At 46.0% G+C, this 56,502-nt stretch carries 63 protein-coding genes, 2 pseudogenes and 2 riboswitches (2 of these 67 running past the window's edge); of the genes and pseudogenes, 19 read left to right on the top strand and 46 right to left on the bottom strand.

The annotated features are described in order from the left end of the window. From PP175_RS02795 to PP175_RS02780, 4 genes and pseudogenes are all read right to left on the bottom strand, one after another. Positions 1-1,337: the 5' portion of an alpha/beta hydrolase domain-containing protein gene (locus PP175_RS02795; protein WP_272441355.1), read on the bottom strand. The gene continues 298 nt to the left of window position 1, outside the view; the window shows 1,337 of its 1,635 coding nt (coding positions 1-1,337); its start codon is at positions 1,335-1,337; the stop codon falls past the left edge of the window. Positions 1,338-1,564: 227 nt separating this feature from the next. Continuing rightward, positions 1,565-1,975: pseudogene (locus tag PP175_RS02790) on the bottom strand (L-threonine dehydrogenase); the annotation flags it as partial. A gap of 291 nt (positions 1,976-2,266) precedes the next feature. Further along, complete coding sequence (locus tag PP175_RS02785; RefSeq protein ID WP_272441354.1) at positions 2,267-2,758, bottom strand: hypothetical protein; 492 nt, start codon at positions 2,756-2,758, stop codon at positions 2,267-2,269. A gap of 417 nt (positions 2,759-3,175) precedes the next feature. Continuing rightward, entirely contained in the window at positions 3,176-3,643 is a 468-nt protein-coding gene (locus PP175_RS02780; protein ID WP_272441353.1) for a structural protein, read from the bottom strand. 130 nt (positions 3,644-3,773) lie between these two features. On the opposite strand from PP175_RS02780, the gene hcp reads away from it, so the two are divergent. The 7 genes from hcp (at position 3,774) to PP175_RS02745 (ending at position 10,009) form a co-directional block, all read left to right on the top strand. Then, the gene (gene hcp / locus PP175_RS02775; RefSeq protein WP_272441352.1) at positions 3,774-5,072 is read left to right on the top strand and encodes a hydroxylamine reductase; all 1,299 of its coding nucleotides are present in this window, start codon (positions 3,774-3,776) and stop codon (positions 5,070-5,072) included. A 133-nt stretch (positions 5,073-5,205) separates the two neighbouring features. Then, on the top strand, positions 5,206-5,697 hold the full coding sequence (gene spoVAC, locus PP175_RS02770; RefSeq protein WP_272441351.1) for a stage V sporulation protein AC: 492 nt from the start codon (positions 5,206-5,208) through the stop codon (positions 5,695-5,697). A 2-nt stretch (positions 5,698-5,699) separates the two neighbouring features. Beyond that, positions 5,700-6,713 (top strand): stage V sporulation protein AD, encoded by a 1,014-nt coding sequence (gene spoVAD / locus PP175_RS02765; RefSeq protein ID WP_272441350.1) that lies wholly within the window; start codon positions 5,700-5,702, stop codon positions 6,711-6,713. A 3-nt stretch (positions 6,714-6,716) separates the two neighbouring features. Beyond that, complete coding sequence (gene spoVAE / locus PP175_RS02760; protein WP_272441349.1) at positions 6,717-7,067, top strand: stage V sporulation protein AE; 351 nt, start codon at positions 6,717-6,719, stop codon at positions 7,065-7,067. A 171-nt stretch (positions 7,068-7,238) separates the two neighbouring features. Next, positions 7,239-8,747, top strand: coding sequence for a phospholipase D-like domain-containing protein (locus PP175_RS02755; protein WP_272441348.1), 1,509 nt, complete (start codon positions 7,239-7,241; stop codon positions 8,745-8,747). Between the two features lie 151 nt (positions 8,748-8,898). Next, positions 8,899-9,105, top strand: a complete 207-nt coding sequence (locus PP175_RS02750; RefSeq protein ID WP_272441347.1) for a DUF1657 domain-containing protein — start codon at positions 8,899-8,901, stop codon at positions 9,103-9,105. Positions 9,106-9,160: 55 nt separating this feature from the next. After that, the gene (locus PP175_RS02745) at positions 9,161-10,009 is read left to right on the top strand and encodes a DUF421 domain-containing protein (RefSeq protein ID WP_272441346.1); all 849 of its coding nucleotides are present in this window, start codon (positions 9,161-9,163) and stop codon (positions 10,007-10,009) included. 48 nt (positions 10,010-10,057) lie between these two features. Here the strand turns inward: PP175_RS02745 and clpB are convergent, their stop codons facing one another. The 3 genes from clpB to PP175_RS02730 all read right to left on the bottom strand — a co-directional run bounded on the left by clpB (position 10,058) and on the right by PP175_RS02730 (position 14,620). Beyond that, complete coding sequence (gene clpB, locus PP175_RS02740; RefSeq protein WP_272441345.1) at positions 10,058-12,673, bottom strand: ATP-dependent chaperone ClpB; 2,616 nt, start codon at positions 12,671-12,673, stop codon at positions 10,058-10,060. 72 nt (positions 12,674-12,745) lie between these two features. Then, the gene (locus tag PP175_RS02735) at positions 12,746-13,597 is read right to left on the bottom strand and encodes a polysaccharide deacetylase family protein (protein WP_272441344.1); all 852 of its coding nucleotides are present in this window, start codon (positions 13,595-13,597) and stop codon (positions 12,746-12,748) included. A gap of 99 nt (positions 13,598-13,696) precedes the next feature. After that, positions 13,697-14,620, bottom strand: coding sequence for a DMT family transporter (locus PP175_RS02730; protein ID WP_272441343.1), 924 nt, complete (start codon positions 14,618-14,620; stop codon positions 13,697-13,699). A gap of 128 nt (positions 14,621-14,748) precedes the next feature. On the opposite strand from PP175_RS02730, the gene PP175_RS02725 reads away from it, so the two are divergent. Together PP175_RS02725 and PP175_RS02720 are read left to right on the top strand one after the other, a co-directional pair. Continuing rightward, the gene (locus PP175_RS02725; RefSeq protein WP_272441342.1) at positions 14,749-15,618 is read left to right on the top strand and encodes a LysR family transcriptional regulator; all 870 of its coding nucleotides are present in this window, start codon (positions 14,749-14,751) and stop codon (positions 15,616-15,618) included. A 161-nt stretch (positions 15,619-15,779) separates the two neighbouring features. Continuing rightward, on the top strand, positions 15,780-16,400 hold the full coding sequence (locus PP175_RS02720; RefSeq protein ID WP_272441341.1) for an S-layer homology domain-containing protein: 621 nt from the start codon (positions 15,780-15,782) through the stop codon (positions 16,398-16,400). 47 nt (positions 16,401-16,447) lie between these two features. Here the strand turns inward: PP175_RS02720 and PP175_RS02715 are convergent, their stop codons facing one another. Next, on the bottom strand, positions 16,448-16,933 hold the full coding sequence (locus tag PP175_RS02715) for a DinB family protein (protein ID WP_272441340.1): 486 nt from the start codon (positions 16,931-16,933) through the stop codon (positions 16,448-16,450). Between the two features lie 362 nt (positions 16,934-17,295). On the opposite strand from PP175_RS02715, the gene PP175_RS02710 reads away from it, so the two are divergent. The 3 genes from PP175_RS02710 to PP175_RS02700 all read left to right on the top strand — a co-directional run bounded on the left by PP175_RS02710 (position 17,296) and on the right by PP175_RS02700 (position 19,617). Continuing rightward, positions 17,296-17,910: a 3D domain-containing protein gene (locus tag PP175_RS02710; protein WP_272441339.1), complete on the top strand. Its 615-nt coding sequence runs from the start codon at positions 17,296-17,298 to the stop codon at positions 17,908-17,910. Between the two features lie 175 nt (positions 17,911-18,085). Continuing rightward, positions 18,086-19,303 (top strand): MFS transporter, encoded by a 1,218-nt coding sequence (locus PP175_RS02705; protein ID WP_272441338.1) that lies wholly within the window; start codon positions 18,086-18,088, stop codon positions 19,301-19,303. 35 nt (positions 19,304-19,338) lie between these two features. Further along, complete coding sequence (locus PP175_RS02700) at positions 19,339-19,617, top strand: hypothetical protein (RefSeq protein ID WP_272441337.1); 279 nt, start codon at positions 19,339-19,341, stop codon at positions 19,615-19,617. Between the two features lie 70 nt (positions 19,618-19,687). Here PP175_RS02700 and PP175_RS02695 read toward each other — a convergent pair whose 3' ends face one another. The 9 genes from PP175_RS02695 to PP175_RS02655 all read right to left on the bottom strand — a co-directional run bounded on the left by PP175_RS02695 (position 19,688) and on the right by PP175_RS02655 (position 26,775). After that, positions 19,688-20,272: a DUF3501 family protein gene (locus PP175_RS02695; protein ID WP_272441336.1), complete on the bottom strand. Its 585-nt coding sequence runs from the start codon at positions 20,270-20,272 to the stop codon at positions 19,688-19,690. Between the two features lie 115 nt (positions 20,273-20,387). Next, positions 20,388-20,825: a rubrerythrin family protein gene (locus PP175_RS02690; protein ID WP_272441335.1), complete on the bottom strand. Its 438-nt coding sequence runs from the start codon at positions 20,823-20,825 to the stop codon at positions 20,388-20,390. Between the two features lie 92 nt (positions 20,826-20,917). Further along, a complete protein-coding gene (locus PP175_RS02685; RefSeq protein WP_272441334.1) occupies positions 20,918-22,399 on the bottom strand; it encodes an MDR family MFS transporter in 1,482 nt (493 codons plus the stop codon). Positions 22,400-22,598: 199 nt separating this feature from the next. Then, a complete protein-coding gene (locus PP175_RS02680; RefSeq protein WP_272441333.1) occupies positions 22,599-22,856 on the bottom strand; it encodes a GlsB/YeaQ/YmgE family stress response membrane protein in 258 nt (85 codons plus the stop codon). Between the two features lie 181 nt (positions 22,857-23,037). Continuing rightward, entirely contained in the window at positions 23,038-23,604 is a 567-nt protein-coding gene (locus PP175_RS02675; RefSeq protein WP_272441332.1) for a ribonuclease H-like YkuK family protein, read from the bottom strand. A 495-nt stretch (positions 23,605-24,099) separates the two neighbouring features. Next, a complete protein-coding gene (locus PP175_RS02670) occupies positions 24,100-24,894 on the bottom strand; it encodes an enoyl-CoA hydratase/isomerase family protein (protein WP_272441331.1) in 795 nt (264 codons plus the stop codon). A 19-nt stretch (positions 24,895-24,913) separates the two neighbouring features. Further along, positions 24,914-25,345 carry a universal stress protein gene (locus tag PP175_RS02665; RefSeq protein ID WP_272441330.1) on the bottom strand — a complete coding sequence of 144 codons (432 nt, stop codon included), beginning with the start codon at positions 25,343-25,345 and terminating at the stop codon, positions 24,914-24,916. Between the two features lie 19 nt (positions 25,346-25,364). Further along, the gene (locus PP175_RS02660) at positions 25,365-25,700 is read right to left on the bottom strand and encodes an ASCH domain-containing protein (protein ID WP_272441329.1); all 336 of its coding nucleotides are present in this window, start codon (positions 25,698-25,700) and stop codon (positions 25,365-25,367) included. A gap of 109 nt (positions 25,701-25,809) precedes the next feature. After that, positions 25,810-26,775, bottom strand: a complete 966-nt coding sequence (locus tag PP175_RS02655) for a metallophosphoesterase family protein (protein WP_272441328.1) — start codon at positions 26,773-26,775, stop codon at positions 25,810-25,812. 122 nt (positions 26,776-26,897) lie between these two features. Here PP175_RS02655 and PP175_RS02650 point away from each other — a divergent pair, with 122 nt between their 5' ends. Further along, positions 26,898-27,236, top strand: coding sequence for a DUF952 domain-containing protein (locus PP175_RS02650; protein ID WP_272441327.1), 339 nt, complete (start codon positions 26,898-26,900; stop codon positions 27,234-27,236). A 63-nt stretch (positions 27,237-27,299) separates the two neighbouring features. Here PP175_RS02650 and PP175_RS02645 read toward each other — a convergent pair whose 3' ends face one another. The 5 genes from PP175_RS02645 to PP175_RS02625 all read right to left on the bottom strand — a co-directional run bounded on the left by PP175_RS02645 (position 27,300) and on the right by PP175_RS02625 (position 30,463). Beyond that, positions 27,300-27,449, bottom strand: a complete 150-nt coding sequence (locus PP175_RS02645) for a hypothetical protein (protein ID WP_272441326.1) — start codon at positions 27,447-27,449, stop codon at positions 27,300-27,302. A gap of 116 nt (positions 27,450-27,565) precedes the next feature. After that, positions 27,566-27,781, bottom strand: a complete 216-nt coding sequence (locus PP175_RS02640) for a hypothetical protein (protein WP_272441325.1) — start codon at positions 27,779-27,781, stop codon at positions 27,566-27,568. 184 nt (positions 27,782-27,965) lie between these two features. After that, positions 27,966-28,493, bottom strand: coding sequence for a C40 family peptidase (locus PP175_RS02635; RefSeq protein ID WP_272441324.1), 528 nt, complete (start codon positions 28,491-28,493; stop codon positions 27,966-27,968). A gap of 7 nt (positions 28,494-28,500) precedes the next feature. After that, positions 28,501-28,631: riboswitch (cyclic di-AMP (ydaO/yuaA leader) on the bottom strand. A gap of 165 nt (positions 28,632-28,796) precedes the next feature. Continuing rightward, positions 28,797-29,069: a hypothetical protein gene (locus PP175_RS02630; RefSeq protein ID WP_272441323.1), complete on the bottom strand. Its 273-nt coding sequence runs from the start codon at positions 29,067-29,069 to the stop codon at positions 28,797-28,799. Between the two features lie 74 nt (positions 29,070-29,143). Next, complete coding sequence (locus tag PP175_RS02625) at positions 29,144-30,463, bottom strand: Nramp family divalent metal transporter (protein WP_272441322.1); 1,320 nt, start codon at positions 30,461-30,463, stop codon at positions 29,144-29,146. 350 nt (positions 30,464-30,813) lie between these two features. Here PP175_RS02625 and PP175_RS02620 point away from each other — a divergent pair, with 350 nt between their 5' ends. Then, the gene (locus PP175_RS02620) at positions 30,814-31,668 is read left to right on the top strand and encodes a LysR family transcriptional regulator (RefSeq protein WP_272441321.1); all 855 of its coding nucleotides are present in this window, start codon (positions 30,814-30,816) and stop codon (positions 31,666-31,668) included. 75 nt (positions 31,669-31,743) lie between these two features. Here the strand turns inward: PP175_RS02620 and PP175_RS02615 are convergent, their stop codons facing one another. The 12 genes from PP175_RS02615 to PP175_RS02560 all read right to left on the bottom strand — a co-directional run bounded on the left by PP175_RS02615 (position 31,744) and on the right by PP175_RS02560 (position 42,355). Beyond that, positions 31,744-32,385 carry an NADPH-dependent F420 reductase gene (locus PP175_RS02615; RefSeq protein WP_272441320.1) on the bottom strand — a complete coding sequence of 214 codons (642 nt, stop codon included), beginning with the start codon at positions 32,383-32,385 and terminating at the stop codon, positions 31,744-31,746. Between the two features lie 154 nt (positions 32,386-32,539). Continuing rightward, positions 32,540-33,193, bottom strand: coding sequence for a thiamine phosphate synthase (gene thiE, locus PP175_RS02610; protein ID WP_272441319.1), 654 nt, complete (start codon positions 33,191-33,193; stop codon positions 32,540-32,542). Then, positions 33,190-34,005, bottom strand: coding sequence for a bifunctional hydroxymethylpyrimidine kinase/phosphomethylpyrimidine kinase (gene thiD, locus PP175_RS02605; RefSeq protein ID WP_272441318.1), 816 nt, complete (start codon positions 34,003-34,005; stop codon positions 33,190-33,192). Before thiD ends, thiE begins: the two co-directional genes overlap by 4 nt. Beyond that, positions 33,995-34,792, bottom strand: a complete 798-nt coding sequence (thiM, locus tag PP175_RS02600; protein ID WP_272441317.1) for a hydroxyethylthiazole kinase — start codon at positions 34,790-34,792, stop codon at positions 33,995-33,997. The genes thiD and thiM overlap by 11 nt, the downstream gene beginning before the upstream one ends. Positions 34,793-34,812: 20 nt before the next feature. Continuing rightward, the gene (locus PP175_RS02595) at positions 34,813-35,832 is read right to left on the bottom strand and encodes an ABC transporter substrate-binding protein (RefSeq protein WP_272441316.1); all 1,020 of its coding nucleotides are present in this window, start codon (positions 35,830-35,832) and stop codon (positions 34,813-34,815) included. A 38-nt stretch (positions 35,833-35,870) separates the two neighbouring features. After that, entirely contained in the window at positions 35,871-36,638 is a 768-nt protein-coding gene (locus tag PP175_RS02590; RefSeq protein ID WP_272441315.1) for an ABC transporter permease, read from the bottom strand. After that, positions 36,628-37,410 carry an ABC transporter ATP-binding protein gene (locus PP175_RS02585; RefSeq protein ID WP_272441314.1) on the bottom strand — a complete coding sequence of 261 codons (783 nt, stop codon included), beginning with the start codon at positions 37,408-37,410 and terminating at the stop codon, positions 36,628-36,630. Before PP175_RS02585 ends, PP175_RS02590 begins: the two co-directional genes overlap by 11 nt. Beyond that, on the bottom strand, positions 37,388-38,059 hold the full coding sequence (gene tenA / locus PP175_RS02580; protein ID WP_272441313.1) for a thiaminase II: 672 nt from the start codon (positions 38,057-38,059) through the stop codon (positions 37,388-37,390). Before tenA ends, PP175_RS02585 begins: the two co-directional genes overlap by 23 nt. Continuing rightward, positions 38,056-39,354 (bottom strand): acetylornithine deacetylase, encoded by a 1,299-nt coding sequence (locus PP175_RS02575; RefSeq protein ID WP_272441312.1) that lies wholly within the window; start codon positions 39,352-39,354, stop codon positions 38,056-38,058. Before PP175_RS02575 ends, tenA begins: the two co-directional genes overlap by 4 nt. Positions 39,355-39,445: 91 nt before the next feature. After that, a riboswitch (TPP riboswitch) is annotated at positions 39,446-39,549 on the bottom strand. A 79-nt stretch (positions 39,550-39,628) separates the two neighbouring features. Further along, positions 39,629-40,519 (bottom strand): LysR family transcriptional regulator, encoded by an 891-nt coding sequence (locus tag PP175_RS02570; RefSeq protein WP_272441311.1) that lies wholly within the window; start codon positions 40,517-40,519, stop codon positions 39,629-39,631. Positions 40,520-40,671: 152 nt separating this feature from the next. Continuing rightward, complete coding sequence (locus PP175_RS02565; protein WP_272441310.1) at positions 40,672-41,934, bottom strand: glycoside hydrolase family 18 protein; 1,263 nt, start codon at positions 41,932-41,934, stop codon at positions 40,672-40,674. 103 nt (positions 41,935-42,037) lie between these two features. Continuing rightward, positions 42,038-42,355 carry a hypothetical protein gene (locus PP175_RS02560; RefSeq protein WP_272441309.1) on the bottom strand — a complete coding sequence of 106 codons (318 nt, stop codon included), beginning with the start codon at positions 42,353-42,355 and terminating at the stop codon, positions 42,038-42,040. A gap of 242 nt (positions 42,356-42,597) precedes the next feature. Between PP175_RS02560 and PP175_RS02555 the strand changes: the two genes are divergently transcribed. Next, positions 42,598-43,800, top strand: coding sequence for a cytochrome P450 (locus tag PP175_RS02555; protein ID WP_272441308.1), 1,203 nt, complete (start codon positions 42,598-42,600; stop codon positions 43,798-43,800). A gap of 29 nt (positions 43,801-43,829) precedes the next feature. Here PP175_RS02555 and PP175_RS02550 read toward each other — a convergent pair whose 3' ends face one another. After that, positions 43,830-44,291 (bottom strand): pyridoxamine 5'-phosphate oxidase family protein, encoded by a 462-nt coding sequence (locus PP175_RS02550; RefSeq protein ID WP_272441307.1) that lies wholly within the window; start codon positions 44,289-44,291, stop codon positions 43,830-43,832. Between the two features lie 125 nt (positions 44,292-44,416). Next, positions 44,417-44,605, bottom strand: a pseudogene (locus tag PP175_RS02545) (non-oxidative hydroxyarylic acid decarboxylases subunit D); the annotation flags it as partial. A gap of 164 nt (positions 44,606-44,769) precedes the next feature. On the opposite strand from PP175_RS02545, the gene PP175_RS02540 reads away from it, so the two are divergent. Beyond that, entirely contained in the window at positions 44,770-46,050 is a 1,281-nt protein-coding gene (locus PP175_RS02540; protein WP_272441306.1) for an MFS transporter, read from the top strand. Between the two features lie 310 nt (positions 46,051-46,360). Here the strand turns inward: PP175_RS02540 and PP175_RS02535 are convergent, their stop codons facing one another. Next, positions 46,361-46,750, bottom strand: a complete 390-nt coding sequence (locus tag PP175_RS02535; protein ID WP_272441305.1) for an acyl-CoA thioesterase — start codon at positions 46,748-46,750, stop codon at positions 46,361-46,363. A gap of 132 nt (positions 46,751-46,882) precedes the next feature. Continuing rightward, the gene (locus PP175_RS02530) at positions 46,883-48,079 is read right to left on the bottom strand and encodes an MFS transporter (protein WP_272441304.1); all 1,197 of its coding nucleotides are present in this window, start codon (positions 48,077-48,079) and stop codon (positions 46,883-46,885) included. A gap of 286 nt (positions 48,080-48,365) precedes the next feature. Between PP175_RS02530 and PP175_RS02525 the strand changes: the two genes are divergently transcribed. Both PP175_RS02525 and PP175_RS02520 read left to right on the top strand, forming a co-directional pair. Next, positions 48,366-48,989, top strand: a complete 624-nt coding sequence (locus PP175_RS02525) for a hypothetical protein (protein ID WP_272441303.1) — start codon at positions 48,366-48,368, stop codon at positions 48,987-48,989. A gap of 242 nt (positions 48,990-49,231) precedes the next feature. Beyond that, complete coding sequence (locus PP175_RS02520) at positions 49,232-49,372, top strand: aspartyl-phosphate phosphatase Spo0E family protein (protein WP_272441302.1); 141 nt, start codon at positions 49,232-49,234, stop codon at positions 49,370-49,372. Positions 49,373-49,466: 94 nt separating this feature from the next. On the opposite strand, the gene PP175_RS02515 is transcribed toward PP175_RS02520, so the two are convergent. Continuing rightward, the gene (locus PP175_RS02515; protein WP_272441301.1) at positions 49,467-50,021 is read right to left on the bottom strand and encodes a helix-turn-helix domain-containing protein; all 555 of its coding nucleotides are present in this window, start codon (positions 50,019-50,021) and stop codon (positions 49,467-49,469) included. A 111-nt stretch (positions 50,022-50,132) separates the two neighbouring features. Between PP175_RS02515 and PP175_RS02510 the strand changes: the two genes are divergently transcribed. Beyond that, the gene (locus PP175_RS02510; RefSeq protein ID WP_272441300.1) at positions 50,133-50,714 is read left to right on the top strand and encodes a LysE family transporter; all 582 of its coding nucleotides are present in this window, start codon (positions 50,133-50,135) and stop codon (positions 50,712-50,714) included. Positions 50,715-50,793: 79 nt separating this feature from the next. Here PP175_RS02510 and PP175_RS02505 read toward each other — a convergent pair whose 3' ends face one another. The 7 genes in view from PP175_RS02505 to PP175_RS02475 are tightly spaced (at most 58 nt apart) and all read right to left on the bottom strand, a layout consistent with a single transcriptional unit that may run on beyond the window. Beyond that, positions 50,794-51,117 (bottom strand): DMT family transporter, encoded by a 324-nt coding sequence (locus tag PP175_RS02505; protein WP_272441299.1) that lies wholly within the window; start codon positions 51,115-51,117, stop codon positions 50,794-50,796. Beyond that, positions 51,117-51,848: a glycerophosphodiester phosphodiesterase gene (locus tag PP175_RS02500; RefSeq protein WP_272441298.1), complete on the bottom strand. Its 732-nt coding sequence runs from the start codon at positions 51,846-51,848 to the stop codon at positions 51,117-51,119. The genes PP175_RS02505 and PP175_RS02500 overlap by 1 nt, the downstream gene beginning before the upstream one ends. A gap of 56 nt (positions 51,849-51,904) precedes the next feature. Then, positions 51,905-53,197 carry an ABC transporter substrate-binding protein gene (locus tag PP175_RS02495; RefSeq protein ID WP_272441297.1) on the bottom strand — a complete coding sequence of 431 codons (1,293 nt, stop codon included), beginning with the start codon at positions 53,195-53,197 and terminating at the stop codon, positions 51,905-51,907. A 22-nt stretch (positions 53,198-53,219) separates the two neighbouring features. Then, entirely contained in the window at positions 53,220-54,047 is an 828-nt protein-coding gene (locus tag PP175_RS02490) for a carbohydrate ABC transporter permease (protein ID WP_272441296.1), read from the bottom strand. Positions 54,048-54,064: 17 nt separating this feature from the next. Further along, positions 54,065-54,928, bottom strand: coding sequence for a carbohydrate ABC transporter permease (locus tag PP175_RS02485; RefSeq protein WP_272441295.1), 864 nt, complete (start codon positions 54,926-54,928; stop codon positions 54,065-54,067). Next, positions 54,925-55,950 carry an ABC transporter ATP-binding protein gene (locus PP175_RS02480; RefSeq protein ID WP_272441294.1) on the bottom strand — a complete coding sequence of 342 codons (1,026 nt, stop codon included), beginning with the start codon at positions 55,948-55,950 and terminating at the stop codon, positions 54,925-54,927. The genes PP175_RS02485 and PP175_RS02480 overlap by 4 nt, the downstream gene beginning before the upstream one ends. A gap of 58 nt (positions 55,951-56,008) precedes the next feature. Further along, positions 56,009-56,502 carry the 3' portion of a glycerol-3-phosphate responsive antiterminator gene (locus tag PP175_RS02475; RefSeq protein ID WP_272441293.1) on the bottom strand. 94 nt of this gene lie beyond the right edge of the window, so 494 of the gene's 588 nt are visible here — the last part of the coding sequence; its start codon lies beyond the right edge, outside the window — the gene reads right to left on this strand; the stop codon is at positions 56,009-56,011.

Here is a 56,502-nt window from a genome sequence, read left to right as displayed (position 1 = left end):
ACGAACGAGGCATTAATGGTTTCACCGAAAAGACTAGTTTGCTTGCCAACGCCCTGCTTTACACTCAATGGTTCAGCATGAGGCGGACGAATTCCTTTAATAACCCAGCGTTCCATGTTTGCGAACATCGCTGGCTCGATGTATTGGCGTGGCATAGTATTTGCTTTTGGTTCAACGCCCCCGTAGGCATAGGGTACATCGGATGGCAGGTTACCTGCTTTTAAGATGTCCGCCTCCAATGGCTGATAATTCACGATGAAGGCGGGACCATGAGGAGCACCTGTGATTTCATACATACGGTAACCGGCTCCAGGTGCGTCACTGTCTGGTCTTCGCCACAGATAGCTGCCAAGCTGAAATACGTCGCCCTGTGAATCGATCCGCATAAAAGGTACATGTTTGCTTGGCAACTGACTACGTGGGTCGTTTACACCGGTGTCCGGTACGCTTTGATTAATCGGTACCGTCCTACCAGCCCCGGAAACCGATACAAACCCATCATAAACCGTGTGTCCATTTTTAAGCTTTGCGTTTTCTGCAAAATCTGCTGCATATGTGTTTAGAAAAAATCCTGTTTGTGACTCGCCAGTTGCAAAAACGTATTTCACGTCATACGCATGAAGCGGATTGTTAGTGCTTTTGCTTCGAATAAGGGCCCCCGTTTGGCTTAAAATATCCCAAACAAGACCGTTCTCGTATAGCTTGGAAAGGTTCTCATCGTAGCCTGTTTCTCCAGGAAGTTTACCGCTTGATTGCTTATCAGGAGGAAGCGGGTTCGCCATTGAAAGCGGGGCATAGCGCTTTGCATCGATGCGTTTCAATGAAGCGATTACATTCGGTTTAACAGTTAACGCCACCCAGATGTCACCGTCGCGCAGAACCTTCTCCTGTACGGTCGGCCACTCAACTTCGACGTCCCAACCTCTGGATGGGTTATTCAGCTCCACCCATACGTTTCCGCTGAACTTACTCGGGTTGTTGGGGCGCCTGATGACCATACGGGTAGTATAAGGTGCGTTTGGGGTTCGAACCTGTGGTGTTGCCGCGGTGCCATTAGCTCCCCAGTCGTACACATTTGCCTTCCCACTGATAAAATACTCATCCAGACGATAGCCATGACTTGCCAGGTCAGTCCCGCCAACAGTGAATGGATGCGAATTATATGTGACGGGTATAGGACCTGCTACCTGTGGAATGGTTGTGACATTCGATGCTGACACTGCCGCCTTCGTAGACGTGGCAGACCCACCCAAACCAAGCGTCCCAACAGTAGCCGTCAACATCAGGCAGCCGATCACCTTAGTCCATTTCAAATTTCGTGAAAAATTATGAGCCATGTTTACCTCCTTTGATAATTTTATAAAACTAAGAATTCCAACAAAGTTACTTTCTTGACACAATTGTAATCGTTTACAAACAAAAACGCAAAGTGAATTTCATAATATTCCGATTTATATGATTAAAATTCTAATCAACACCAGTAGATACGATATGACCGAGGAGATAAAACAGTTGGAAAGAACAAGAAGAGAGGCAGGAAATATTCCCGCCTCCCTTTTGTTTTTTACATCGCTTTCGCAAACAATGCAATCACTTCATCTTTGTTGGCTGCCTCGGATTTGTAATACCGCATGCATCTTTCATCGCATTCTCGGCCAATAATGGGAAATCCTCTTCTTTTACGTTCAGCTCCGCTAGACCGGACGGAATTCCTACATCAATCGAAAGCTTTTTAATTGCCCGAATAGCAACTGCAGCTGCTTCCACTGGTTCTATGCCTTCCACGTTCTCTCCCAAAGCTCTAGCAATATCCACAAATCGTTCAGGTACTACTTTTGCGTTATACTCTTCCACATGCGGAAGTAATATCGCATTGCACACGCCATGCGGCAAATCATACATACCGCCCAACTGGTGGGCCATCGCGTGAATATATCCAAGACCTTGCATTGTTGAATGCCATTCCTGCCAATACCCCCGATTGTAGCACTTGCTGTTTTATAAATTTGAGTTACTTGTGTCTGGAGAAAGAACATTATCTGACAGTTATATGTCGGCGTGACGTCCATTACAATTTCTATTCGTATAAGAGCACACAAAGAGCAAGAGAAACGTTGCCCTACTTCGTTTCTGGCACATCTGGCAGCGGGTAGGTTCATAGTTTACCAAAATGCGTGTTATCGGACTTAAGGGATGTAAGAAAGCAGTTGCCCCGGCTTATAGGGAACTACTTTAATTTATTTTTTGAATCTATCTGACGTTTAAATTATTCGTCATCTTCATCTTTTCCAACGACGAAATCTCCATAACGGAAGAACAAGGTAGGATCAGCAGTAATTAGTCCTGAACTACCACCAAATATTCCTGTTCCTCCAATTACTGTGATTTCTAGCTTCCCATGTTTTGGGCGATCTTCTCCTACCTCATAATCACCGGTAGAAGTCACGCGAAGGGCATGATTTTGAAACGCCGCAATTGGGATTTCTAGTCGAAGACAATGGTGTGGATGTATAGGTGTCCTTCCGAAGCCTGCGTTGACTGCCACCTCATTAGTCTCTTCCGGTGTTGTTGTTGGAGGACTACTTGGAGGGAGGCATGTTTCGATTGATAAATCGGCTTGCAATGTCCGGTTAGTTGGATTTTTAATAATTATAATAAGGAGGTCATTTGGCCCCCCATTGTTAGTCACTCTAGAAACGTAAAATGGCCCGGTAGTAATCGTTCTCTTATGATGTTTATGATCATTTTTCTTACTCATCGATAAAATTCTCCCTTCTTAGATATTTTCTTATATAATATTCGGTTGTCCTTATAGTGGTGCAGACAAGTATCCTAACGGTTCGTTGAAAATCTTCCGTAGCTACCTCAGAGCATTAGTTATGACTATATAACACAAACCGCCAAAAAAACCACGGCTTCGGCTACTATACCGGGCCGATGGAAGGCGAGGATAAACTAAAGATATATATTAAAAACAAAATGGACAGTTCTAGGCTAATATCATGCTGTTAATCCGTTAGCAAGCTTATCCCGTTCTCCATCCTGTAGGTAAAGGTTTAACTTTACTCCAATCAAGAGATTCCGGCGTAATCAACTCTGGTTGATAACTTGAGTATATAGGCGTCATAGAACGACAACGGCCATGCGAGGCGGTGTATTTGCAGGTAAATCCGAATCATCCATCCTCATAATCAAACCGTGCGGGGTTTCTGCACTGCGGGCTGGTACGGGCTTCCATAACCGCTGAGAACCTTACGTAATCCACATCATTCGTATGAAATGAAGAAAGACGACCGCGATTGTACGCATAAGTCGTCTCTGTGGTAACGATGAGTTGGGCGCGATTCATATTTACACGCAGCAGTTGGGAAATTGTTTGCTCCGCTTCCTTACGGGACATTCCCAGCAGCTGATGAATAGCTATTTGTTTAACCTTTGTAATAATATCGGATTTCCAATTACCCGCCAGAACCAATTTTCTGGCTTCCAACGCCCAGATATCTTCATGGGGTTTAAACCAAGTATCCTGTTGCCAATATGGCAGATCCTCATCATTGTTGTTATCGTCATTAGCTAGGCGAATGACTTTGTGCAACGTCCCGCCTACTTTTATCCTGTCGTCGATCCCCCAGTTTTTTAACACTACTCTTAACCGACGACCACAGCAATTTGCCCTCTAGTGATAAACATCACATACACTCCCCTGTCCCTGCGCTATCATTACAGCATAAGAACAAATGATACATCGATTCAAACACGGGGAGGCTTATATAATGTTTTGTTATCAATGCGAACAAACAGCAATCGGGGGATGCAAGGTAATTGGTGTTTGTGGTAAGAATGAAGACATCGCAAGTCTACAAGATACCATGATTTTCGCGCTGAAAGGTATTGCGGCCTACGCAACACACGCTCGCCAGCTTGGCTATTCGGATCCGTTCGTTGACGCTACGACACATGAAGCTCTTTATATGACGCTCACGAATTCCAACTTCAACAAGCAGGAACACATCGATATGGCGATGAAAGTTGGCCAAGCAGCCGTCAAGGTTATGGATTTACTGGATCGTGCGCATACTTCACATCTTGGCATTCCGCAACCGGTGCAAGTCACCCAGAATAAAGTCGAAGGGAAATGCATCGTTGTAACCGGACATAACCTGTTCGCCCTTGAGATGCTTCTCAAGCAAACAGAAGGCAAAGGCATCAACATTTATACGCACTCTGAAATGCTTCCGGCTCACGGCTACCCTGAACTGAAGAAATATCCGCACCTCAAAGGCAACATCGGGAAAGCCTGGTATGACCAGCGCCGTCTGTTTGAGGAATTCCCTGGCGCCATCCTGGCCACAACAAACTGCGTAATGCCGATTAAAGGAACATACGCTGACCGCTTCTTCTCTTATGAAGTAGCAGGCCTTGAAGGCGTACAAAAAGTCGAGAACGATGACTTCACGCCGCTTATTGAAAGAGCTTTAGCTTTACCTGAAGCAAACATGGAATCTGATCAGACGCTTACAACAGGTTTCCACCATGAGACCGTTCTGGGAATCGCGCCAGAAATTATCGACGCGGTTAAAGCAGGAAAAATCAAACGCTTCTTTGTTATCGCAGGCTGTGATGCACCTGGCAAAGGCGGCGACTACTATCGTGAGCTGGCAACTTCCCTACCTCCGGAAACGGTAATTCTGACAACTTCTTGCGGTAAATTCCGCTTTAACGATGTGGATTATGGAACCGTTCCTGGCACCGACATTCCACGCTATATTGACCTTGGCCAGTGCAACAACTCAGGTTCGACTGTTAAAATTGCGCTTGCTCTTGCAGACGCGTTCGGCTGCAGCGTTAATGAACTGCCAGTAAGCATTGTGCTTTCCTGGTTTGAGCAAAAAGCAGTAGCCATCCTGCTCGGCCTGTTCAGCCTCGGCATTCAAGACATCCGCATTGGGCCTAAAGCGCCTGAGTTTATCACACCTGGTGTACTGAACGTTCTTCAGGAAGCATTCGGCCTTAAACTAATCGATAATGCGCAAGACGATATGGCTACTATGCTTGCATTATCTGCAAACTAATAAGTTTACACAAGGCAGCACCCGGATTGGGTGCTGCCTTTTTTTTGTACCAGAATGACCCCAAGTATAAAATGATGACACTCTTAGAAAAATATACAAAGTAACGCATCATCGCTGAAAGGAGCAACAATCTATGGCAAAAGCGAAAGCTAAAGCAAAAAATAAAAAACTAACCCCTACTCAGATTGAATACCAATCGTTTGCGAAACAGCGTGAGCCTGCACGTCCTGTCTTTAAAAATTGCCTGCGCGCCTTCTTTGTCGGCGGCTTTATCTGCCTTCTTGGCCAGTTTATTCAAAGCTTTTTTATTCATTTCTTCAACTTTACCGAAAAAACGGCGGGAAATCCGACAGCTGCTGTGCTGATTTTCATAGCCATCCTGCTTACCGGGTTAGGTGTGTATGATAAAATCGCGCAATTTGCGGGTGCCGGTTCTGCCGTTCCGGTTACCGGATTTGCCAATTCGATTGCATCGTGTGCAATTGAGCACCGAAGTGAGGGATACGTACTCGGAGTTGGCGGGAATATGTTTAAGCTTGCCGGCTCTGTTATCACGTTCGGCGTCGTATCCGCATTCGTAATCGCTCTCATAAGATGGGTAATTCGCACATTGGGGGTTGCTTAAATATGCTGCAGGGTCATCAGACATGGGTGTTTAAAAACAGACCGGTCATTGTGGCGTCTTCAGCGATTGGAGGGCCTACAGAAGCGAAGGGCCGGCTGGCAGACGACTTTGATCTACTTCACGGTGATACATGGCTTGCGCAGGACAGCTTTGAAAAGGCAGAAAAGGTTCTGCTGGAAGAGGCCTGTGACAAAGCCATTGAAAAAGCACATCTGCGCAAAGAAGACATCGAATTTCTTTTTGCTGGCGATCTCATGAATCAGATTATCTCCAGCAGCTTTGCTGCGCGGACACTCGGAATGCCTTTCCTGGGGATTTTCGGTGCATGTTCGACGTCCATGCAGGGGCTCGCCCTGGCAGCCCAGCTCGTCGACAGCCAGGCCGCCAACCATGTGCTTGCGGCTACAGCGAGCCATAATTCAACAGCAGAGAAACAATTCCGCTATCCGAATGAATATGGCGCGCAGAAACCGCCCACTTCCCAGTGGACAGTCACCGGAGCAGGTGCGGCCGTTGTAAGCCAGCGGGGATTGGGGCCGCGCATTGAGTCTGCAACCATTGGCCGTGTTATCGATATGGGAATTAAAGACCCGTTAAATATGGGTGGTGCAATGGCGCCCGCAGCGGTAGATACAATTGAAGCCCATTTGCGTGATTTAAACCGCGAGCCGCACTATTATGATCTAATCGCCACGGGAGATTTAGGTTCAGTGGGCCACCCGATTGCCCGCGATCTTCTGAAAAAGCACGGTTTCAATGTTCCCGAGGAAATTCTCACCGACTGTGGTCTTCTCATTTATAACAAGGATCAGCAAGTTTTCGCAGGTGGGAGCGGATGCGCGTGCTGTGCAACGGTTACATACGGCCATCTACTCAACCGTGTACGAAAAGGCGAACTCAAACGCATTCTTGTGATCGCTACAGGTGCGCTCCTCTCTCCGCTTAGCTACCAGCAGAAGGAAAGCATTCCATGTATAGCCCATGCAGTATCCATCGAATCCGAAGAGGGGGTGTAAGCGATGATCTATTTGTGGGCATTTATCATCGGTGGCCTTATTTGCGTGATTGGACAGCTCATGATGGACGTAGGCAAGTTAACGCCCGCACACACCATGGCCATACTCGTTGTTGCTGGTGCTGTTCTTGATGGGCTTGGGCTTTATGAGCCGCTCATAAAGTTTGCAGGTGCGGGTGCCACGATTCCGATTACAAGTTTTGGAAATGCTCTTGTGCATGGCGCTTTTTATGAGATGGATACACATGGATTAATCGGGATCATTACCGGTATTTTTGAAGTTACAAGCGCTGGAATTTCTGCCGCCATCATCTTCGGCTTTTTAGCGTCGCTTGTGTTTAAGGCAAGAGCTTAACCTTAAATCCCGCGTTAAGCAATTAGAAAACGAGGAGCCCTAATACAAAGGCTTCTAACCAGCCCGGTGAGGTGAGCTTTTGCTCACCTTGCTTCATTTGCGGTAAGATTCCAAGCGTATAAGTGCGTCGCAATTTGCACATGTTATGCATGAACAAAGGAGGGATCTTAGTTGATATGGATTCTATGGTTATACCTATTAAATACGTTTTTTATGCTAATCGTTGCGATCCGTGAGGTACGCAGGCCGGCCAAGGCCTTGAATTGGCTAGCGATAGGCCTCATTTTGCCCATCTTTGGTTTCATACTCTATCTCAGCACAACGAATCCCGCGCGTATTCGTCGAGAAAGACTGACATCTCCCCATAATCAGCAGTACGCGTTGCCTGATTCATTTAGCCACTCATCCTCGGTCATCGCTCATGCTTTACGGTTTTTGACCGTACATGGACTTCGGACCAGTCGAGTCCAGGTACTTACCAACGGCATTGAAACCTATGATCAACTCATCGAATCGATAAAGAACGCACAAAGAACGATTGAACTGGAATATTTCATATACCGTGATGACCAAATTGGTAGACGCATCACAGACATGCTAATCGAACGTGCCGCGGCCGGTGTGCAGATCCGCTTTATAAGAGACGGTTGGGGGAGCCGAAAATTCCCACGTTCTCAGATCTTACGGATGATGGATGCAGGGATTGAATGCCGAACGTTTTTCCCTCCGCGCTTCCCTTGGTTATTGTCCAATTGGAATTACCGGGATCATTGTAAGATCGTTGTAATCGACGGAAAGGAGGCTTTTACGGGTGGTATCAACATTGGGTTTGAGTATACCGGATTGAAGCCGAACGTAGGGTTCTGGCGCGACACCCATTTGCGAATCGAAAGTGAGGTTGCTCGCGATTTGCTTGCCATCTTCCAGGTTCATTGGAACATCGCTTCGCCGGAACGAATAAAGACGAGGACTCGCCGGAATACAAGAGCTAAAGATATGCGATCAGACAAAATCACTCCAGTCGGAAGGGCTGCTTTTTCCGGATGGTCATCAGAATGGGGGGCGGAGTTGGGCACCGTGGATGGTACCAGCGTTGACACTGTTCCCGCCAAATCGGAATTGCACAAAGTATATGTACAGACATTGGAAGGTAATCCTGGAATTCCCACTCCAATCATCCGGGAGGCTTACTTCATTTGCCTGACACAAGCGACCAAGAGCATTGACTTCACCACTCCCTACTTTGTACCTGATGCAGATATCATTATGGCGTTAAAAACAGCCGTGGGACGCGGTGTCCGTGTTAGATTGTTGGTTCCACGCCAAGTCGATCTCTCAACTCTGATCGTAGGCGCTGCAAGCCGCACCTACTATGGAGAACTAGTAGAAGCCGGGGTCCATATCTACATGTACACCAAAGGTATGTTGCACGCGAAGATAATGGTTATCGATGGGGAGATTTCCGAAGTGGGCTCCGCAAACTATGATCTGAGAAGTCATCGCCTAAATTATGAGGTGTGTGAAATCGTATACAGTGCCGATGTAGCACGGGAATTAACGGAGCAATTCGAGTGTGATCTCACTGATTCCATACCGTTGACTATGGAAGATATACGGCATCGTCCCCTTTCACAGCGCATTGTCGATCAAGGGGCTCGCCTGCTTTCACCGTTGTTGTAGCCCCCCTGCATGCGGTTTTTACTGCATTATTACTGGTATATATCTGTTTACCATGCCAGAATTCAGCAGGCTGTAAACCGCGTTTTTTTAGAATCAATTGTGTTTAAACCGAGGGCTTGAGCGCATACTACTTCTTGGGGAGGTGACAACCATGACAGTATCCGCTCAAGTTAAGCAATGTCTTGCCAGCTTAAAAAGCGCCCAGGCCAGCCTGGAAACTTTTGCGCTCAGCACGCAAAACCAGCAGGCAAAGCAACTTTTTACGCAAAGCGCGCAAAACACCAAAGGCATTATCCAGGGCCTGGAATCCCGCGTTCAGCAATTGGAAAACGAGGAGCCACAATACAAAGGCTTCTAACAACACGGTGAGGTGAGCTTTTGCTCACCTTGCTTCTTATTAATGAGGTGAACTTATGCTGCAAATGGCAATCCGTGCAACATGTGCACTCATCGTTCTTTTTGTGATCACACGTATCGGTGGAAAAAAACAACTTGCCCAGCTAACCTTTTTCGAATATGTAGTGGGCATTACGATCGGTGATATCGCCGCGTTTGTGTCTACGGACATAGAATCCGATCTTGTTCATGGCTATACCAGCCTGGCAATCTGGGGATTGGTTCCACTATTGATTGAATTTGTTTCCTTAAAAAGCAAATGGGCACGCAACCTGTTCGAAGGAAAAGGAAGGGTCCTCATTAAAAATGGAAAGATAATGGAAGATAACCTGAAGAAAGAACATTACTCAACCGATGAATTATTAGAACAACTGCGCCTGAAAAACGCTTTTAAAGTAGCGGACGTTGAATTTGCCGTGCTGGAGACAAATGGTGATTTGAGCGTTCTTCTCAAGAAAGACGCCATGCCTGCAACTGTTTCCGACCTTGGCCTTGTTGTGCCGCCTGAGCGGGAGGCGCAAACCGTCATCATGGACGGCAAGATTATGGATGAGGGTCTTGCGACTGCTGGTTTTAATCAGAAATGGCTTCATACTGAATTAGAAAAAACCGGCTTGAGTTTGGATAATATCTATCTGGGCCAGGTGGACACATTCGGCCAGCTGTATGTGGATGTATACGATGATAAGATTAAAGTTCCTGCCCCCTCCGTAAAGAAGCTTACCCTTGCCACCCTTAAAAAGTGCCAGGCAGATATCGAGCTATTCGCCTTAGCCAGCAAGTCAGAGAGCGCAAAGCAAATGTACACAGACGCAGCGGACAAACTTGCGCAAACGCTGGAGCGCGTGACTCCATATTTAAAATAAAACGGTGGGCATTGCACATGCCGCACCGTTTTTTATTTCAAATATGGATTATGCTTTTATGCCAGGTACCGCAACCAACTTGCCATCCCGATAATCAATCGCTACATGCGAGCCATTTGGGATATCTCCGGCGATAAGAGAACGGGCCAGTAGCGTTTCAACATGGCGCTGCAAGAAACGCCGGAGCGGCCTTGCGCCATATACCGGATCATACCCTTCAGCGGCCATATGGCGTTTAGCTCCCTGTGTTAGGGAGAGGGTGATTTTGCGGTCAGCCAGACGCTTCCTTAAATCCTTAATAAGCAGATCCACGATTTCCCCTATTTCATCTTGCGTCAGCGGTTTAAACAGAATAATATCATCCACCCGATTTAAAAATTCAGGCCTGAAACTCATTTGGAGTTCATTCATTACTTTCTCGCGGGTTTCTTCGTTGATTTGTCCATTTACAGCTACTCCATCGAGCAGAAATGCTGAGCCGATATTCGAGGTCATAATAATAATGGTGTTTTTAAAATCGACTGTCCTGCCCTGTGAATCCGTTATCCGGCCATCATCCAGCACCTGAAGCAGAACGTTAAACACATCAAAATGGGCTTTTTCAATCTCATCAAACAAAATCACGGAGTAAGGTTTTCTGCGCACCGCTTCTGTTAGCTGGCCGCCTTCTTCAAACCCGACATAACCGGGCGGCGCTCCTATAAGCCGTGATACCGTATGCTTCTCCATATACTCACTCATATCTATTCTAACCATGTTATCTTCCGTATCAAACAGCACTTCTGCCAGTGTTTTCGCCAGCTCTGTTTTCCCCACTCCTGTTGGACCGAGGAATATGAACGAGCCAATTGGGCGGCGAGGATCTTTTATGCCGGCCCGCGCGCGCAGAATGGCCTCGGTCACACGTTCAACCGCTTCATCCTGCCCAATAACACGCCCGTGTAGGATGCTCTCCAGCTTTAGCAGCTTCTCCCTTTCACCTTCCACAAGTTTAGAGAGAGGAATCCCTGTCCAGCGGGAGATAATACGGGTTATCTCATCCTCCGTCACTTCCTCACGAAGCAAAGAATTTTCACCTTTCCGGCTGTTGTAACGTTCTTCTTCCTGCGTTAGCTTCTTCTCAAGCTCAGGCAGCTTTCCGTACTTCAGTTCAGCTGCCCTGTTCAAGTCATAATCCCGCTCAGCCCTCGCTATTTCCTGGTGAATTTGTTCCATTTCCTCCCGCAGCTTGTTGATATGATGCAGCGCATTTTTTTCGTTCTCCCACTGCGCCATCATCCCGGAAAATGTCTCTTTTAAACCGGCGAGTTCTTTTTGCAGCTCAGCCAGACGATCCTGGCTTGCCTCATCGGTTTCCTTTTTCAGGGCCGCCTCTTCAATCTCAAGCTGCATCACCCTGCGGGATACTTCATCGAGTTCAGCGGGCATCGAGTCAATTTCCGTACGGATTAACGCGCACGCCTCATCCACAAGATCGATTGATTTGTCCGGCAGGAACCGGTCTGTAATGTAACGGTGAGATAAAACGGCTGCCGTTACGAGGGCGCTGTCATGAATTTTCACACCGTGAAACACTTCAAACCGCTCCCGAAGCCCGCGCAGAATGGATATTGTATCCTCTACACATGGCTCGTCCGCCATAACGGTCTGGAACCGCCGTTCTAATGCGGCGTCCTTTTCAATGTATTTTCGATACTCATCCAGCGTCGTCGCTCCGATACAGTGCAGCTCCCCGCGCGCAAGCATGGGTTTTAACAGATTTCCGGCATCCATTGCCCCTTCCGCCTTGCCAGCTCCAACAATGGTATGGATCTCATCTATAAACAGAAGGATTTTGCCTTCGCTCTTCTTAACTTCCTGTAGGACGGCTTTAAGTCTCTCTTCGAACTCACCCCGAAATTTTGCTCCTGCTATAAGCGAACCCATATCCAGTGCAAAAATCCGCTTGTCACGCAGCCCCTCCGGCACATCCCCGCGCACGATCCGGTGAGCCAACCCCTCCACGATAGCGGTTTTACCAACCCCCGGTTCGCCAATAAGCACTGGATTATTTTTGGTTTTCCTAGAAAGAATGCGGATCACATGCCGAATCTCGCTGTCCCGTCCGATAACAGGGTCAAGCTTGTTCATTTCAGCTTCCTTTATTAGATCGTGGCCATACTTCTCCAACGCTTCATAGGTCGTTTCCGGCGTCTGGCTTGTCACCCGCTGCCCCCCTCTGACTTCATTAAGAACGGTTAAAAATCGATCACGTGTTATTCCATACCGACGCAAAAGTTCCCCTACCGTCGTACTGCCCGATTCGGACAGTATGGCAAGAAAAAGATGTTCAACCGAAATGTACTCATCATTCATGTCCTTTGCTTCATCTTCTGCTTTTGTAAGAATGACAGCAACTTGCTGGCTGACATAAAGCTTGCCCGATTCGCGCCCAGGTCCGGAAACACGGGGTTTTTGTCCCGTGGTTTCTTGCAGTTGACGAATCATTCCCTCAAGCGGAACGTCCATCCGGATTAACAACCGGGGAATGAGGCCGTCCGGTTGTTCAAGCAGCGCCAGAAGCAAATGCTCCCGATCAATTTCAGGGTTGCCGTAACGCAGCGCTATTCCCTCAGCCTCATGGACGGCTTCCAGTGATTTCTGAGTAAGGCGGTTCATATCCATTGTAAAGGCTCCTTTCCCTTTCATTCCTTTGGGGTGCTTCCGGCCAGCTTTAACTCAGGTGATAACCCACCCCTATTGTCCACGAATGATATTTTTAAATTCATCCAGTGTTGTATATGGAAAAATACAGTTTCGGTTTAGCGCAAATTTATTGGCGCCAGGATAAACATTTCCGGCGTTGATGGTAAATGCCATATGGAATCCCAGATCTTTTACAATTTTGATAGTGGTATCATTATACTGACCGTATGGATACGCGAAGTAAGCCGCATGCGTTAAAGATTTACAGACAGCCAGGTCCTTTTTTACCGCTTCCGGCGGCTTAGACAACAGGTAACTGGTCCCAAGCCCGCTTACCCGGTGAAAATGATGGGCATGGGCCTCCACATCAAACACGTCATGGTAGCGTGAAATCTCCGGCCAGCTGATGTAATTTAATTTGTCCGGATTAAATAATTCCGGCTTCTGTCGCACATCTTCTGTAATAGCAAAAATAGTTGCATGGTCATGATACCTTTTTAAAATAGGGTAGGCGTATTTATAATTGCTTAAATATCCGTCATCAAACGTGATGGCTACGCTTTTGGCGGGGAGTGTTATTTTTTTATCCAGGTAGCCTTCCAACTGGCGAAGGGTAACGGTTGTAAAGCCCTCATTATGCAAAACCCCCATCTCTTGTTGGAACTGCTCAGGCGTTATCACTTCCTCGTTGTAGCGAAATTTCTTATTCTCCCGGTCCTCCAGGATGTGGTGGTACAGCAGAACCGGTATTCCAGCCTGCGTGGTCATAGGTCGCATTGCGAAGTCTGCTTGATAAATCACGCCTGTTGACCATTCAAATGCCTGGTTCCATTGTTTCCACAGGAAGGTACCCAATCCAGCCAGAATAAGCAGCATCAAGAGAAACCCTTTAGTTTTTTTCATCACCCTTCTCCTTACCCGTTTGAAATCCCTCTATTATTTATTATAACCATCCCGGTTTTTCGGTCAAAAAAACCTCCCGTTTTGGGAGGTTAACGCAGGCTATAAAGTTTCCATTCTAGCGGTTTCTTTGGGCTGCCGCCGAGGGTTACGGGACAGCAATTCGCGCAGCGTTGAAAGATTGAGCACAATAATGCCGGCAAGGGCACATACTGCTCCACAGGCCGATGTCCAGGTAATTTTTTCTCCCAGAAAAACAGCCCCAACGATCATGGCGATAACGGGCGCAGCATATGTCCATGTGGAAGGAAACGTTGAGTTGGTCCGTTGGATAAGCCAGTAAAAAATTCCGAGTGCTCCAATGGAGGCAACGATTGCGAGGTAAATCAGGGCTGCCAGTGACAAACGGGTCCACACGATATGCCTGGTATCCTCAAAAAGAAGAGACATGACCAGCAGGCCAATACTGGCAAAAAGCATCTGGACCCCATTAAATACGGATGGCACAACCCCTGCCATTACTTTCTTGGATCTGACTGCTCCCCAGGCATAAAATATTTCGGCTGCAACAATCACCAACTTCGCGACAACGTGATACGCCCCCTCATCCGCATGGCTAAATCCAACAATGAGGCCGATACCGACAACGCTTAGCGCGCTCCCTGACAGCATATGCGGACGAAACCTGGTTTGGCCGGCCCCAACGCTGAGCATAAGCGTAAAAACCGGACCTGTGGCAACGAGGAGCGCGGCGATTCCGGAATGAATGTACTGTTCTCCCCAATAGAGGGCGGCATATGGAATAGTCGTCATGAGTAAACCAATACCCGCAATATCCTTAAGTTGTTGCGCTGTAAGCCCCTTGAGTTTGCCCCGCTGCCTGAAATAAACAACCATAATCGCTCCAGCAAGGAAAAAACGAATCCCTGCAAAAAAGAATGGCGGCATCCCGCCTGTCATTCCCATTTTTATCGTTAAGAAAGTCGTCCCGAATATGAGGCACATTACGATGTATCCAACTATCATGCCAACTCTCCCCCTGTTTTTTCTTTCCATCCTAGCAGACAGTCAAAAGTTGCGATACTATCGTTATAGAATAGGGGTATGACTCCTGGTTATACCAAATGCTATTTTTCAGGGAGGGAGGGAAAAACATGTTTACCCTAAATCAACTTCGTTATTTTACAGTGGCTATCGATAAGGGCAGCTTAAATCAGGCGGCGAAAGAACTCTTTGTCTCCCAATCCGCGCTAACTAAACAACTGGCAAAACTGGAAGAGGGCCTGGAGTGCAGGCTGTTTATTAGGAAGCCTTCTGGAATTGAAGCGACAGAGGCAGGGAAAGTGCTGTATGAGAAAGCGTTACGTATTCTGGCGGAAATTAAGGATACAGCGGAGGCAATAAAACGTTTCGCCGAACGGGTGCCATTCCGGATCGGTGCCCTTCCCAGCCTGGCAAATCACTATCTGCCCCGTCTTCCAGGATACAAAAAGAGCGTTCAACACCCTACAGAAATTATGGTTAAGGATACAACAGCAGAATTAATAACACTGCTGCAGGAAAAACAGATTGATGCTGCTTTCGTTCAGGATTATGAAAGCCACCCTCAACTTATAACACTTCACCTATTTAAGGAACCCTATACTGCAGTTCTGCCAGCTAGCCACCCGCTTACTACTAGGGATTCTTTAAGCTTTGACATGCTTACACAGCATAACATGATCCTCCATAAAGACCCCTGTGACATTCGTACTTCGTTTCGCCGCCACTGCAGCGAGTTGGGCATTGAGCCTAAGATCAGCTTGGAGCTTGATTTCAATGAATCTATTCTGCCTTTTGTGTCAGCGGGGTATGGGGTTTCTATTCTGCCGAAAATTTCAGCTGATTCTATTCAAGATCCTTCGCTGTGTGTAAAAGAAATTAAGCATGATCCTTTCTTCCGCACGATAAGCGCTTTCTTCCATGCGCAAGCACAGCCGCATATTCTGGAGTTGCTTGCCGGCGGAAACCTTTTAAACCACTAAGAAGCCCCCACGAACGAAGGCGCGGAGGCTTCTTAGTCGCTTCTTACTCGTAAAAAAAATCTCTAACAATGAAATGTTCTACAGTTTCGTTGTTTGCATACTCTTGTTCTGTGGTAAAGGTTTCTGTTTCGATTATCCATTTCTGGGAAGGGGTTATGTTTATGAAGGGAAAATTAGGGAAAATATTACTTACTGCTGCAGTTGCCTGCAGCCTCTCCACTACGGTATACGCTGCGGGTTTAAAAGACATTAATATCCCGTGGGCCAAAAGTGCCATTACAAACATGGTCAACAGCGGTGTGATTACCGGGTACAAAGATAACACTTTCCGTCCCAACAATCAGATCAGCCGGGCGGAATTTGTTACACTCGTAAACAAAGCATTCAGCAAATACAACGAGAATGCGGATGCAAAATTTAGTGACGTTTTCAGCTATCAATGGTTCTACCATCAGGTAGCTTCCGCAAAAAATGCCGAGTACATAACAGGGTATCCAAACAACACATTCGCACCAAATAAATCCATTACCCGCGCGGAAGCAGCTGCGATGATCGCCCGTCTGCTGCAGATTAAAAACGCTAAAATTGACGGAGCCAAAAAATATACCGATATGAGCAAGATGTACCCCTGGGCAATCGGCAGCATATCCGCCTTATCTGAGAACGGGGTCATGACCGGGTATACGGACCGCACCTTTAAGCCTGCCCGCTATATTACGCGCGCGGAAGCCGTTGTAATGGTCACAAAAGCTAAAAACCTACCGGCTACATCGGCACAATAAGCACAACAAAAACATCGCTGGCATTGCCCCGCGATGTTTTTGTATGTTTAGGCAGTGGGAATTTCTTCAACCCGTATGCCAAAAATTTGCGGGGGCGCCACGTTAATCATCTGCAAATAGACCGTTAACTCCCCCCGATGATGAATCTCATGCTCGGCCAAAGTGTGAAACACACGCCATACGCTGACAGGATAACCCTGCAGCGTATTTCTTTTTTGTGTCAAAACTTCATCGGATAAACGAAGGAATTTTTCTATGCATTGCTTATGAATTTGCTGCTCCAGGGAAAGCAGCTCCTTCTTGGTTCCAGCTAAACGGCTTTCATGCCCCGAATAGTGCCAGTTTCCCTCGCAGATCACGCCAACAAACATCTTTTCCGACATGATAATATGCCTTGCCAGGTCCCCAAACGTGAACTTCCCTTTAACAGGTGACCACTCCAACTGATCATCCGGTATTAATGCAAAATAATTGCGGGTGCGGTTCCTTATTTTACTTATAAAATCTGCATAATCACCAATGGTAGTAAGCATAGGTCCCTCCTTGGTGGATACTGATCGGCCATTTTTTCTATCTTACTTTTTGAAGTGAAAAAGATCAAGTAATAATCAGAAAATTAAGCAAGTAATGCAAATGCCTATCAGTCTATAACCCGCATATTGCTATCAACCTAAGCATTAATTTTCCATGTGGAGCATACAATCTGAAAATGTAACCATAACTATCGATATTCTAGTATTTAACGCCCCTCTGCAGTAGTCATCATACAACCGGTCACGAAAATGAATCATGAAGGGAGAATAGGATGATACTAAGAGGTTGTGCTACAAAAGGAGCCATTTCATTTGTGTTGGTAAGTTCATTGTTCACTGTTGCTTGTGCTGAGGGAAATACGATGAAAGAAAAAAAGGATAAGCCGGTTTTGGAGGGGACGGCTATAGATGGAACACAAAAACTAAGCGCTGACTACCAGCCAACGCTTATTCAGAAAGAACCCGGAATAAAAGAGGAACCCGCAAGTCTGGAACACAAACTTTTGATTATGGAGAAACAAAAATATTTAAGAAGAAAATCTAAGGCTATTAGCGAAACAGTTGCGCATCTAAAACCCAAACAAAGAACATTGAAATCGGATCAAACTGTTACCGCGACAACTGAAACTGCAAGTCCAAAAAAAAGGGCATCATCAAAAAAAACCAGCATGTATTCATTTGTAGCGAATATTTCAGCCTATACCGCATCTGCTGATGAAGGAACTGCAGGCGGAAGAACCGCAAGCGGCAGAATAGCCACAGAGGGACGAACCCTTGCAGCAAGCAGACATCTTCCATTAGGAACAAAAGTCAGAATAGAAGGGTTACCTGGTACTTACGTAGTTGAGGACCGTGGAGGAGCAATCTCTGGAAACAACATAGACCTGTTTGTGGGCTCAAAAACTGAAGCTAGTAAATGGGGAAGGCAGAACCGAAAAGTCTACATTTCCGAATGGGGCAGCGGAAAAGTGGACTAGCCAGCCGGTCTGCTGATTAACATATATTGCAGCCAAGTACGAAAGAACCCGGACTGCCCAAAGGAGCTGTCCGGGTTCTTTTCAACAATTTTTCAGCAATAAAAAGACGCCCCTGGGGAAGGCTACAAAAAGTGATTTTTTCTCAGAATGGTAAAACGCAAAAGGGAGTTTTTTTGTGAAACAGGGAATGCTCGACCGACAGGCCAAGCTTCTGCTGGCTATGCATACGCTTTATATAACGTCAATGGCCTTATCGAATACATTTGTGAATGTGTATTTCTGGAAAATGAAAAAAGATTATATAGCCATTAGCCTGTATAACCTGCTAAGTTTCGTAGCGATCCCGCTTACCTTCTGGGTCGCAGGCTATATCGCAAAACGCTTAGACAGGGTTTACAGCATTCGAACTGGCATTGTCATCGCCGGCCTGTTCTTTTCCATCGTTCTTCTGCTTGGAGAGCGAGCCCATGAATTCATGTACGGGTTAGGGGCCCTGCTTGGCGTTGGATCCGGCTTTTACTGGCTCGGATATAACGTTATGTACTTTGAAATAACGAACAGAGAGAATCGTGATTTATTCAATGGGACGAACGGGCTTCTCAATTCAACAGCTGGAATGGCGGCTCCCTTCTTTGCCGGTTGGCTGTTGAGCAATGTGATTAATGGTTATACGCTCATCTTTTCACTTTCGCTAACCATCTTTGCAGCCGCCGTCCTTCTAAGTTTCTTCATTCACAGCAGGCAGTCCAGGGGGCAATTTACGATGCGCAAAGTGTGGCAGGATACCATACAGGAGACAGATTGGTATTATTCCATGCTCACTCATTTCTTCTTAGGGCTGCGGGAAGGTGTTTTGCTTTTTCTTATCAATTTGCTTGTGTATGTCGTGTCGGCAAAGGAATTCTCTCTGGGAATTTATGTTTTGGCTACTTCAGGCACTTCACTTGTGGCATTCTACCTTGCAGGAAAATGGATGAAGCCGCATATGCGACAGCGGTCCATTCTAATTGGTATTGTGATGTCCTCTATCGCTGTACTTCCATTGTTTATCGGACTCAATTTTGGCACCCTTATTGTATACGGGATTCTCAGTTCTGTTTTTTTCCCGTTGTTCAATATTCCCATTGTTTCCACTACCTTCGATCTGATCGGATCAGATCCCGCCAGGGTTGAACATAGGGTCGAGTACATCGTGTTCAGGGAAACCTTCTTAAATGCCGGACGCATTCTGAGTGTCAGTGCGTTTATTGGCGTTGTCGCCCTAAATGATGAACCGGCCATCTTTCCGTATATTCTGCTGGCTGTTAATGCAGTCATGCTCCTGTCTGTTTATACAATGGGCAGAATTTACGGTCAAGAGGGATATAAAACGCGAAAACGTGCCAAAATATAAACGCACTTCCAAGTTCTGTGCGGGAGGGAAAGAACATGAGTGATAAATTCTTGTTTGTATACTTTGACAACCATGATGCCGCTGAGCGGGCTGCCCACAAGCTGGCGGAACGTGGGGTAATATCCATTAAAATCGACCGCATCAAGGAGCATAAAAACGGTACTATGGTGCTTGAGGATGTGCTGCCCTCCGAAACAGTGGACGGAACCATTGATGTTGTGAACGGCCGGGATATTCTGCTGACAGCATCCGTAGAGGACTCGCTTTATCATGAGGCCATCAACATCGTCAGAAAGGCCGGAGGCGTCGTATAAGAAAGACATCACGGAAAATAAGCCCCCTTCTCCAATGGCAGGATGAAGCGGGCTTATTTCGTTGCACAATTCATGACTCGAGCTCTTTTTTCAGTGAAGCGACCAGCTCAGGTGACAAAGTTGTGGTCGATTGGTAATTTGCATGGTTAACCGTTGCGATTACATCGCCTTCATATGCTTTGAATGAAGAAAGCTGTTCTGCTGTAAAAGGCAGCCGCAGGTAGTGAACGGATTGCGTGTAATTCTCATCCGCTTCTTCTTCACTGTCAGGCTCATAGGAAGTGATAACCGTGTCCCCAAAACGCAATTCTACGCTGTTCTCGATTCCAATAATGGTTTTATTGAAAGCGCGCAGCTGTTCCTGATTTGGAATTTCAATGAAGAGCGTCAGGCTCAATTCATTATCATCCGGGAGCAAGTCATTATAAACGGACAGCATATCCTCCAGGTATTCTTCCCGTTCAATCTCTTCCGCTCTGATCATTTCCTGAATTTGATACCACACCGTCAGCCGCGTCTCAAATAATCCGGACATCCGCTCATTTAATGTAAAACGGCGGATCTTCTTCTCGGCGATCACACGCTGAAGAAATTTTTCATGCACCTGTACATATTCTTTATAGGGCAGCAGTTCATTTCTTGCTATTTTTTTCATCGATTTTACCACCTTTTACACTTGTATTAATTAAGCGGCCAGAGGCCCAAATGCCTGCAGGCCGAAATACTGAAGAAAGGGCGGAGACTTCCCCACCCTTTCCTGTATGTGCTACTTATTCTTCTTCGCCAAGTTTAGCAAGGATTTTCTTAAATGTATTGGCATGCGCTTTCTCAGACTTCGCCATAACTTCAAACCATTCAGCGATTTCGTTGAAGCCTTCTTCGCGAGCTGACTTTGCAAATCCAGGATACATTTCGGAGAACTCATACTCTTCACCTGCAATAGCGGATTTGAGGTTGTTCTCAGTCGTACCAACCGGAAGATCCGTTACAGGGTCTCCTGCCCCGAAACGAAGAAGCATATCAAAGTGTCCATTGGCATGTGCAGTTTCGCCATCACCAATGCGGCGGAATGCATTCGCAATATCAGATTGGCCTTCAGTATCCGCTTGTTTAGCGAAATAAAGGTAACGGCGGTTAGCCTGGGATTCACCGGCAAATGCCGCTTTTAGGTTTTGAAGTGTTTGCGTATTTTGCAGTTGTTTGCTCATTATTATCTCTCCCTTTCTTATTTATAACTATTATAAATATGATTTAATTATAGATAAGTTATGGAAAATAATCAAGGGGGATACAAAAAAAATCATCGTGAGAAAGCTGTTTTTGTACGCAACTGCGGAAGAAAGAATATAATGGCCAGACTTGCGACGGCCAGGATGAGCACGCCGAAATATACAGCATGCAGAGAACCATGAAGCGCTTGCTGGATCACATGCAGGGTGGCTGGCAGCATTGCGTTCTTGCCAGTATGCAGCAGGCCGCCCGTTATTTGATCAAGCGGGATATGCAGGCCGTGCAAGCTCAATTCATTTTGCAGGCGATTGTTGAGGAGTCCACCGAATAAGGCGGCACCGATTGTATTTCCAAGAATGCGCATAAACATGTTCCCTGCCGTAGCCGCCCCGCGTGTTTCCCAGTCTACACTGCTTTGGATTGAAACGATAAATGTAGTGGAAGCAAACCCCATGCCTACACCGATTAACAAGGCACCTGCTCCTGTTATATACAAGCTTTGCTGCGGGTGGATGCTTAGTAGAATAGCGGCGCCTGCGACAAGCGAACATCCGCCAATCAGCGCATTTTTTCGGAAACCGATTTTCATCATAAGTCTCCCGCCTATCGCTGAAGCGACTGGCCAGCCAAATGACATGGCAGAAAGAGTAAACCCGGCAACAATGGGAGAGTACCCCATTACGCCCTGCACATAGGTCGGCAGGAAGCTGGATACCCCGATCATCACCGCCCCCGTTGTAAGCGAGGCAAAATTGGCTACCGCTATTAGCCGGTTGCGCCAAATACGCAGCGGCATAACGGGGGCATCCGCCCTTGTCTCACGCAGCCAGAACAGCGCAATAGTCACGACAAACACAACAGCTAACAGGATGATGGGGCCAGATGTCCAGGCGAACCTGGTTCCCCCCTGGGTGAGAATAAGAATAAGCGAGCTGACCCAAACCATGAGCAGAATTGAACCGGCGTAGTCAATCCCTGGGTTGTGTTTTTCAATACCCTCATGCAAGAATAGTGAGATACCGACAATGGCGGCAACGCCCAGCGGGATATTCAACCAGAAAACCCAGGACCAATGAACATACTGTACAAACACTCCTCCAAGGGCCGGTCCAACAATTGAAGAAATTCCCCATACACTTGATAAATAGCCCTGGATCTTGGCCCGCTCTTCTAGCGTATACATATCCCCTACAATAGTAGAAGCAATGGGCTGCACCGCTCCTGCACCAAACCCCTGAATTAAGCGGAATAGGATAAGCGCAGTCATCGTCCTGGCAAAACCGCATAGCGTTGAACCCACCAGAAAAACCGTAATCCCTAAAATAAAAACAGGTTTTCTGCCAAATAAATCAGACAGCTTGCCATATATGGGAATGGTGACTGCCTGCATAAGAAGAAATACTGAAAACACCCAGCTAAAGAGGGAAAACCCACCAAGTTCAGCAACAATATTGGGCATAGCTGTGGCCACGATCGTGCCTTCAATGGAGGCCATAAACATAGACAGCATAATGGAGATAAGGACGGCTTTTCGATTCGTTCTTTTCTTCATCGCTTTCCCTCCTTCTCCTGCTGCTTCTGCTGCGGTTTAGTTTTAGTCTGACCCATTGTGTTATACTTCTAAACAGATCCGGCAGCCATTACTAAACAATTATCGAAAACGATAATGTAAAATAAAAGCTGCTGACAAATGGAATGTCAGCAGCTTTTCAGGGTGTTAGGTATGCATGGGTTGTAAAACCTGCGGATGCCTAATACGTTCGGCGGGTCATGCCACGCATAAGCAGACTCACAATGGCTACCAGAACCACCGCACCTATGATGGCCGGAACGACGGCAAAACCGCCAACAACGGGACCCCAGTTGCCTAGGAGCGCGGAACCAATCCATGCTCCGATAAAACCTGCAATAATATTACCAATTATACCACCTGGAACATCTTTTCCCATAACTGCCCCAGCTAACCATCCAATAATACCTCCTACGATTAAGGACCAAAGAAAACCCATCTGTTTCATCCTCCTTCATTTATAAATTGTGGGTTGTTATGTTATATATATACCTCCTTTTTTAGGCCTTCACACATCTGTCAGTTATTAAGTAACCCGTAATCCTTTGCTAAACAAAAAAATGAGCGACAAGGTAAGCGATACCCTGATTGCTCATTGGTTCGTCATTTTTATTTTCATTTTACATGCTGGCCTTTATTTTCGCTGATCTTATTTTGGTAAAACGATTTGCGTACGTAGATGCAACGTATGAGTCGGGCTTAATCTTCGCTTCAAAACCAATAGCCTGAATTCTTCCCACCATTTCTTTAATCAAATCTTTTGTTGCCCCGCGTGTGCCAATATCCAAATGGACAGCCATAGTAAAGTCAGCACCCTTATCCAGATAAGGCAGTACAATATCGGTGCATGCATTGATGATTTCTGGAGTAAACTGAAATGCAATCTCTTCACTCAATGAGGTTTCCAGCGATATCTTTTCACGCAGGCTTTTAATCGGCCGCGGTACAATAAAATCCCGGAGACATCCCCAAGCCCCTTTGCCCAGCCTGTGAACGAAAATCGCGGAAGTAAATTTAGTAAAGCCGCTATATACTTGGGAGTCCGTGCCAATCGCCATAGCGTAATGGGCAAGCGGCTCCGTCTCCATGAATTGTTGAATACGCTGAACCACTTGTGCAAAATTGTTTAACTGCTCACTGGTATTATAAAAGAAACTCTGCTCAGGACAGGATAGTGCGCTTCTCATCGATAGACAACCTCCTGATTCAGCTTGTTACTATTATTGTATGTCTTTTTGCGGCAGAAAAAGCTAACCAAATATTAATACTTTGTAAAGCATTTACCACTGAGAAAACCATCGCGGGCCATGCCGCTCTCTCCTTTCCCCTCATAGAAGTTTTTACGGCCGCTTTGTGGAACGACGGACGGACCGGCAAAACATCTGGGCATCTCAATGATGGAGACAGTTGCCGGTCTTTTTCGCCCTCTGTTCCACACGCTCCACAAGGGGAAAGAAAGGTGCGGACATGCGCCCCACGATGTTTTTCTAGGTATTTTGGGACCGGAGGTCCCATTTAAAAAATCGCTCAAGGCAGTTCAAACTGTGAAGCCACATAAAGTCCATATCAAGATAGAGAAAGGGACCTATCGGTCCCAGAAGAAAATAACTTTAATACTGTAAAGCGAGATATACTTTCTACGATAAAAAAAACTGCCCAGGCTAAAGCCTGGACAGCTTCTTCTACTTTTTGTGGAAATTGGGGGGCCGCTTTTCCACAAAGGCTGCAACGCCCTCAGGAAAATCCATGGGATCCACATACTGCGGAAAACCCCGATGTCCAAACGCCACTTCAGTAAAGGGTACACACCTCGCTACGGATTCTTTGGCAGCTTGCAAGGAATTCGGGGAGCCTTTCTGAATGGATTCAGAAAGCTGTAAAACAAAATCATTTATTTCTTCATCCTCTGCTACATAATTAAGCAGACCTAATTCATAAGCTTCCCGGCCTTTAAAAAATCGACCCGTAAAGAGAAGATCCTTAGTCCGGCTGGGCCCGATTAAATTGACAAGACGCTGGGCAAAACGCTGACTGATCGTGATGCCAAGACGGGCAATCGGAATACCTAGCGCCGCCTGTGGGGTGCCTACCCGCAAATCACAGGACAGGGCAAGCTCCAGTCCCGCTCCAAGGGCAGGGCCTGTAATCACCGCAATCGTAGGAATACGGAGATACTCAAACGTTGTGATGGCCTCCTCCATGTAACCGAAAGCTGCATCCGCATCCTGGATGGACATCTGATGGAAGGCCTTAATATCGGAACCCACTGTGAACTGTCCGCCTTCCCCGCGCAGGATAACGACTTTAATTTTTTTGTTATCTTCAATCTTGCGTCCGATATCAGCAAGCGCACGCCACATCTCCGGCGTCATCGCATTCTTTACTCTCTCCCTCTTGATGGTGACAATGGAAAGGCCCGCTGTTTCCTGCCATACAATACGGGCTCCATCACCAAATCCTACGCTCTCTACTTTCAAAATATCACCTGTTTCTGCCTTAATCCTTTGGCACAATCATGACCGGGCAAGGGGCTTCACGGACGACTCCATTGCTTACGCTTCCCAGAACGGAGCCTAACACCCCGCCCAACCCGCGTGAACCCATTACGATACAGCGGACAGCGGAATCACGGGCTTCTTCAATTATTTCTTCCTTCGGACCGCCGAACCTTGTTTTAACCGTGTAATTCACGCCTGACTGCTTGAGAATCTTATCCGCCTGCCCAATCTCTTCCTGGCTCTTGTCCGCTTCGTATTCTTTAATCTCATCGTCGGAAACAAACCGCTCTGTATGAATCGCGGTAAAATCAGGTTGAACATTTAGTAGGATAATTTTTTCTTTGAAGGCCTGTGCCATTCCAATTGCTGTTATCAACGCATGATCGGCATGCGCCGAGCCGTCTGTAGGTACTAATATATCTCTTGCCATCTGCCTGCACTCCAATCTTTTACTCTTTTATTTCCTCAAACTCATGGACCCACATGGGCATTTGCGGCAACCATGGCATGCCAGGATGCATGGAAAGGATGTAATTTTTGTACGTTTCAACGTCTTTATATCCCTCTTTTTGCGCATCGGCATCGGTTAAATCGCCAATGTTTTGGCGGTACACGTTCGTCACCTTAAATTTACGTCCGCCAAGTTCCATAATCTCTCCAGGGTCGGCATATCGGCCGTTTCTGCGGTTCGCTGTTTTACTGCCCGCCAGCACCAGGGTTACATCCTGTTTGTTGGTCACCAGCTGATCAATCGATTTTTCTTTCGGCGGGAAATCCCCGTTCATCTGAATTCCTCCTGTACCCTGTTTTCTATCCAAAAAGTGCTAAAAGCGTCTTCAAGAATATAGTATCCTCTTTTTAACGTGATTTTCAACATTTATCACTAGCGCGCGGTTATCCATGGTACACAGGAATGGTATACGCTGCGTCTTGAATCCATTTATGGTTTATATAATCCCGTCCGTTAATTAAAATCCGATCGCCAAAAACTTCAATATAAAGACCCTCACTTCTTTTGCCGGGTGCCGGCTTATTATTCGCAGTCCATGGTTCCCATACGGAAGATTCGTTCACCATTGTGAACGAATCCTGAACAAGTGTTTTTGGCAAACCCAGTTCCCAGTGCGTATGCCCGGTGAAGAAAACGACCTCCGGGTGTTTTTCAAGAATACTTTTTAACTCCTGGTGCTGGATGATCGCGCGATCGTTGCCATACCCATTTGTGCCGGACACCGTATTGGAGAGTGGCTGGTGGAGAAAAACAAAGACAGGTTTGTCGCCAGTTCCTTCATTGAACCGAGCGCGCAGCCAGTCGAGCTGTGCATTAGATAAATAAGCATCTTCCCCGTATTTCGGATCGGACTGCCGGTACTTCTCGGAACCCAGAAAGATAAAATGATAGCCTCGGATCCATTCATCGTAGTAAACCTTTTTTTGGTGGGCGAATGCCAGAAATTGCTGAATAGAAGCTTTTTCCGTTTCCCCATTCGGAAAAGTGGCATCCTTTCTCTGCCCGGCTTTATCGAACCAGGCTTTGTGGAATTCATGATTGCCGATGGTATAAAAAACATGAGCAGGGCGTGGATTTTTGCTCATTATGTTTGCGAGTAGCGCATAATCAGCAGGCATTCCTTCTGTGAGATCACCATTGACGATGAGTGCGTCCTGCTTCGGGTCGAGCCGTTTTATATCCTGCAGAGCGCCTTTTAATTTTTGTTGCGAAGTTGTATCATGAGTCTGGATATGTATATCACTGATAACGGAAAAGCGAATTCCTGGGTCGTTCGCAGCAGCTGCTGTGGGGATTAGGCTGGTTGCTGTGAGAAGTAAACTTATGATGCCAACTTTTATCTTTTTCAAGCCAACCACCTCCATGATGCTTAAAATGTTAGCATTTGTCATTACCCCCAATCAGGACAGGACAAGCATGTTGTGCCCGGTTTATTCGAGTTGAAAGTATAAACAGAAAGGAAGCATTTTTCGTGTCGATTATTTATTGCCTTGCTCCCGAAGAATACTGGCAAAACTATAAAGAAGAAGCCCAGTACCTGCCCCGTGATTACGAACAGGAAGGATTTATTCATGCCACAAAGGGCGACGATTTACTCGTCAAAGTAGCGAATCGTGTCTATCCGTCTTATGATGGAAACTTAGTTTTGCTTGTAATTGATGAGAACCGCATTGGGTCCGAGGTTAAATATGAACAGGCCAAGGACGGGAACCTGTACCCTCATATCTATGGTCCGCTTAACATGGACGCCATTATTCAAGTCAAACACATGGTCAAAAGAAACGGTGTGTGGGATCTGCCTGCGTTTTAAGCCACTTGAAACAACAAGCCCGGCAACCGCTTCACAAGAAGCAGGTGCCGGGCTTGCGCCTATTTATTCAAAATCATCCGGGTTCTTTTCTTCCGGTTCCTTCTTGTTTGCCACGCCTCGATTCTCTACGCCGGGCTCCAGATCATCTGGATTTATTTCTTCAAACTCATCATCCTGCATGAGATGCCTGCTGTTGTCCTTGCCTTTTTCCATCGCATATCCCTCCTTTTGCATTTTGTCCGTCTTCTATATATTCCCCTTTTATAGAGAAATGAACATTAAAAAAGGCAGAAGCATAGAGAGTATGCGTTCTGCCTTTTTTAATGTTGTTAACGGAATGCGATATGGTGGTTTAATTTTTTCTGTAATTGCTCTTTGGTGATGTCACTTGCTTCTTTAAGTGACGGGTCTTCTTTAATTGCGTTATTTACCAGATCAAGATAAGTGACATAGTAAAAACTACGCGGATCTTTTAAGATGACTTCATTAAAAATTTTCACTTCTGCTTTTGAAGCCATTTCACTGCTTTTAGACTGGTTACTCACTGCAAATGCCTCCTTTAATGATAGCTAAAGTAAAGCAGAAAAAGGCGCGAGAATCAAGTATTGGGGTTATTTTTGTTTAAAAAAACTTCTCTATCGCTTACTTGGAATCCTGCTTATGTAATATCTTCTAAAGTAAAAGACGGCAGACCCGCAAAGGGCCTACCGCCTACAGTTTGGAACATCTTTATTTAATCACGCGGCGAGCTGTCCAGTAGTTTTTCTGATACCAGCTTCCGTTTAGGTTGCTGATGCAGACATTTGAGGATGGGTTCGCCATTTGAAGAATCTTGCCGTTGCCCATATAAACCGCTACATGGGTGGAATGGCCTAACGACTTGTTCGTGCTGAAGAAAATAAGGTCTCCCTTTTTCAGCTGGCTTTTTGGCACATAGGTGCCCAGGTGTTCTTGTACCTTGTTTGCTCTGGAACCCAAATCGATTCCATTTTGCTTAAAGATATAATACGTAAACTGGGAGCAATCCAAGGAATAAGGCGGGTTGTAATGATGGTTATAATGGGCGCGTCCCATTAAACTCTCGCCCGTTCGGATAATTCTATCTGCAAGCTGGTTGCTGTTAGAAACATTGACAGCGCTTCCGTTGTGCACTTTCACTGTTGAGGCCTGGACTGCCTGAGGAGCTGTCAATCCTCCTAATAAGAGACCTCCGGACAATAAACCTAGAGCTATTGCTTTTGCACTTCTTTTGAACAAAAGATGTTCCTCCCTTTCAATACGCCGCCGAGGTTAGCTGACGGGTTCGGTCGAAAGGACGCCCGATCACCTAATGGTGATTTCACCCCAAATATAGGATCCCCCGGTTCATTTTTTTGAATTAGGCGCTTCTTTTTTTGTGTCTATGTAAGGGTAACGTAAATGAAGCAACAAAACATTAGTAAAGCACTGGGTATATAGGAAAATCCCTGCCAGTTATTTGGCAGGGATGAATATTTTCGGTATGAAACTGTTAAATCATAACGTTAAATTGCTCGCTCAATACGATGAGGTGCACGTTTTCTAGTATTTATTGTACCGATCATCGACTTCTTCTGCGATTTTGCGAAATTGTTTTGTTTCCTCCACAATCGGGTCCTGCTGTGCCTGAATGCGAACTTCGTATCGGTGCGGAAGATTATCGACGGCGGCTTTTTCCGGGTCTGCTGTCTCCATCTCGCCTTGCGTGAGCATCTGGCTTACTTCTATTTCAAGTTTTTTCTTATCATCTTCAAGCTCATTTTTATCGTCAGCAAGTTTACTTTCAATGTGATCAGGTTTGTTTTTATCATCCATTCGCAGTTCCTCCCATCAACAGGTCGTGTTTCCTTTAATCTTCCCCATACAACAGAAGGTCAATCTCCGTCCATTTACGCATTGGTGAGAGCCTGATAAACAAGCCATACATTTAGTAACAATACAAGGGTTCCGGATACCGCTGCAAGGATGGTCGTTTGTTTCTTATTGGCCAACACACCCATAATATCCTTGCGCTTCGTAAAGTAAATGAGTGCAATAATCGGCAAAGGAAGAACGGCGCTTAACACAACCTGGCTGATAACCAGCGTCTTATTGGGGTCGATTCCTAGAGCCACAATGACAACAGTCGGCAACATCGTAAGTAGACGTCGAAGCCAGAGAGGAATCGTAAACCCGACAAACCCCTGCATAATAACCTGCCCGGCCATCGTTCCGACAACAGAGCTTGAGATTCCGGATGCCAGCAGCGAGATTAAGAATACGCTGGCTGAAGCCGATCCAAGCAGCGGGGTTAACGTCTGGTAAGCCGTTTGAATATCCCCTACCTGGCTGTGCCCGGATGTATTAAACACCGCAGCCGCCATATACATCATGGAAAGATTAATAAAACCTGCGAAAGACATCGCGATAATGATTTCTCTCGTGCTGTACTTCTGAATTTTAATCTTTTCTTCATCATTGCGCGGAACAACCCGGCTTTGTGTCAGGCTGGAATGAAGATAGATAGCATGCGGCATAACCGTGGCACCTATTACCCCAACCGCAAGCATTAGGCTTGCATTGCTGCCTAACCATGGTACAACACTGTGATAAGCTATTTGCGAGAAGTTAGGCTTTGAAAGAACCGTTTCAACAATATAACAAAGGCCGATCAACAAAGCGAAGGCTGCGATAAACTTCTCAAGCGGGCGAAAACCAAATCGGTCAAGCATGAGTATCAAATAGGTGGCGATCCCTGTTAGCACTACAGCATAGAGGAGCGGGATGCCGAACAGCAGATTCAACCCAAGCGTGGCCCCAAGAAATTCAGCAAGGTCCGTGGCCATAGCTGCAATTTCGGAGAAAATCCACATGACAAAAGACAGCCACCGGGGAAAATGCTCCCGGCAAAGTTCAGGCAGGTTTTTGCCCGTTGCAATCCCAACCTTTGCGGACATATTTTGCAGCAGCAGAGCCATCAGGTTGGCCAGCACGACTACCCATAGCATCTTATACCCAAACTGCGAACCGCTTTGGATATTTGTAGCAAAATTTCCTGGATCAATATAAGCGATAGAAGCAACAAAGGCAGGACCAATGAACGGAAGAAGCGCACGCAGTCCTTTCGTCTTGCCGACAATCGCCGCCCTCGCTGCCTCAACTGTTTTATCTGTTGAAGCTATCGAGTTATGCAGAGAAGCCTCCGCATTAGAAATCTCACTTCGTAACATTGAAATCACTCCTTTTATGTTAATGGATTTTCTATGTTTTTCGCAGGCGAACAAAGTATGTGCATGCGAATGTTTTTTTCCTTAGGGAAACTTTATATCCTTATTATATGCCAATATCCCCTGTTGTCACAATAATTTCTCATTTAATTTTTTATGGAAGCAGGGGAAAGTAAAGGCGACTATTCCTCCCGATGTTTTTCTTCCATTCGAGACGTTGTAAGAATAACACTGCGTGTGATAGATTCAACTCATACGTTTCACCTGACGAATGGCGGGTGATCGAAATAGAACGCGCGAATTATCTTGGGGGTCCAGCGAGGCGCTATGAAAAAGCTGTCGGGGTGAGTTAATTGAATACAGAGTACTTGCTCAGTTTTATTGAAACGGTTAAAAGTGGAAGTATTTCAAAAGCTAGCGATAAGCTAAATATGACGCATACCGCACTTAGCAAACAAATCAGAAAGCTGGAGGAGCATTTTAATGTATCGTTATTTAACCGTTCCTCTTCAGGTGTTGAGGTAACAGAAGCTGGACGGATACTGTATTCACGTATCCGTCCATTGTTACACGAATTAGAACGAATTGAGAAAGAGTTGCTGAAATTTAAAGAGAAGAAAACAATTTCACTGGGGACGTTGCCTAGCTTGGCTGCCTATTATTTACCGCAAACCATTATTTCACTAAAAGATAAGGGAATCGAGGTCCGTTTAGTTGTGAGGAATACATCCTCCGAGTTACTCAATTTACTTGAAAGCGGAACAGTAGAAGCTGCAGTAATGGAACATGTTCCAACTCACAAATCATTCTGGGCTTATAATCTGTTTCATGAACCTTTTTACGTTATTTTGCCTAAAACTCACGTGTATTCTGATAAAACTTCTGTGTCAATACATGAACTCGCAAGTCAACCACTGGTGGTCTATCCTGCAGCTTGCAGCATAAGAAAAAACTTACAACATATGTTTGAAATTCACAATCTTATACCTATGTTTGACACCGAAGTTGAGTTCGGCGATTTCATTCCCGGCTATGTTGCTGCAGGTGCGGGTCTTGCCGTACTTCCTAAGATTTCAGTCAAGCATTTAGGGCATCCAGCATTAAAGGCACTCCCTCTTTCACATAAGGACGCACACCGCTCCATCGCATTAATTACAAAAACCGCTTCTACTGGTGAATGGGTTACCAGGAATATTAAACAAAAATAAATCCAGCTTGGCAGATCTTTTGGGGATCCGCCAGGCTGGATTCGGAACGTTCATCTATTCAAATACACATATCAGTTAAATCGTCTCCTCATTTCCAAAAATCCGGAATGAAACATAAGGGTAGTGGCCGTAACGCTGCGCTACTTCTCTCTCGAATAAGGTCATCCGTTCAATAGTCCGATTGTTTTTGAGCAGGCCACCATCAAGGATTCGAAAAGGGGCAGGTTTGAGTAAGCCCATCACTTCCCTGCGTGCTTCTTCGTCATCTGATGTTACATACACATCGCTTTGCAGTCCATGATTAATCGGGGTTTGAAGAACTTTAAAAAAGGTATTTTTAAAAGCGCCTACCACTCTTGTATTGGGCAACAGCTTCTGGACTTCTTCTGCAGCTGAGGTACCCCACTCTGTCGTAAAATCCGAAAAATCATCAGTAAAAGGATTTACAATATCCACTAATATTTTGCCGGCGAGTTTTTCTTTGTTTTCCGTGATAAATGGCAACAAATCTTTATACCAGAGAGAATGAATAATAACATCGCCATTCAATGCAGCCTGATAGGTTGCTGGGACTACTCCTTCACAGTTTAGTTCCTGAATCAGGCTATTCACCTTTTCCACTGATCGGGAACCCCACACAATCCCGTTAATAAAAGGAGACAGCACTTTAACAAGTCCCTGTCCCATACGGCCTGAACCTACTACACTTAGCTTCATTTCGACATCCCTCCTTGGCTTTATGGTCTAACTTTATCAGCCAAAGGGATCCGGCGGAATGTCCACTATGTTTCAAGCTTGAAACAAAAAGTTTCCGCCGTAAAAAAAGATAGGCCTCCAGTATATTAACCAGCGGCCTATCTGTGTGAAGCAGCTATCTAACCTCTATCACCAAACGCGCAGCCGCATCCTTAATAGACGGAGCGTGCGAAATGGCGGTAATGACCGATACGCCGTCGGCGCCAGCAGTCATTACTTCCTGTGCATTGTCTGGATTAATGCCTCCGATGCCGACAATCGGTATATTCATGCCATTTTGGCGCAACAGCTTAATAAGGCGCGTACCCTGTACCGCTTTCACATCTTCTTTGGTCTGCGTGGCAAAGATCGGTCCCAATCCCAGGTAATCTGCGCCATCCTCGATTGCTTTTTGGGCTTCCTCAAGTGTATGCGCCGAAACGCCAACTATTTTATGGCTTCCAATCCGTTTTCGGACGTTTTCCGCAGGTTCATCTTCCTGGCCAATATGCACACCGTCCGCGTCAAGTTCAATGGCTAAATCAATATCATCATTCACAATGAATGGCACGGTATTCTTCCGGCAAATCTCTTGAAGCTGTTTCGCCAATCGAAGCTTATCCTCTCCAACCAGCGAACCCTTTCCTTTTTCCCTAAACTGAAATAAGGTTATGCCCCCATCGATTGCTTCCTGCAGCACTTCCAGCGGGTTCTTGCGGCAGTTTATACTACCCATGATAAAATAGACTTTAAGATAACGCCGAATCGTTTCGCTGTCTATTCTGGTCAAATAGTTTCTCCCCGCTTTCTCCGCTGGAATGCCCAGTGGTTTGTGGGCCCGTGCCCGGCCCCTATCTCAAGGCTGTCTTCAATGGCTGCTTGAATAAAATCTTTTGCCGTTTGGACCGCATCGGTCACCGTATTCCCTTTCGCTAGCTCCGCCGCGATAGCTGCCGAGAATGTGCAGCCCGTGCCATGCGTATGCCGGGTGGGAATCCGCCTGCTCTCCAAATAAATAAATTCTGTGCCATCGTAGAGCAAGTCAGCCAGATTATCGCTTGCTTCATCATGTCCGCCCTTGATTACCACATACTGTGCACCCATCTGTTTAATCACGCTGGCTGCTTCCTCCCGGTCTGCCAGGTTTTGAATGGCCATCCCCGCAAGGACTTCCGCTTCTGGTATATTGGGGGTGATCACCATCGCCAGAGGAAGCAGGTGCTCAATAACGGCCTTCACAGCCTCCTGCTGCAGCAAAGGGGCGCCGCCCTTGGCCACCATTACCGGGTCCACCACCAGATTGCGCCAGCCGTATTGCTTTATTTTATCCGCAATTGTTCTAATGATTTCACTGCTGAACAGCATGCCCGTTTTTACAGCATCCGCTCCCAGGTCTTCCCCAATGGAGTCAATCTGCCGGGCCACCGCTTCAATCTCCAGCGGGTACACGCCCTGCACGCCTAGCGTATTTTGAGCGGTGACAGCCGTCAGCGCAGACATTCCAAATACATCTAGCTCCTGGAACGTTTTTAAATCCGCCTGTATTCCGGCTCCGCCGCCACTGTCTGAGCCGGCTATCGTAAGTGCTTTATTAACGCTCACTTTCCTGTTCAATCCTTTCTCGCCGTTCCAATATGTCGCTTGAAACTTTGGCCAGCTGGTTTAGAAATTCAATTTGAAAACTTCCGGGCCCCTGTTCTGCAGTTTGTTCCGCGGCGAGTTCAGCCGCTACGCCATAGTAGGCAACTGCTTCGGCTGCTGCATACAAAGGCTCTTCAGCCGCTGCAGCGAACGCGCCAATTACGGAACTCAGCAGGCAGCCGGTACCTGTGACTTTCGTTAAAATGGGGTGGCCGTTGCTCACGGTATAAGTCGTTTCCCCATCGGTGATGACATCTATCTTTCCGGTGATAACGGTGATGCAGCCCAGCTTGCGGGCTGCTTTTTGCGCGAGGGAAATAGCATCCCCCGCTCCTTCTCCGGCGTCAACACCTTTAATGCTCCACTCTACGCCTATGACATTCGCCACTTCCGCTGCATTTCCCCGCAGCACATTAACCTTAACTTCCTTTAAAATACGGAGCGCAGATGCCGTGCGGTAGGGGGTAGCCCCTGCTCCCACCGGATCAAAAACAACCGGCACACCATTCTCATTCGCGGATTTGCCTGCGATAATAATCGATTGTACGACACTTTCATCCAGTGTTCCCATATTCAACACAAGAGCCCCCGCTATTTTGGCCATATCTGCAACTTCCTCATGCGCATAAGCCATCACAGGTGAAGCTCCCAAAGCGAGCAGGCCGTTAGCCGTAAAATTCGTGACGACCACATTCGTAATATTATGGACCAGCGGGTTCAGCTGGCGAACTCTATCAATTGTTCTCATCCTCTATTCCTCCGTTTTGCTTAAAAATTTACAAACGCGTCACTAGCTTTGACAGGCGTTTTTACCACTTTGTTGTCGTATAACCACTTGGCCACTTTGTCCCAGGAGTTTGCGTCCTGATAGCCAAACGGTTTGCCTTTGGCATCCATAAGCGGCAGGAGAATTTGCAGGCTTTTTGTTTCCACTTCTTTATCCAGCGGGGAAGATTTATCTTCGTGCTGCAGAAGAATGGATAAACCTTTATCCGGATGATCCTGTACATACTTCTGCCCTTTGGCAACGGCGGTCATAAATTTCTTAAACACATCCGGTTTTTCTTTTAGTTCTTTTTGATTGCCGACCAGCACGAGCTCATAATAGTCAGGAACACCATAGTCTGTCGGCTTGAATACGCGCATAGGGTGGCCCTGTTTGTCAAGCAACAGCTTCTCGTGGTTAATGTATCCGCCAATAAGTGCATCGGCTTTATTGGTGGCCATCGTTGGAATGAGGTTGAACCCTACATCCTGCATTTTTACCTGAGTGGGATTTCCCCCGGCAGACTTCACCATTGTATCCACAATCGCCTCATCCAGCGGAATAGAAGGATAGCCAACTGTTTTTCCCGCAAGGTCTTTAGGCGATTTGATTGGGCCATTGGCAGGAACCATTAGATAGTTTAGCGGATGGCGAACAACCGCGGCGAACGATTGGACCGGAATGTTTTCTCCGCGCGCAACCAATACTTCCGGTTCATAGCTAAGCGCCATGTCTATCTGGCCTGCCGCAACCAGCTTCAACGGATCATTTGTATCCGCCGGCATTTTAATATCTACATCCAGACCTTGCTCTTTAAAATAACCGTTAGCCTGTGCAGCATAGAGAAAAGAATGCACAGCGTTTGGATACCAATCTAGCATCAGACTAACCTTTTGCAGCCCGTTTGGCTGAGTCGAACCAGAAGTTTTATCGGGAGAAGCCTGGTTTCCAGCACTTCCGGAACTGCATCCTCCCAGCAAAAATAGCGATAGACATAAAAGCGCAATAATTCCTTTTTTCATCTCTCATTCTCCTTTTTTACACCGTAGAAGGTGCTTCCTCATTGAAAATTCTTTTTCAGCAACAGCTTCTCTAATACAGCAATGAATAAAAACAGCACAATGCCCAATAGCGAAAGCAGAAACACAGCCGCAAATACCGCATCCGCCTGCATGTTGCCTGACATTCGGCGGCTGAAGTACCCCAGCCCTTCGCTTGCTCCAAGCCATTCTCCAATCGTTGCGCCCACTACGCAATACACGACAGACATTTTAAGCCCGGAGAGAAACGCCGGCATAGCCATTGGAATTTGTAACTGCTTGAAAATATCCCACCGGTTTGCGCCCATGGTCAGAAGCAGCTCACGATATTCCTCCCCACCCGATCTGAGGCCGTCATATGTACTCACGACGACCGGGAAAAAAGCGGTCAATATTGTAACGGCTATCTTACTCCAGATCGAGTAGCCAAACCACATAATAAAAATCGGGGAGATGGCGATGAGCGGTACGGTCTGTGAAATAACGATAAATGGATAAAGGATCTTCTCTAATACCCGGAAGAAATGCATGCCTGCTCCAAGAAGCACACCCCCTATAACCGATAGAGCAAACCCAATGACAACTTCCTTGAGCGTAGCAGGCAGATGCTGCTGCAGAAGCAGATCCCTGTTATCCAGCAGGGATTGCCAGATAGCGGATGGGGCGGGAAGAATAAAGGGTGGAATCGATCCTCTGCGAACCACCCATTCCCACCCGCTAATAAGGACCAGCACAGCAAGCAGAAAAAGGCCGTAGTCTTCCATCCACTTCTTCCAGTTAACTTTCATCGTCAATCAGCCGCTCCAATTCTTTTCTCATCTCAATAAATTCCGGTTTATAGATGAACGCGGAACTCCTGGGCCTTGGCAGGCTCACCTTGCTTTCGCGTACACCTGAACCACCGGAACCAGAGAGCAGGTAGATCCGGTCACTTAACAGAAGGGCTTCCTCCAAATCATGCGTAATAAAAACAACCGTTTTTTGCAAATCTCCCCACAGTTCTAAGAGCCAGCTGTGCATTTTGCGTTTGGTTAAAGCATCCAAAGCGCCAAACGGCTCATCCAACAATAAGAGGTCCCTGCCGGTCACAACGGTTCTTAAAAAAGCTGCCCGCTGCCTCATGCCCCCCGATAGCTGGTGAGGGTAGGCTTGCTCGTATTCAGCCAGGCCAAAACGCGCTAACCACTCCCGTATCTCCTGGGTCTTCTCCCGCTTATCTTGTTTTGTGAGAGCTAAGGGGAGCAGCACATTATCCATGACTGTTTTCCATGGCAGCAGCAAATCCTTCTGCGGCATATAACCCACTTTGCCAAGCCTGCTGTCGGCCCGCACGCCGCCCAGCCAGATTTCACCCTGATCAGGCTCTATTAGCCCTGCTATTAACTTAAAAAGCGTACTTTTGCCTGAACCGCTGGCGCCTATAACGGATACAAACTCACCTTCCTGCACATCTATTGATAGATCTGAAAAAATCGGCTTTGCGCTTCCCACATCCGAAAAAGCATACGACAAACCTTGCAGCGAGAGCATCGGTGAATTAAATTGGCCAGTCGCTACCATCGTACACCATATCCCAAAACATATATTCAAAGCGTGAAGTCGTCAGAAAGTGCTCTTCAAGCAACTGAAGCTCACGCTGCGGTTTGCCTTCTGCCAGCCTGTCTAGTAAATCAATCAGCCAGGACGAAAGCGTTCCAAATTCTTCGGAAGCATACATGCGGACCCAATCACCATATAAGGCATGCCTAGTGGAATCTGGATAATCTGCAGCCAGCATCTTGCCAATCTCCCAATAACTCCACATGCAGGGCAGGAGAGCTGATACAAGTTCTGCCAGCGATCCGTTGTACGCTACAGATAGCATATAGCGCGTGTAAGCCAGGTTTATCGGTGTTGGTTTTGTTTGTTCCAGCTGTTCGCTCGTAATGCCAAATCTGGCGGCATACTGGCGATGCAGATCCATTTCACCGGTGAGCGTTTCATGGAGCAGCCTGGAAAAGGCCGCCATCGTCTCTACCTCACCTGCTTTTATAGAACCTAACGCAAAAAGCTTAGCATAATCGATTAAAAAAACGTAATCCTGTTTCATGTATCGGATAAACGATTCAACAGGAAGCGTACCATCTCCCATACCTGTAACAAAAGGATGCTGATGGGTCTGTTTCCAAATGTCACTTACACGTTCATAGAGGACCTGTGTAAATTTCATTCTTGCTCCTCCTTCTCCGTATTGCACCATCGGGCAATAAACAACGCCAGCACTTTCGTGAAGTCCAACAACTGACGGATTTCTACCTTCTCATCTACTGCATGGGCATCTTCAAGTTTGCCGGGACCGAAGATGGCTGTCGGAATGCCGGCCCGCCCTAACCATCCAGCATCGGTAACGGTCGGCGACATGCCAACTTCCGGCTTCTGTGTTAATAGCTTTTCATAGGAATCAGCTAAACAACGGATGCCCGGGTGCCCGGGATCAATTTGTAAGGAAGGAAAAATCTCGCCACGGTCGACAATCATGGATCTGCCGCCCCAAATAAATTCAGGCGGGTTCTCCCGGAGCCATGGATCAGCTGCCGCAACACAACCAATGTGCTCCTCAATTTCTTTAATGACGTCTTCATAGTCTTCATTCGGGTAGAAATGAACGGTAACCCATAGCGCACAGCGGTCCGCAATAAAAGCAGCATGCCTTCCGCCTTCAATCACCGCCGGATTAATCGTATTGCTGCCTGGTGCAAAGCCCGGATAGTTTTTTGTGACCGCCCAGTGACGCTCCAATTCCTGAAGCCCTCCGATGATTTTCGTCATTTTCTCGATGGCGCTTGCTCCTTTGACACCGCCGCCGGCATGGATCATCTTGCTGCGGATTCCATCGTGGAAGGTTTCCTTGCTCTGGATAACAATCCAGCCAGTAATGACGCCGCCCTGCCCCTGTATATGTAAATCACTTGTATCAACGACGACAGCAAAATCCGCTGTATAACCCCGCTCGGTGCAGGACAGTGTACCTGCTTCGCCAGCTTCTTCGCCGATAACCGACTGGAATTGTAGATCGCCCTGAAGGGTGACACCTAGTTCCTTTAAAATCTTGACTGCCATAAGTGCTGCAGCTATTCCGCCTTTCATATCAGCAGCCCCCCGCCCATAAAGATAGGGCTCCACTACATTTGCCGCAAAAGGCGGGGCTGTCCACTCCTTGTCATCCCCTACTTCCGCGACATCCACATGCCCGTTTAGAATGAGGCTCTTGTAGTTTTCTGAAGATTTACCAGGAAGAACGCCCACAATATTCGGATCCCCGGGGTACACATCCCACTTATCTGTCTTAAAACCCAGATCACCCAGAAACTCTTCAATAAATTTCTGGATCTCATTTGTATTGCGCGCAGGCGGGCTCACGCTAGGAAACCCAATGAGTTTTGCCACCAGCGCAATCAGTTCGTCTTTTCTGGCTTCTACGTTGCTTGCGATCTTTGCAAGCAGCTCGTTAGATTGGATATCCATAGGCCCACTCCCTGTAAAAAACAAATAAAGCCCACTCACATCCGGAGAAATGAGTGGGCTGGTCATCTGTCATAGAAATTAAGAATGACACGAATCGCTCTCTCTACTTCCCTCCGCTGGTATAATCCAGTTCAGGTTCAAAGGGTCTGGAACGAAATGTTCCATCTCAGCCATGAGGCCCCCCCAGTGAGATTCGAGTTTGCTTATTGTGTTCAAAATCTATTTAAAACTATAGCACAGAATTAGAAGATGTAAAGCCAGTGCGGTTGTCAGTTCATACAGCTGGACCCGTATTTTTCCGTACCGCATCAAGGAAAACTTCCGATGCTTTCGTATGGAACGGCGTTGCCAGCGTTACCAGAGAGAATTTGCGGGAAACAGGAAGCCCGGACACATTCAGCATTTTAAGAACCCCCATCGCGATTTCTTTTCTAACCGTCCAGTATGATAGTAAGGTAATACCGATACCGGCCTCTACTGACTCTTTGATAATTTGTGTACTGCCAAGTTCCATCAGGCTATCTGGTTGGATGTGAAACGTCCTAAACATCTTGTCTGTCGCCTCCCTTGTCCCTGAGCCCTCTTCCCGGACAATCCACGTCTCATTCGTTAAGTCCGTAACCTCTATCTGATGTTCATTCAGCAACGGGTGGTTCGCGGAAGCCAGCACAAACATTTGATCATCTGCAAAGGGTTCGATATGCAGCCTGTCATGTTGCAATTCCGCTTCCACAATGCCAACATCCAGATGATGATTTAGAACGAGCTCTGCTATTTCTTTTGTATTGCCAATCTTCACTGTAGGCTTAATCAGCGGATACTCCCCGCGCATGTTCGCAATGATATACGGCAAGATGTATTCGCCATATGTATAGCTTGCCCCGATCGACAATGGGCCGCCAGCTGTCTGTAACATATCATCAACTAAAAAATGCATGCGCGTGTAAAGCCCCAATATTTGTTTCGCGTGATGATAAACAATTTCGCCTGCCTTATTTACCCCTACATATTTATTGCTGCGATCGAGCAACTTGGTTCCTATCATTCGTTCCAGCGCTTGAATGTACTGGCTGACCGCAGGCTGTGTCATATGCAATTCTTCTGCCGCCCGTGTGAAGTTGCCCTTCTCCACTACCGTTATATAGACCAAAAGCTGTTGATCCATCCAACTTCCCCTCCTTTACATATATTTTCTAAAGGCAAACCCGCTAATACGTGGAATCAAAATAAACATTTTCTCTCCTTGATTCATAAAAAGGAATTGTACACTGGCTTCAGCACACAATTCCTTTTTGCTTCATGCACACAGCAATCTTCTTACAGAACTTTTCTTATCGTAAAAAACTGGACAAGCAGATAAGGACCCTGCGGCAGGCTAAGATTTAACTGCCACGCTCCTAACCCCCTGAGCCTGTATTGGTAGACAAGCTGCATTTTTATACCCATACTTCTTGGGTCTTCGAACCAGACAATATGGTTTTGGCCCGATTCATCAACATACTGAAAATAAGGTGACTGATATTCCTGGGAGTACTGGATAGGAACGCCATATCTGATAGCAAGATTTACAATATCCTGCACAGCTATCGCTCTTCCTGGGTTATCAGGGCTATATGGAATAGGCCAGTCATAGCCATAGAGCGGAACCCCAAGCAAGAGTTTGTCTCTGCTCACATTATTTAAGGCAAATTGTACAGTCTGCCTCACATCATTGATGGGCGCTACCGGGCCAGGTTCACTACTCTGCTCATGAAAATCGTATGCCATCAAAAACATCAGGTCCACAACGGACCCAATGGCACCAAAATCATACCCCTGCAGCCACGGCACATCTTCCCCGGTCTTCGCAGGAACTGCTACGGTTAAAACGAGCCCCGCAGGTCTGAAACGATCACGAAGCTGCCGCAGAAAATCTGAATAGTAATCGCGATCATATGGGGCTACCTGCTCGAAATCAATACATACCCCAGCATACCCTTTGGATGTTACGATATTAAAAATATTATCAATAAGAGTCTGCCTGAGTCCGGGGGAACGAAGTACAGTCGTGACCACATCACGATCAAAGCCGGTTGCTGTTAAATTGGTAATGGTAGCTAGAGGGGCGACGCGGACGCCTTTGGCCGTATCAATCGCTGGCTGATCATTTAATTCACTGAGGGATCCATCATAACCAATATGATATTCAAATATCCCGATATACGTAGAATAAGGGGCGAAATCTCTAATAAGCGCCCGGTCAAGCTCTGGAGTTTGCAGAACCGTAAAGCCCAGCGTCGTAACTTTATAATCGGGGTACCGCGGGATAACCACCTTCATGCCCGGCTGTAAGCTGTTTACATTCAGCGTAGGGTTAGCGGCAATTAAAACATTAACAGGCACGAAAGTCATTTGGGAAATGCTGTATAGACTATCGCCAGGCTGCACCGTGTATACCGATAGATTGATTACTAAAGCCAGCCCTGGAACCACCTCCCCAGTAAGCAGACCATTAACAGCTCGAAGTGAATCTACCGTAGTACCGTATTTTGCGCTTATGGAAAATAAAGAATCCCCGGGTTTTACTGTATAGATGAACATCCTGATCCTCCTTTTTTCTATACAGTATGTGGCCGGTCGCCTATGTGATAAGAGAAAAGCTGATGTTTTTGAAGCAGCGATCAAAGATTAGTTAGATTTGATGTTATGCTTTTTTTCCAAACTTTGTTTGGGCCCAGCTGTCCAACTTTTTAACATGCTTTTTCCCTAAGGTAGCCCCATACAAAATCAACAGCACAATCACTAGCGTAAATACATCAAGTTGTCTTGTACCAATAAAGTTAACAATCCCCATAATCACCTGTGGAATGACCCCTGTAATGGCTAACAATATAACGCTCACTTTAAACCAGAAAGCAGACTGTATTGCGTATCTGGCATAAAACATAAAAAATGTGGAAGACCAGGCCAGCACCTCAAAGGCGGCCAGGATAGCCCACTTATTTTGCAGCAAAACATTCATTTCATAATACTCCTCATGGAAACAATTAGATTCATGTAATGAAGACATAGGGGACGATTTCCTCGCCTCACTGGTTGCATAAAGAGAGACAAACCCTTTGTATTATCTTACACGAAACTTATTGAAAGCGTCACTTTCGCAATTACAATTTGTTAAATTATGCATGGCTTCCATCTTATAGTGGTAATACTAACAGTGGCTATCAAGGAGGATCGACCACAGCATCTAGGAGGTAAACAACCATGGAGACCAATAAAACCGAGCGGTATGCTAACATTATTCCCATGGCAGAGCTGGATACGGGGGAAAAGCGGCTTAATCCTTTTCCCGTCTACAATCGTCTGCGGCAGCAGACTCCTGTTCGCTTTGATGAAAACCGAAGCTCCTGGGACGTCTTTCGTTATGACGATGTGCATCGTATCTTAAAAGATCCCGCTACGTTTTCTTCGCGGCGCAGCCTTGATGTTCGCAATAGAGAAACGATCCTGACCATGGATCCTCCACGCCATAACCAATTGAGAGCAATCGTGAACAAGGCCTTCACACCCAAAGTTGTTTCGGATTTAACCCCGCACATTACATCTATTGCAAATGACCTGCTTGACGCGGTACAGGCCAGCGGGAAAATGGACATGGTGCATGATTTCGCTGTTCCGCTACCGGTTATCGTGATAGCTGAACTGCTTGGCGTACCGCGAGAAGATCGGAAATTGTTTAAAGAATGGTCGGACATTCTCGTTAAAGGTCCTGAGGACAACACAGATGAGGGATTCAACGAGGTACTGGCTGAGAAAGAGAAGGCCTCTGATGAACTGGCTGATTATTTCTCTAAAATTATCGGTCAGCGCCGCGAACAACCACAGGAAGACTTAATTTCCATCCTTCTATCCGCTGAAGTAGAAGGCCAAAAACTGGGCCACGAAGAAATCCTTGGCTTCGCTATTCTGCTGCTGGCCGCCGGAAACGAAACAACCACCAATCTCATCACCAACGCAGTTCGACGCCTTACAGAAGATCAGGATCTGCAAAGGCAGCTACGGCAGGACCCTGACCTTATTACGAGTTTTATAGAGGAAGTGCTGCGATTCTACCCGCCGGTGCAAGCGATAGGCCGGGTTGCCACAGCCGACGTGGAGATCGGCGGCAAGCAGATCAAAGCGGGTGATCAGGTTGTCACCTGGGTTGCATCCGCCAATCGTGACGAAGATAAGTTTCCAGACCCTGAAACGTTTATTGTGGATCGCAAACCGAATGCCCACCTTGCATTTGGTTTTGGCATTCATTTCTGCCTTGGGGCGCCACTGGCCCGCCTTGAAGGCCAGATTGCCATCCGAACCATTGTGCAGCGCATGAAGGAAATACAATTTATCGAAGGGACAGATCTGGCGTACATCCAAAGCCCCTTTGTTTACGGAGTCAAACAGTTTCCCATAAGGTTTAAGTAAAAAATGCCCGTCTCCATTCAGGTGGCGGGCTATTCTTGTGTCAACTCCTCCAAAGTTTCTTTCCACCGCTCTAGAACGGAAGTGGACTCCTTCAAATTAATTTGCACACCGGATACAATATCCGCATATTTCGCAGTGTCTTGCCGAACTGCTGTGACGGTTGCGAAAAAACGTTCCCGGGGGTGTCTAGCCCCGGTCAGCTCAGGCAGCCTCTGAAGCGAAAGGCGGACATAGTAAACCTTACCGGAAAAAATGACTACAAGAAGTGCTCTCCCTGTACGAATCATATTCTGCGTTGTGGTCGTGCCCGGCCATAATGCCAGCCTAAGATCACCCCGGCCTAAAGCAATTACTTCACCTACGCTTACCATTGCCGTGTGCGGCCACATATCCTCCGTAACAGTTTGCAGCATCATGGCTTCATGCTGTTTTGTTTCTAAGTCCTTTCCATTTAGAAGCTCATATAGTTCCATTGAGATCTCTGTATTCATTAAGCGCTGTCCCCCCTTCTCTTTTTGCTGATGCATGCAAGTAAGGCTAGCCTTCTATTGTGAAAGACTAGCCTTATGCAAACGTGTTGATTTAATTGTAGCGAATTTATTTGTTTGTGGCGAGTTTATTTGTTTGTGGCTATTTTATCAGGAATCGGCGGAACATGGGCGGCAAGCGGAATATCCGCAGGGCTTACCTTAAAGACCTTCCGGTACTTGTCTGGATTCGTAATGGTCTCAGGTTCCGATGAACGCCAGGTAAAGATGCACACAGGGCACAAAGTGAATGGGAAGACAAATTTCCAAGCGCCTTCATCCGTTTACAGGAGATAGCCAAACATGATTTACTTGTAACATAATCGGCGAGAAGCCCCTTCCTCTACGCTATTAGCGTTGGTGGGGGATGATTAGCCCGTACATACGTTTGCGTTCATCAATAGATTACGAAAAAACAACCGGTAGGTAGGAGGGTGTATAAGTGAAGACAAAGATTCATTATGCCTGGATTATTCTGCTTCTTGCTTTTTTTGGTTTATTGGCCACCCAGGGCGCCCGTTTAGCTTTTGGCGCGTTTATTGAACCATGGCAGCACGATTTTGCTGCTGATCGGGGAAGTATCTCCTTCATATCCACGATTAGCTTTATTGTATATGGCCTCTCGCAGCCATTATTCGGAAGACTTATTGAAAAGGTCGGCGTGCGCAGGATATTTTCTTTTAGTGTGCTGTTGGTCGGAATTAGTTTCTTTTTAACGAAGTTCGTGACTTCGACATGGCAGCTCTACATATTGTATGGGATATTAGCTTCCGTAGGGGTTGGCGGAGCCTCTGGCGTGGCTGCATCTGTAGCTGTCACAACGTGGTTCCATAAAAAACGGGGACTGGCCTTCGGAATAATTGAAGCAGGTTTCGGAGCGGGGCAAATGATTATGGTTCCCGCTTCCCTCTACCTGATTGAGGGCCTGGGCTGGCGAACAGCGGTTGTCCTACTGGGTCTTTTTCTCAGCTGTATCGTGTTTCCCATTCTCCTTATTTTCATGCGCTCAACGCCTGCTGATATTAGGCTGCGCCCGTTAGGAGAAGAAGGCCAAAATGGAGAGGTACATAGTAACCGGACTGAAAAAGCCACAAACTTACCGTTGCTTTCTCTATTGTTTATGAAGCCTTTTTGGGGTCTTGTTATCCCCTTTTTTATATGCGGGATGACCACAACCGGTTTAATGGACACCCATCTTGTACCCTTCTGTTATGATCAAGGATTCTCAACCGACATGACCGGGATGGCCGTTGGTGTATTGGCGGCTTTTAATATTGTTGGATCATTGTTTTCAGGCCAGCTTGCAGACCGCTGGGATAACCGCTTCATGCTTGTAGCTTTGTATATGCTTCGCTCTGTGTCGATATTGATTCTGCTGCTCAGCCACCAATCCTTCTGGCTGCTTGTATTCTCGGTTATATTTGGACTTGTCGATTTCGCGACCTCTGTTCCTACCCAGCTGTTGGCTGCCAAATATTTTAAAAATCATTCGGTTGGTTTGATTCTTGGCTTACTCTCTATGGGACACCAGATCGGTTCAGCGGTTGGAGCCTATCTTCCCGGCATGCTCTATACCCGCTCCGGAAACTATCACCTTACTTTTATTATCGCTATCCTGCTGCTTATTCTGGGTTCACTGTTCACTCTGCTGCTTCCGAAACAGTATAATACAATAAGTGAAAAGATCATGGAGCCGGTAAACACAGAAACCAGTGTAAGCTGAACGTAAAAGAAAAACATCGCGGGCCATGCCGCTCTCTCCTTTCCCCTCATAGAAGCTTTTACGGGCGCTTTGTGGAACGATGGGCGGACCGGCAAAACATCTGGGTATCTCAATGATGGAGACAGTTGCCGGTCTTTTCCGCCCTCTGTTCCACACGCTCCACAGGGGGAAAGAAAGGTGCGGACATGCGCCTCACGATGTTTTCTTCGATGTTTCGGGACCGCAGGTCCCATTTAAAAAATCGCTTTACGGACTTCAATACGTTAAAGTCCTATACGATAAACAATCAACACAGCAAGTTTGTCTTCTCCTACCGCATATGCTTCTCGAACTGTTGCCGCACTTCTGCCGGAATCGTTTCTGCCTTATGTAAAGCCTGATTAAAATTCACATAGGTTGATATTCCTTTGGCGCAAAGCGCGCCTTGCTGAAAAAGTTCTTCCTCGACTACAAAACTAGAATTGCCGACTTTGCTGATCCATGTGCGGATTTCCACATCCGCTCCGTAAAAGACCTCTTTCACATAATCCACATTCATATTAACTATCACTGCTCTCCAGTTTGTAAAAGAGAGATCCGGGGTTAATATCCGAAAGATTTCTTCTCTTCCGGCTTCAAACCAAATCGGTATCGTCGTATTATTAATGTGTCCCACGCCATCTGTTTCAGAAACCCGCGGCCGGATAATTGTCGTAAACATACACTGCCTCCCTTCATTTTCTCCTGGGGGTGAAGATTCCTAATTCATATTTTAACAGAAAAATCAGGAAAATGAGGAAAGTTTCCGGAACAGTCGTATGTTTTGGATTCCGATTTGCCACCAGGCATTGCACTAGCTTGATTTCGCCTTATGGCTCGCTTCCTGCAAAAATCGGAATGGACAGATTAAATAAAATACACCTATGGCCCCCAATAAAGTGGCACTAATGGTAACTGTTATGGCCTCGTTGAATAACTCTGCAAACCAGCCTCCCAGGATAGGGCCAATGATTACCCCAATTCCCTCCACGCTTGATAAAATTCCCCATCCCATTCCTTGCTCTTCACTGGGGACATTCTGAGACATAATGGCATTCCATGCAGGAAGTACAGCAGCATAGGACAGCCCTGCCACTACGGCCCACAGTACAGTAAAGTAAATAGAAGAGCTCAGCGTCAGTGAATAGAGAGCAACCGCACAGGCTCCAAACCCAAACACAAGAAACCATTTTCTGCCCCACATGTCAGATAGCTTCCCCATCGGAATGAGCATCAGAACGGCACTGATTCCACCCGCCATCAGAACATAGGAGTATTCACTATAGCTTAGTCTTAAATAGCGGGTAGCGAAATGCGGCAGAATCGGAACAAGCAGTCCGGCAGCTGTCGTTTGTATGATCATGCCGGGAAGCAGTGGCCGCATAGCTTTCAACCGTTCGCCCAAAATCCTAAACTGGGTGGAGATCGGCATTACATCCACCTTAGCGGAACTCGCATGTTTTATTTGGGTCGACACCCCCCATCCTATTCCTAATAGGATAATTAAAAGCCAGTATGAAAGGGTGTAGCTTAAATCGATTAAGAAATTCATGATAACAGGTCCCAGCCCAAGTCCAACCAGCCAGAAGGTATATAACAATCCCATATTTGTAGCCCTATTCTCTTCATTCACGTTGCTTAAGCAAACAATCCATATTGGTGAGATCCCGATTCCATAAAAAGCTGAAGCTGCGATGAGCTGCCAGGCCTGGTGGCAATAAGGAATAATGAACAATCCAACCAGAGAAATAACCAGCCCGATTTGGACGATTAGGCGGAAGGGAAAGTGATCCAACAAGTAGCCAATCACACTTTTAGACAACGTATCAGCCAGATAGTGCGCTGTTACAGCAATACCTACCGCGGAAACACCTAAATGGATCCGATCAGCGGCATACGCGGGTAAATAGGAAAGCAGAAAGGCGCCACGAACAAATTCAACAATAAACAAAACGGCTATGCCCTTTAAAAAGTCTACAGATAGATGAATTCGGTTTAGTTGGCTAATCATGGATTTCACATTCCTTCCATCTGATCTATATAACAGCCACAACTTGGGGCTATCAACTTCCGTTTTACTATGGGTGTCCTCTTTCACTTCCTTTGGGCTTTCTTCTCGTTACACAGAAATAGCTAGCGTTCAAACGAGGAAAGATACTCATCAATAAAGTTTCCCAATATGGGTTTCAGTCATGTATAGAGAAAATCATTTGCGACATTTCACCACTTTTTCACCTTTTTATTGTTTAATGAAAGATATAGAATAACCATAACAAAAAAAGAAAGGTGAAATTCGTTTGAGTCAAAATCGTCGTGCCTTTATACCGGTCATTCTGGTTACGCTTATCAGCGTCCTCCTTATCGCTTACTTTTTTTATACAACATCCAATGCTCCGCGGCCTCATCAGGGAATACATCCGCCAAATGGATCGCATGGCATGCCTCATCCGGATGGTAAGAAGGGGTTTGACTTCACCCTATTTGGCAACATTGCCATTGCGTGTGGAGCTATCAGCTATTGGTGGTTCCTATTTAAGAAAAAGCTTGCTTCTCCTTCTAAACCGTTGAAGAAAGTAGCAAAAAGGCTGTATTCCATACATACATACACAGGTTGGGCTGCGTTGGTTTTCATCATTATTCACGGCGGCTATTATTTAATCACAGATTTTCACAATTCAAAGATTTTCACAGGACTCGCTGCCTTCCTTCTTTTACTAGCGCTGGCCCTTTACGGCTGGCTATATAAACGCGTACGAAATAAATTTATGCGCACATCCCATTTTATTTTGGGGCATATATGGCTTGTAGCGTTGTTAATTCATACTGGCGGTTTCTTCATCTTTATGGTGATCGTTACTTTAGCGTTATGGTTAATTGTACGGTGGGTTGATTTATCAGCCAAAAAAACAGTATCACATTAGACTCTATGACACAGTGAATCCTCCGGGAGCACTGTGTCTTTTAAATCTTTTCATTGCTGATAAAATGCGGTCAAATGTATCAATCAAGAAAACAGTAAACATTGACATGCGTTATGTTATGCAAATTTTACATCATCTACAATGCAAACTATGCAGTATAATAATGTTCATTAGGTGATAGTACCTTGGTTTCCCAAACAATTTTGCTTCCAATTTACCATTAAACCTAGGGAGGCGGTAACATGGAAAAGGAAATTACGGACTTGAAAAAACTCTTAGTGACTACCGCGGCAGAACACAATTTTAACTTTCAACACTCCGAAGTCTTAGCGCTTAGCCAGAAACTTGATATCTTGATTCTGAAATTCCTAAAAAAAATATGAACGCCAATAAATAGCACGGCCCATTTAAAAAAGCCAATTTCCTAAGTTAAGTGGAAATTGGCTTTATGTATTGGCGGAATACGGTGTAGGTTTTCTAGTTGGGATAGTAAATAAGCATGCTTATGCTGGTTAGTGTTTCCCCAGAATTATGATAGGCATGCTCCCTGTCCGCTCTAAATCGGATAGAGTCCCCTTCCTTAATTGTATATTCCTCGTTATTCACACGAACAGTCAACTCGCCACCGAAAACCGTTATAAATTCTTCTGTGCCCTCTGTATGTGCCTCAGCGCTCAAATACCCGCCTTTGTCTATCTCTACTGCATACACTTCAAAGCGTCTGCCCTCTTCAAAAGGAAAGAAGGGATAAAGCCGATATTTACCATTGTCTTCTATAAGAGGTTCAATATCACTGCTACTAACCACAACAGTATCCGGCTGTGGATTATTGATAAGTGAAGTAAAAGAGATTTTTAAACCTTTAGCAATTTTCCACACGGTTGTGATTGTAGGGCTGGACTCGCCGCGTTCAATTTGCCCCAGCATCGTTTTGCTAACCCCTGTCATCTCAGATACTTTTTCAAGACTCAGCTTCTTATTTTCCCGCATCATTTTTAGATTTTTTGCAATGACAAAGTTTATATTCTCCAAACTATCACCCTCTCTTGTGCTATATAGCGTACATATTGTATGATTATAACGTCAGACGTTAAAACGTACATTTGTGCAATTATAACATATTATAAGGAGGTTTCATGAACATTGAATATTGCCGCCTTTTTGTCTTACGTTTTGGTGACAACTTTTACACCGGGGCCCAATAACATTATGTCGATGTCAAATGCAAACAAATACGGTTTCAGAAAGACGCTTAAGTTTATCTTTGGGGTATCTGCCGGGTTTGCTGTAATCATGCTCTTATGCAGTTACTTTAATCTTATCCTGTTTAAGTACATACCAAAAGTGGAGCTCGTTATGAGTATTATCGGGGGGGTTTACATGGTATATCTTGCCGTTAAGATCATGACCAGTAAATCCCATGATGAGCAGGACAACAAGCACAAAAACATCTCTTTTGTATCTGGTCTCGTTTTGCAATTTATTAATCCAAAGGTTATTTTGTACGGTATAACGACCATTTCAACTTTTATCATACCATCTTACCGATCGAGCTTCAGCCTGTTGCTTTTCTCATTATTTCTTGCATTTGTCGGCTTCCTGGCCACTTCATGTTGGGCCCTGTTTGGCGCTCTGTTTCAAAAGTTCTTAGCAAAATATAGGAAGCCATTTAATCTTGCCATGGGGTTGTTGCTCATTTATAGCGCCCTATCGCTCTTCTATTAAGTGAAAGCAAGAGATAAAGGTTCTAAAGCAAACAGCAAAACCCTCAAAATAACCAAAGGGTTAATCTGAGGGTTTTTTCTTATCGGAACAAACTGCTGGCATTTAGGCCAACCACACCTAGAATAACCAGCAGCAGGCTGCCAATTTTTAAAACATTTACGCTTTCATTAAAATACAAAATACCAATCACGCCGATAAGGGCCGTTCCAACTCCGGACCAAATGGCGTAAGCGATCCCTATTTCAATCTTCTTCAAAGCAAATGTTAAAGAACTAAAAGCAAGGATGTAGAAGAAAAACATGAGGATGGACGGCAGTAATTTCTGAAATCCCCCTGACAATTTCATGCATAGTGTCCCAGAGAGTTCAAACAAGATGGCCAAACTTAAATAAAGCCAGCCCATTACGCTTCACGCGCTAACAACCAACGGTCCGGATGATTGGTACAGATTGCAATGCGCTCATCCAAGCTGGCAATGCGCTTCATATCCTGCGGCTCATCAACAGTCCACGCAATAATATCAAGCCCGCGCTCAAACGAACTGCGCACCAGGTTCTCTGTTAAATAGTCATAACCCATGGACAACGCAGATGCACCGGTATAGGCCAGAAGTTCCTCCAGCAGAACAGGGTAACCGTAGATTAGCAAACCTGTTTTGATAGCGGGGGCAATTTGGGTAAATGTCCGCATTGTTTCATGGTTAAAGCTCGTGATGACGATATCCGATTCCATATCGTACCGTTGTACGAGCTCCACAACCTTGTTTTCGATAGCAGGATACCAGTCCCCTGCCCGTTTGATTTCCAGATTTAACTTCGCCTTCCCCCTGGCTTCAATCAGAACCTCTTCAAGGGTGGGAATGGTTTCACCCGTGTACGCCGGATTAAACCAGAAACCCGCATCCAGCTTTTTTAATTCTTCCAGAGTAAAGTCGCCAACTTTTCCTGAACCATTCGTTGTCCGATCCAGGATATAATCGTGAATAATAACGGGCACACCGTCACGGCTCATTTGAACATCCACTTCAATCATGTCAATTTCCGGATGATTGGCTGCCATTCTAATGGCCGCTAACGTATTTTCTGGTGCCTGGCCAGACCATCCCCGGTGAGCAATACACTTGTTATTTCGCATACTAACCTCCTGTTAAAAAGAGACTGCTGTCGCAACAGCAGCCCCTTAATGTTGTGTTATCTTTGCAGCAATTGTGTGCCTTTGTCTGCGGCATCTTTCAACGCATCAGCAGGGGAAGCCTGACCAAGAATCGCTTTCTGCACATCATTCATAATCACTTCTTGCAGCTCCTTATAACCAGGTGAAGCTGGACGAGGCTGCGCGTGTTTCAATTGATCAACCGCAACCTTGAATTGTGGATGCTGGGTGAAGAATTGTTTCATTTCTGGACTGTCGATAGCAGATTGGCGCACAGGCATATACCCTGTTTGCTCGGATACTTTAATCGTTTGCTCTTTGTCTGTCATATATTTAATGAATTTCCATGCGGCATCTTTCTTCTGTGATTTGGCCAGCATAACCAGGTTGGCTCCGCCAGCAGCTACGCCATAGTTGTCTTTTTTCGGTAAAAACGCAGTTCCTACGTTGAATTTCGCCTTATCTAAAAGCATATTTAAGCTGCCTGTTGAATCAAAGATCATGGCTGCTTTTCCATTGATAAAATCATTGTCTGCAGCTTCCCACGCATCATATTTAGCTCCCGGAGGCATTTTCATGCTTCCTTCGGCAATCATATCTTTCCAGTAGGCGATTGGCGCAATCCCCTGCGGTGTGTCAACCAGAGCTTGTTTTCCATCCTGGCTCAATATTTTTCCGCCGTTTTCAAACACCATCGCTTCATAGAACCAGATATCAATAGGAGTGGAGAATCCCCATTCCTGTCCCTTCTTGGACAGCTTCTGCGAATACGTTCTTAACTCATCCCATGTTTTCGGTCCGTTCGGATCTAAGCCTGCAGCTTTTAGTTTATCTTTATTAATGTACAGCAGAGGCGTAGAACGGTTAAATGGAATACCGTACAATTTGTTGTTCCAATAAGAGTTGCCTAGAAGTCCTGGAACGAAGTCCTTTTGATCCGTTCCGTTTTTGCCTGTGAGGTAAGGTGTTAAATCCTCCAGCGCGCCTTTATCAGCAAAAGAAGCCATGGAAGCAACCTCGATTTGTGTTACATCAGGCTGGTTGCCAGCAGCGATTGCGGACAAAACCTTTGCATGGTTGGCATAATAATCGCCTTGAAAAGAAGCGTTGACTTGAACTTCTTTTTGCGAATGGTTAAAATCGTCCACCATTTTCTTAACGACTTCTCCATTCTTGCCGCTCATCGCATACCAGAAATTGATGGTTGTGGGGCCATTGGCTGAACCGGCTGAGCCCGATTGTGAGCCTTGCTGGCCAGCAGGCGCACAACCCGCCAACATCGTTCCAGCTACCAAAACGGAAGAAAAAATAGATAGAATTGCTTTTTTCACGTGGATACCCTCCAAATAAATGTTATTTAACACCTGAATAAACAAATGCTTTGATAATCTGCCGCTGCGCAAAGAAAAAGGCGATTAAAATCGGAACAACCAGAATCATATTACCAGCCATGACAACGTTCCAGGCCACTCCCCCTTCCGATGATTTTAATCTTGCAATTCCTACAGGAAGGGTTCTGACCATATCCTGATTCGTCATGACCAGCGTCCAGAAATAGTCGTTCCAGTGATAAATGAAACTAAACAATCCAAATGTGACAAGAACAGGACGTGCCATGGGGACCATGATCTTCCATAGAATTTTCCACTCACTTGCCTGGTCCAGCCGGGCTGCTTCTATTACTTCTTCCGGCACCTGTTTAAACGTTTGCCGAAGCATAAAGATTCCAAAACCGCTTGCGGCATACGGTAAAATAAGAGGCGCGTAGGTGTTGATTAATCCCCATCCACTCATCTGTATAAAGACAGGCAGGAATGTGATCTGGGGCGGAATCATGAGTGCAATAAGCGTAAGGCCAAATAAAATCTGCGCACCCTTAAATTTAAACCGGGCAAATGCGTATGCAGCTGGAATCCCGGTTAGAAGCTGCAGGATAAGAATTGATAATGTGACAAGCACACTGTTGATAAAATAGGTCATAAACGGCCCGGCCTGCCATGCCTGGGCAAAGTTTTCCCAGTGAAAGGTTGAGGGAATCCATTTAGGAGGAAACACAGTGGTTTCAACCAGGCTTTTAACTGAAGTCAGTATCATCCAGACAAAGGGAAACAGAAAAATCAACGCCACAAGTGCAAAACCTACCCACTCTATACCTTTTGCCGATAATCGAAGTAAGCTCATCTTTTTCACCCCCCAACTTAACGATAATGGACACGGCTGGATAAGAATTTAAAGTGAAACAGCGTCACAATGGCCACCAGTATAAGAAGGATAACGCCGGCAGCCGAAGCGTAGCCAATTTTAAAGAAATCAAAGCCGTATTGATAAATGTAGTAAACCAGCATATTGGTACTGTTCACGGGACCACCCTGTGTCATAATCTGCACCGTATCAAACACCTGGAAGGAGTTGATGGTATTGATAATAAGAAGAAAAAATAATGTCGGCGATAGCATCGGAATGGTAATCCGCGTTAACTTCCTCCACCACGGCGTCCGGTCGATCAGTGCCGCTTCATAAATTTCTTTCGGAATGCTTTGCAGCCCGGCGATAAAAATCAGCGTGTTATAGCCGATGTGTTTCCACACATTCACCAACACAAGCGAATATAGAGCCGATCCGGTGTCAGCTAACCACTTGGACGGCGGAAGCCCAACTAAAGAGAAAACCCAATTTAACAGCCCATACTGTGGATCCATCATCCACATCCACAGAAGCGAGATCGATACGAGTGAAATAATATAAGGCGTGAAAATAGCACCCTGTAAAAACCGGTAGATCCATCCTTTTTTGTTTAGCCAAAGAGCGAAAAGCAAAGACAAAAAGATAGAGATGATGACGGTAAGAATGGTATAAACAATTGTGTTAGAGAACACTTTCCAGAACTCATCACTGTGAAATAAATCTTGATAGTTCTGCAGCCCAACAAACTTCTTTTCAGGGCTTATCAAATCCCACGATGTAAAACTCAGATAAATCATGTAAAAGATAGGATAGATAAAAAATAGCAGAAAAATGACCATGGCTGGCGTGGTATACAGATAAGGAGTCCAGCGCCTCATCTTCGGCTTCCCCCTTCGTCAAAACCGCAAAGAGAATCCATTGGAAGTTCGACTTTTACATGCGCTCCATTCGCAAACGGCAATTCCCCGTGAGCTTTAACGACAAAGCGTCCAATGGAAGAGTCAATGTAGAAAAGTGTTTCCGACCCTAACATTTCTCTGGCTGCAACCGTTCCCTGTACATATAGCGAATGCCCATTTGGCCGTGAATCCTGCGCATCCTGAATATGCATGTTTTCCGGACGGATGCCTACTTTTGCCGCACCGTTGAGGTTAACGCCTACTTGTTTGGCAGAAAAGATATTCATCGGCGGGCTTCCAATGAATTGCGCTACGAATTCATTAGCAGGTTTATGGTAAACATCGGTCGGCATCGCCGCTTGCTGAATGACGCCCTTGTTCATAATCACAATCTGATCGCCTAACGACATGGCTTCCACCTGATCGTGCGTTACGTAGATAAATGTAGCCTTGAGCTTCTGATGCAGTTCCATTAATTCAAAGCGCATTTGCTGGCGAAGCTGGGCATCCAGATTCGATAATGGTTCGTCCATCAGGAAGACCTTTGGTTTTTTTACCATGGCTCTGGCGAGTGCTACCCGTTGGCGCTGCCCACCGGATAGCTCGGATGGCTTCCTTGATAAGTAATCGGTGAGGCCAACCGTATCCGCCATCTCCTGAACCATCGCTTCCCGGTCGGCTTTAGGGACCTTGCGATTCTTTAACCCGAATTCAATATTTTCCTTGACCGTCATGGTAGGATACAGCGCATAATTCTGAAATACCATCGCAATATCCCGTTTGCCGGCGTCAAGTTGATTCACCTTCTGGCCATCAATCAGGATCTCTCCGCTAGTAGAATGCTCTAGCCCGGCAATCATCCGCAAGGTAGTGGATTTTCCACAACCAGAGGGTCCTACCAGAACTGTAAAGGAGCCGGAGGGAATGGTCAGATTGATATTTGGAATCACGTCTTTTCCATCAAAAGTCTTCTTAATATCTTTCAAAACTACTTGTGACAAGATGCTTCCCCCTCACTCTTTTCAATACGTTAAATTAAACAGAAGCGTTTGATATAGCTTAGCTGTCGCCATTTATATGAACTCCCCATAAAGCTGGATTCCCGGTTGAAACCGCAATGGCCCCATGTTTTAAAGGTTCTTTCATCTCTTCCGCTGTTGAGATGAGACCACCGGTAATAATGGGTATATCCGTCAGCGTTTTGACCTTCTCAATCATCGTAGGTATAATGCCAGGCATCAATTCAATGGCATCCGGTTTGACGGTATTGCACATTTCAACTCCATGCTGCAACGCATCCGAATCAACCAGAAAAACCCGTTGAATCGTACGCAAGCCAAGCTTATTCGCCTGCTTAATTATCGAGCTCTTCGTGCTGATAACACCTGTTGGTTTCACATAGGAAGCTATGAAATCAAGCCCTTCCCGGTCCACCTGAAGTCCGCCAATCTTCTCCAGGTGAAGAAAGACAAACCGGCCTTTTGAAAGGAACAAATCTACATATCGCTTAATGACACCGATATTTCCCGTGAGTAAGAATACACCGCTCACAT

Source organism: Aneurinibacillus sp. Ricciae_BoGa-3 (genome assembly GCF_028421645.1).
GTDB lineage: Bacteria > Bacillota > Bacilli > Aneurinibacillales > Aneurinibacillaceae > Aneurinibacillus_B.
Note: the sequence above shows the minus strand (reverse complement) of the source record. Positions and strands in the feature narration are given on the sequence as shown.

What these genes read in the sequence shown, in the direction of transcription:
- PP175_RS02785 (WP_272441354.1), bottom strand. Translation starts at nt 2,758, where the DNA reads ATGAGTAAGAAAAATGATCATAAACATCATAAGAGAACGATTACTACC.
- hcp (WP_272441352.1), top strand. Translation starts at nt 3,774, where the DNA reads ATGTTTTGTTATCAATGCGAACAAACAGCAATCGGGGGATGCAAGGTA.
- spoVAC (WP_272441351.1), top strand. Translation starts at nt 5,206, where the DNA reads ATGGCAAAAGCGAAAGCTAAAGCAAAAAATAAAAAACTAACCCCTACT.
- spoVAD (WP_272441350.1), top strand. Translation starts at nt 5,700, where the DNA reads ATGCTGCAGGGTCATCAGACATGGGTGTTTAAAAACAGACCGGTCATT.
- spoVAE (WP_272441349.1), top strand. Translation starts at nt 6,717, where the DNA reads ATGATCTATTTGTGGGCATTTATCATCGGTGGCCTTATTTGCGTGATT.
- PP175_RS02750 (WP_272441347.1), top strand. Translation starts at nt 8,899, where the DNA reads ATGACAGTATCCGCTCAAGTTAAGCAATGTCTTGCCAGCTTAAAAAGC.
- PP175_RS02745 (WP_272441346.1), top strand. Translation starts at nt 9,161, where the DNA reads ATGCTGCAAATGGCAATCCGTGCAACATGTGCACTCATCGTTCTTTTT.
- clpB (WP_272441345.1), bottom strand. Translation starts at nt 12,673, where the DNA reads ATGGATATGAACCGCCTTACTCAGAAATCACTGGAAGCCGTCCATGAG.
- PP175_RS02735 (WP_272441344.1), bottom strand. Translation starts at nt 13,597, where the DNA reads ATGAAAAAAACTAAAGGGTTTCTCTTGATGCTGCTTATTCTGGCTGGA.
- PP175_RS02730 (WP_272441343.1), bottom strand. Translation starts at nt 14,620, where the DNA reads ATGATAGTTGGATACATCGTAATGTGCCTCATATTCGGGACGACTTTC.
- PP175_RS02725 (WP_272441342.1), top strand. Translation starts at nt 14,749, where the DNA reads ATGTTTACCCTAAATCAACTTCGTTATTTTACAGTGGCTATCGATAAG.
- PP175_RS02720 (WP_272441341.1), top strand. Translation starts at nt 15,780, where the DNA reads ATGAAGGGAAAATTAGGGAAAATATTACTTACTGCTGCAGTTGCCTGC.
- PP175_RS02715 (WP_272441340.1), bottom strand. Translation starts at nt 16,933, where the DNA reads ATGCTTACTACCATTGGTGATTATGCAGATTTTATAAGTAAAATAAGG.
- PP175_RS02710 (WP_272441339.1), top strand. Translation starts at nt 17,296, where the DNA reads ATGAAAGAAAAAAAGGATAAGCCGGTTTTGGAGGGGACGGCTATAGAT.
- PP175_RS02700 (WP_272441337.1), top strand. Translation starts at nt 19,339, where the DNA reads ATGAGTGATAAATTCTTGTTTGTATACTTTGACAACCATGATGCCGCT.
- PP175_RS02695 (WP_272441336.1), bottom strand. Translation starts at nt 20,272, where the DNA reads ATGAAAAAAATAGCAAGAAATGAACTGCTGCCCTATAAAGAATATGTA.
- PP175_RS02690 (WP_272441335.1), bottom strand. Translation starts at nt 20,825, where the DNA reads ATGAGCAAACAACTGCAAAATACGCAAACACTTCAAAACCTAAAAGCG.
- PP175_RS02685 (WP_272441334.1), bottom strand. Translation starts at nt 22,399, where the DNA reads ATGAAGAAAAGAACGAATCGAAAAGCCGTCCTTATCTCCATTATGCTG.
- PP175_RS02680 (WP_272441333.1), bottom strand. Translation starts at nt 22,856, where the DNA reads ATGGGTTTTCTTTGGTCCTTAATCGTAGGAGGTATTATTGGATGGTTA.
- PP175_RS02675 (WP_272441332.1), bottom strand. Translation starts at nt 23,604, where the DNA reads ATGAGAAGCGCACTATCCTGTCCTGAGCAGAGTTTCTTTTATAATACC.
- PP175_RS02665 (WP_272441330.1), bottom strand. Translation starts at nt 25,345, where the DNA reads ATGGCAAGAGATATATTAGTACCTACAGACGGCTCGGCGCATGCCGAT.
- PP175_RS02660 (WP_272441329.1), bottom strand. Translation starts at nt 25,700, where the DNA reads ATGAACGGGGATTTCCCGCCGAAAGAAAAATCGATTGATCAGCTGGTG.
- PP175_RS02645 (WP_272441326.1), bottom strand. Translation starts at nt 27,449, where the DNA reads ATGGAAAAAGGCAAGGACAACAGCAGGCATCTCATGCAGGATGATGAG.
- PP175_RS02630 (WP_272441323.1), bottom strand. Translation starts at nt 29,069, where the DNA reads ATGGATGATAAAAACAAACCTGATCACATTGAAAGTAAACTTGCTGAC.
- PP175_RS02625 (WP_272441322.1), bottom strand. Translation starts at nt 30,463, where the DNA reads ATGTTACGAAGTGAGATTTCTAATGCGGAGGCTTCTCTGCATAACTCG.
- PP175_RS02615 (WP_272441320.1), bottom strand. Translation starts at nt 32,385, where the DNA reads ATGAAGCTAAGTGTAGTAGGTTCAGGCCGTATGGGACAGGGACTTGTT.
- thiM (WP_272441317.1), bottom strand. Translation starts at nt 34,792, where the DNA reads ATGAGAACAATTGATAGAGTTCGCCAGCTGAACCCGCTGGTCCATAAT.
- PP175_RS02595 (WP_272441316.1), bottom strand. Translation starts at nt 35,832, where the DNA reads ATGAAAAAAGGAATTATTGCGCTTTTATGTCTATCGCTATTTTTGCTG.
- PP175_RS02590 (WP_272441315.1), bottom strand. Translation starts at nt 36,638, where the DNA reads ATGAAAGTTAACTGGAAGAAGTGGATGGAAGACTACGGCCTTTTTCTG.
- PP175_RS02585 (WP_272441314.1), bottom strand. Translation starts at nt 37,410, where the DNA reads ATGGTAGCGACTGGCCAATTTAATTCACCGATGCTCTCGCTGCAAGGT.
- tenA (WP_272441313.1), bottom strand. Translation starts at nt 38,059, where the DNA reads ATGAAATTTACACAGGTCCTCTATGAACGTGTAAGTGACATTTGGAAA.
- PP175_RS02575 (WP_272441312.1), bottom strand. Translation starts at nt 39,354, where the DNA reads ATGGATATCCAATCTAACGAGCTGCTTGCAAAGATCGCAAGCAACGTA.
- PP175_RS02570 (WP_272441311.1), bottom strand. Translation starts at nt 40,519, where the DNA reads ATGGATCAACAGCTTTTGGTCTATATAACGGTAGTGGAGAAGGGCAAC.
- PP175_RS02565 (WP_272441310.1), bottom strand. Translation starts at nt 41,934, where the DNA reads ATGTTCATCTATACAGTAAAACCCGGGGATTCTTTATTTTCCATAAGC.
- PP175_RS02560 (WP_272441309.1), bottom strand. Translation starts at nt 42,355, where the DNA reads ATGAATGTTTTGCTGCAAAATAAGTGGGCTATCCTGGCCGCCTTTGAG.
- PP175_RS02555 (WP_272441308.1), top strand. Translation starts at nt 42,598, where the DNA reads ATGGAGACCAATAAAACCGAGCGGTATGCTAACATTATTCCCATGGCA.
- PP175_RS02550 (WP_272441307.1), bottom strand. Translation starts at nt 44,291, where the DNA reads ATGAATACAGAGATCTCAATGGAACTATATGAGCTTCTAAATGGAAAG.
- PP175_RS02535 (WP_272441305.1), bottom strand. Translation starts at nt 46,750, where the DNA reads ATGTTTACGACAATTATCCGGCCGCGGGTTTCTGAAACAGATGGCGTG.
- PP175_RS02530 (WP_272441304.1), bottom strand. Translation starts at nt 48,079, where the DNA reads ATGATTAGCCAACTAAACCGAATTCATCTATCTGTAGACTTTTTAAAG.
- PP175_RS02520 (WP_272441302.1), top strand. Translation starts at nt 49,232, where the DNA reads ATGGAAAAGGAAATTACGGACTTGAAAAAACTCTTAGTGACTACCGCG.
- PP175_RS02505 (WP_272441299.1), bottom strand. Translation starts at nt 51,117, where the DNA reads ATGGGCTGGCTTTATTTAAGTTTGGCCATCTTGTTTGAACTCTCTGGG.
- PP175_RS02500 (WP_272441298.1), bottom strand. Translation starts at nt 51,848, where the DNA reads ATGCGAAATAACAAGTGTATTGCTCACCGGGGATGGTCTGGCCAGGCA.
- PP175_RS02490 (WP_272441296.1), bottom strand. Translation starts at nt 54,047, where the DNA reads ATGAGCTTACTTCGATTATCGGCAAAAGGTATAGAGTGGGTAGGTTTT.
- PP175_RS02485 (WP_272441295.1), bottom strand. Translation starts at nt 54,928, where the DNA reads ATGAGGCGCTGGACTCCTTATCTGTATACCACGCCAGCCATGGTCATT.